Raw genomic sequence first — 57,098 nt, 5'->3', positions numbered from 1 at the left:
GATTATTGTTGAAAGATCACCGCAAGCTGGTTTTTGAGCCTGGCGGTTCCCGCCGGACTTTGCCCAATCTCCGTGAATCAGACATCCTGTCTGGCGGCGATGAAGGGCACTTAAAATTGCTCGATCAAAGAGAAGAACAAACCAACGATCCGGGTTATGACTTCGCTTACACTGACCCGGACGGACATTTCGTGGCAGTGCAGGTCAAGCTAGGCAGCTCGACCAAGACCGGCAGCGGGCCGGGGAAAACACTGGGAAAGTGGGCTCGCTTTCCGTCCGACCGGGGGTACCCATTCGATCGAACGGAACTCTGGCTTTTGGATCGAGGCAGCCTCACGCTGCAAATCTGGTCAGCGGGCAGGAACGAGCCTGACGCTGAATTTGGCTTGGCCGACGTGGTCGAGACCGGCGTTAGTCTGGACATTTCCAACCGGCGATCGTCGCAGAAGTTTGATAGCGCGAGGGTGGAAGAGCGCGTAGCCCGATGGGTCGAGCAGGTCGAAGCGCTCTTCACCCAGATCGAGGGGTGGGTGGAACTGCACGGTTACTCGGTCGACCGGACGCAGACTGTTTCGATGAACGAGGAGATGATGCAGCGCTTTGCAGTGGCCGCTGTGAAGCTTCCCATGTTGCGGATACGAAAGGGGACGCGTGTCGCTGCAACAATTTTTCCTGTTGGTCTGTGGGTTATTGGCGCGAACGGCAGAGTCGACGTGCTTACGCCTAGCGGCGGCGCGACGATCATAAACGCCAGCGACACGCCAAATGACCCAATCTGGATGATTTACTCCTCACCAGGCTCGAAGGCCCTGCGGCTTGACCAACAGCAGCTTATCGCAGCCATCCAATGAAAGAGCTAATTCTCGCAAGTCAACTGCATGCGCAGCTTGATACAGACTATGCGAGTAAACTGTTCCGCGCGACGGCGCGCAATCACCAGCACGCTATAGCGCGATACACGGAACTTCGCCGTATCAACGATGGCGCATACTTTCTCATCATCTTCGGGACGTTTGAGCGATACATCACCGACCGCGCCGATATGGCCGTTAAAACCAGAACCAGTAAGCCGCTCTTTCGCCACAGGCGAGCATGGGAGACGCTCTTAAACGGGACAAAGCTACAAACCTCATTTCTGAATAGAGTGCGCGTGCTGCTCGATATGCGGTCGCAAAACTTCACCAAGATCGCCGACTACTATGGCGTTCGCAATGATCTGGCGCATGAGGGCATAACAGCAAAGGTGTTTAGCATCCCCACCGTGGTTGCCGACCTTCAAACGGCGCTAAATTCGCTCCGATCCTAGCTATGTCGCCATCCAGCACCGCAGTTTCGCTGGCAAGTCCTGCCTGCAAGCAGCGGGGTCGCGGAACGCAGCAAATGTGAATCGATGCGCCAGACAGTTGGCTTGGTCTGCGTAATCCTGAAGTGTAGGGTTAAGCCTCCGTCCAAGCCCCTTCGCGGAACGTCGGCTTTTAGGTCAAAGCAAAGTTTGCGGTAGCGACCACAATGCGGCGCGAAGCTGCCGCCGAAATCGGACCCATTGTCCGGCGGGTTGTCCAGACTAAACATTATGGCTGATCAAACGGCTCGGCCACGATCGCAGCTCGCTCGCATCCTCAGGGATGCTCACGCCGCTTCCGTAGCCCAACGAGACGCAAAACACCTGTTGGCAGGCCATGGCGATCTTGAAGGCCATCTCGATACCTGCGACCTTCTCACTGTCAACGGAGGGCACACCCATGGCACATAAGTTCGAAATCTATAAGGACAAAGCTGGCGAATATCGCGTTCGCTTTAAGTACAACAGCGAGGTGATTTTCTCGACCGAGGGCTACTCAAGCAAATCCAGCGCTCAGAACGCCATCGACTCGATCAAGAAAAATGGCCCCAGTGCGCCGGTCGAAGACAATAGCTGACCGCCTTCGAGGCCATACAACGCTGCGAAAATTCCGAAGCCGAGCATATTGGCTTCGGAACGAGCTTCGGATTGGCACTAGCACTTGTTGCGCTGGGACAAGTGAGGCCGTCAGGTCCTAAGGCAATCTTCGGTAAATAGACTTCACTAGACCTCTGCTCCATTTAGGAGCATTCTCGCCGCTGGGGGAGTGGGGTGGATAGGTCTCGTTACGACAATCGTTCTGATCGCTGGCGCAAGCGCACTGGAGCAAAACACTCCCGTGCACTGCGGTGGGCAAGTGTGCTGCGACGGTTGATCTTCGTCACCGCTGCTGCAGCCGGTGCCTTCGCCGCTGAGACGATCTTGATGCATAGTGACCGCTTGCCCGACCTGACCCCTTCGAACTGGATCGGGCCAAAGCCCGCCCCCATGACCGGCGTGGCGTCCGTCATTGACGGTGACACAATCGAAATCCACGGCCAGCGCATTCGGTTCAACGGGATCGACGCGCCAGAGAGCAAGCAATATTGCGACGACGCCAAGGGCTTCGAATACCCATGCGGTCGGCGATCCGCCGAAGCGCTGAATAGCTTCCTCGCGGCCTCTAGGCCGGTGGCATGCATCTTTGTGACTTGGGATCGCTATCACCGCTTCGTTGGCGACTGCCGGCGCGCCGACGGCGCCAGCGTGGCGGCGTGGATGGTAGAGCATGGCCAGGCGCTCGATTGGCCGCGCTACAGCAACGGCGCCTACGCACCACAGCAGGCCAAGGCCAAGGCGGCGAGGCTTGGCCTATGGGTTGGCAAGTTCGACGCGCCTTGGGACTGGCGCGCATCGCATGGCGACGGGACTGCGCCGTCGAGCCAGCCACTCGGCATCATCAGTCGCAAGCTGGTCGCGCAAAGCGGCGGCATTTCGTGCGAGCCCCGGCGGTACTGCTCGCAAATCAGCTCCTGCGAAGACGCCCAATGGTACCTGCACAACTGTGCGTGGGGCCGCAAGCTGGACAGGGATGGTGACGGGGTAGCGTGCGAGACGCTTTGCTAGGGAGGGATCCATGGATGACAAGTTTTACAACCGCGTCAGCGGCGACCGTATTTCGTCGCGGCAGATCGATGAATTGATTGGGTTAGCGCGCGGCCTCGCTGCAGACGGAAGTATCAACACGGCGGAAGTCGAGTTCCTTCAAAAGTGGCTGGCCGCCAATGTCGAGATTAGCGATCAGCCGATCGTCCGGACCTTGTACCGACGGGTCAATGAAATCCTTGCGGACGGCGTGCTCGATGCCGATGAACACACCGAACTTCTCGATACGTTGAACAGCTTCTCGAACCGAGATTTCGAACTCGGGGAAGTTTTGAAGCCGACCACCCTGCCCCTTTGCAATCCGCCTCCGCATTTGAGCTTTGAAGGTCGGTCGTACTGTTTCACCGGGACGTTCAATTATGGCCAGAGGAAATACTGCGAGCAGGCCATAGTGGATCGTGGCGGCCGCGCCGGCAGTTTGACGCAAAAGACCGACGTGCTCGTGATCGGCGCCTACGCCACGGAGTCTTGGAAGCACTCATCGTTTGGCGACAAAATTTTCAAAGCGACCGCCTGGCGCGACGAGGGCTTGCGAATCTCGATTGTCGCCGAGAGCCATTGGGTCGGTTTTCTCTGACTTCGTCCGTTCGTTTGGCAGCGTCTCATTGCCGTCAGCACCCAATTCGGCCGAGGTGGAACGATGCGACACAATACGTTCAGCGATCTGATTCAGGTGTTTCGGCGATTTGCGCATCGCTCCATCACAAGCTTCGTCGCGTTCGCAACTGCAACGGCAGCTGGGTGTAGCTCCATAGACTACCAGAAGCTCACCACCGGTGAGATATCAGGCAGCTTGTTCGTCATGTGGGTCGGTGAAGGCAACAGTTCCGGCGACGGGAATTTCTTATTCGTGCCCGACCCGCATGATCCCTTGATCTTCCATCGGGCCGATCCGACGGCTCCGGCTAGCGAGATCAAGCCGGGCCTCATGTACACGGACGGCGGCTCAATCCCAAAAATCGCGCAGGTCTTCAAAGGGCTGTCGCCTTGGGGCTACGCTCCTGCCTACATGATCCACGACTGGATCTTCATCGCTCATCACTGCATCGTCGACGGCAGCACCGAGAAAAGGTTCGACCAAGTTCGCGGGGTCGGCTTCGACGACTCCGCAGCGATCCTCGGCGAGGCAATCAAGGCGTTGATCGCGACGCGCCAGGTCGCGCCAAACGATGTTGCACCCAGCGCCATCACTGCAGCCGTGGGAAGCGCAATCGCCAAGAACCTTTGGGACGAGAAGGGAGCCTGTAAGTCGCTACAGGTCAGCGCGAAAGATATTGCTTCCGCAGAGGCGGCGATACCGGGCTCCACATCCAAAGCTCAGAACCTGAGGACCTTCCAAATACCGGAAGCCGTCACACCTTCGATCCGAGCAGTAAAGCCAGCGAAGATCATCGCTCGTCTGTCCTTCTGACCTGGCGTCGAGCCAACCCATGGCGGGCCGGCGTGCGGCGACCGACCGTACGAGCACGCGCCAGCAACGACCCCATTTGGGTTACGCGAGGTCGTGGATGGCCACGTTAGGGACAACCGACTTCGCAATCTCGCACAGGTGTTGATGATGCGTCAGGTAAATGACCTGGCCCACATTGGCCATCTCACCGAGCAGGCGGAAAACCTCCTCCGACCGGAGATGGTCGAAGGTCTCCATGATGTCGTCAGCGATGAACGGAACAGATGGCCTGAGCTTGGCAAACTCGTAATATCCGGCGAGTCGTAGAGCCAGATAGAGCTGAAAACGCGCGCCTTTCGACAAAGCGTCTGCGACCTTCGACTGGCCATCCCGCTGTGTCGCGATGAGGACCTCGCCGCCCTTTACAGGCTGGGTCGTCAAGCCCGTGTACAGGCCCCGAGTGATCAGTGCAAAGGCGTCGGAGGCCTCGCTCATCATTCCAGATCGATGGCGTTCACGATAGACCCGGAGCGCGGTCGCTGCAGACATGACGCCAAGCTTCAATTCGATAAAGCGTATAGCCTTGTCCTCGATCTCCAAGAGGACTGTCCGGCGTTGAGCGTCTAGTCGGGCAACTGCGCTGTCGCCGCCGACGCCATCAAGCTTGTCGGACGCCCTAGTGCGGGCGACAAGTTGCTGCTGCAACGCTTCATCGACATCGACGAGCCGTCGCTCGCCTTGCGCCTTTTCGACTTCAAGCGCACCGAGATCAGCGCCTTCGAGAAGGGATCGTGCCTCAGCAACACTGCCCACGCCCAATTCGGCTGTCAGCTGGTCCTCAAGTTCCCCCAAATTGGTTCGCAGACGGTCGCGCTCCCGCAACAATTCGTCTTGCTCGACAACTTCCGGCAGGCTTCCGACACCAAAAGCACCTAGTACTTCCCGCTTTATCGCCTCATGTGACGCGATCTCGGCCCGCAGAGCCTCACGGGCATCCTCCAGCTGCTGCAAATCAGCAAGCAGGTTGGTCCTGGTGTCACGAGCACGCTCCGATTGCTCCAGGCGCTCGGCAAGCCCGACGCTGAACTGTTCCGGGGCGTCGTCGCCGACAGCGCCACCGGCCTGGGCAGCAACCCTTCCAACTTCTTCGGCAAACTCGACCCTGTCGGCCTCCATCTTGCGAACGCGTATATGCATGGCGTCGCGGTCCTGAAGCGCCTTCGAGAGTTCTGAGAGCTGGTCAAGCACGCTTCCAAGCCCAGCGCCTGCGATGCCCTCTTCCAGCCAGGTATCCTTAAGAGCCGCCTTGACCTCCGCCTGCCATGCCTCCTCGCGCCTCTCGGCCATTTCCACGGCTAGCCGCCGGCTTGCCAGCTCCTCTTCCTTCACGGCCACGCTTCTGAGCGCCTCGGCTCGTTCCGCGTCGACTTTGGCCTGCCGGTCGAGGAAGCGATCGGCAGCAACGACCATCGTATCCAGCCCCTGACCGGCTTCAGGCTGGATTCCAACGCTCTGCAACGCCGAGATCAGCGCGAGCCGTATTCGTTCGCCCTCAGCATGAGCACGCTCTAGCCTGGTTCGCGCGATTCCGATTTCGTCCCAGGCAGCGAGGGCTTCAAGACGAGCAGAAATACGTTCATCGACCAGATCAACAAGCAGATCGAACGACAGCGCTTGGCTATCGCCAAGCAATCTGCTTGCCGCGTCCTTGATCTCGGCCGCAGCGCCCTCGGCCCGCTCGGCAAGCTTTGCCAGTTGGCTGTTGACCCGCCCAATGGCCGCTTCGGTCTCGCCTTTTCTTTGCTTGATTGCGCGAAGATCGGCGAGTTCGCCTGCATGGATCAGACGAGCCGCTCCGACTTGGTCGTCCTTGGCCAACGCGGCGATAAAGCGATCCGCGGTCTCAGGTTTGAGATCAGAACGATGGCTTTGCCAAGCTCTGTCACGCTCAACCCTTATAGCTGCGGCCGTTTCATCATCCATCAGATCGACAGAGGCTCCGACAACAGCCAACCTGGACGAGGCATTGACCCGGTTTTGCTCATACTCGGCGAATCGCTCCGACAGCACTGCGCTGTCCTTTTCAAGCGCCGCGGCAAGCTTTCTCCAGGCGGCAATGTGCACGGCCGTGGGAGCAGCGGTGCTCGAGAGGGATTCTGCATCGCCGGACCAGGGTTGAAGGCGCCGCATAGCAATCGCCATCTTCGTTTGCCGGTCTTCTTCAAGCGTTCGGGCCTCTCGCGCATCCCGTGCGTGGCTACTGGCTTTCGCCTCCGACAGTGTGGCCATGAGCCTCGCCCGCGCAGGCTCTGGTACCCCCCTTTCCTCGCTGACGCGGCCGCGTGCTGCTTGAAGCCCGTTAAGTGCCGATGCGGCCTCATCGCGGGCAATGCGCAAGTTTGTGGTGATACCGGAGCGTTGCTCGACCATGGCGCGCAGTGTGCCGACGACGAATGCCGGCAGTATCAGTTTCGAGGGATTCTGTTCGCTCGATTTGCCCAGCGCGGCCAGGCAGCTGTTTACGACATGATCAAACCCCTGCAGCTCCATCCTGCGGTTGGGCAGGTCCAAGCCTGCCGAAACGTAGCGCGCCTTGCGGTCGGCAAGGCCACGCACCTGCTCGGAGACCGCCAGCACGGCGTTGTCGATAACAGTCGCCGCGATCCTTGCCTGAGCCCGATCGATCTCTTCGGCGTTGGCCATTAGGCGGGTGCCCAGCCTGGCATCATGCTCGATCAGCTCGGCCACGCTGCCGGTCCAAGTCTGCAGTGGTGACGGAGTGTCGGGCAGTTCCGCCAGCTTGGTCGTCTTGCGGGTAATCTCGGCCAGCATCGGAGCCGCGCGCATGTATCGATTGACCGTAGCCAGACGAGCCGTCAAGGCAGAGCGCTCTGCTAAGCTGCGATTATATTTTTCTTCGGCGTCGGCTCGCTCCGCCTCGAGCGTCTCGAATGTCGAAGCCAGCGTGTCGATAGCGTCCTTGCTGGCCTTCAGTTCCCCGAACCGCTTCTTCAGCTGAGCGATTTCGGTAACCTGAGCCTGCCTTCGATGCAGGGCGTCAGCTTCGGCCTCCAGCGCGCCCAAGACATCGCTTGCGTTGCCTAGGCCAGCGCTCGCTGTGAATAGAAGCTTGCCGAGGTCGCCTTTCGATTCAAGAATTGCCTTGCCGCCGGCTTCCAGCGTCTCGTCATCCAACGAAAACATCGTGCTGTAAGCATCCCGGGAGAGTCCGCCGAGGTGTGCCGCAATCGCAATTTCGCTAAGCGGTTGGCCCTGAGCATCGTGCACCGCGTTGTTGCGGCTCTTGATGCGCGAAAAGGCAAGCGACTGCTCCTCGAATTCCAGCACCCCGCCAATGCGCATGGAGCTGTAGTCATGCAGGAAATTGTAGCGGCTGCGCTCTTCGATACCGAAGAGCAGGTCAAGATAGGCGGAAAGTGCTGTCGATTTGCCGGCTTCGTTCAATCCAAAGACTATGTGCAAATCCGGACCTGACGCCGGCTTAGGCCCGAAGTCGATCGCTTTGTCAGTGAATTTGCCATAGCGGGTAAGATCGAGGCGCCGCAATCTCATTGCGATCCACCTGCCTTCAGCCTGGCGGCGACCAGGTCGACGCCGCGTGCCAGCACATCGTCGAGGAAGTGTTCAAGCCCGGCTTCGTCCTTTCCCGCAAAGCCGCGGGCGTCGGGCGGCAGGTCCCCGATCGTCTTCAACACAAACTCCCGGGCGTCTGACCGAAATGCTTCCGACTTCGCGTTGGCGCGCATGGACTGCGCAAGCTCCAATGTTGGATCGGCGTTCTCTTCTCGATTTTCCATGCCCGGAGGTGAAATCGCGAGCTCCAGCTTCTCCACCCAGGTGTTACCTACCTGCTCCGCTGCTTGCTCGGCTTCTACTAGCAGCAAGTCCCGGTCGCGGATTATCGTCCAGGATAGGGCGGACGCTCCGATCACACTGAGGCGGGCAACAAGGTGCCGGGATCTGGCGGCGGTCCGTGCCTGTTCCAATGCCGATCGGATACGCACAACTGCCTCGCCCCATTCCAAGGCGCCGGTCAGATCGACGCTTACGCGTTCAAATTGCGCAACACTGGTAAGCCTCTCCTCAATCTCAACGGAGCGGTCATCGTGGAAGGTCACCAATGTGGCTGACTTCTCACCGGCCTCATTGATATCCCTGCCCTGAGGGATCCCAGGCATCACAATTGTGCTCGGGCCGGGATAGACCTTGCGAACATGAATGTGGCCGAGTGCCCAGTAGTCAAAGCCGTGGCCATGCAGGTCGGTGACACTGCAAGGTGCATAGACGTCATGGCCTGGCGAACCGGCGAGACTGGTGTGCATAAGACCTACGTTTACCGCCCCATCCAACGGGCCGGCATATTTGGGCAGGAGGCTTTCCGGCGCCTTCTGGCTGGCGAAACTTAGACCGTGAAATGCGACATCTAGCCCAGAGCTGGATTGGGTTACGGATTGGGCGCGGCCAGTAAAAGTCGTCACCGAATCCGGCATTGCGAGCTGCTTCGAAATGCGTGACATGGCATCGTGGTTGCCGCGGATCATGTAGACCCTGACGCCCGCCTGATGGAGACGCGTCATCTGAGTCGCCAAAAAGCGTGCCGTCTTCATCGACGTCTGGTCGCCGTCGTAGAGATCGCCTGCGATGGCAAGGGCATCGACACGTTCTGCCAGGCAAAGATCCACGATTGCCGTAAATGCCTGTCGGCTGGCATCTCCGATGAGATCGGCGAGGTCGGCATTGCGCAAAGCGAGCGAACGCAGCGGTGAGTCGAGGTGGATATCGGCTGTATGAACAAATCGAAACGCCAACGGAATGCTCTCCAGTCCCAATCCGCTTAGGCCAAACACCGTCAAAGATTCGCCAGACGGCGTGCGGCGAAGGCGTATCGGTTTCGGTAGCAAAGTCCGGTGGCGTTTCGCAACAGTCCCGGCGAGTTAGACTCACCGCGTCACCGGCGACCTCGGTCGCCCTGCCCGGCGATGCGTGACCTTCTGAACCGGTCGATGTTGGTTGACCCAATTATCGAGTGGACAAACGAACCCTTTGTATTCACGCTATCCGCCGAGAGCCTTTTATATCCCGAAAATACTGTTAATCTGAACTCGGGGGACTGGGGTCAATGCAATCTGCCGATAGTTCAGAGTTAGTAACAAATGATAGTGTCGCAGCGGAAAGCCCGACTACCCCGCGCATAGTCGCGGACGTAGCGTCTAGCTTCACATATGCATCCTATCAGAATGCAATTCCGGTTGTTCGATCTATCCGGCTCGACAACGACTCCGCGCGCAGTCTGGAAAATTGCCGGCTCGAACTGACGTCATCGCCGTCGTTCCTGCGTCCGAAAACCTGGACCATCGACCGCCTCGTTCCCGGCGACCGCCTTCAGGTGAGCGATCGCAAGGTCGAGCTCGACGCCGGTTATCTGGCAGGCCTCAACGAGGCCGAACGGGGTGAGATCACCTTGCGGCTGTCGGCGGCGGGCGAGGTCCTCGATGAACGGCGTCTGACCGTCAGGTTGCTTGCTCGCGACGAGTGGGGTGGCGTTGCCGACATGGCGCAGTTGCTCCCGGCTTTCGTGATGCCAAATGATCCCGGTGTTGCACCGATCCTCAGGGCAGCTGCGGAACGACTTGCAGCGCACGGGCATCCGAGTGGCCTTGATGGCTACCAGTCGCAAAGCCCGCAACGGGCATTCATGCTAACGGCTGCCATCTATTCGGCGATCGCCGGCATAGGGCTGCACTATGCCGAGCCTCCCGCGAGCTTCGAGAGCCGCGGCCAAAAGGTCAGGCGTCCGACCACTATAGCGGAGGAGCGGCTCGCTACCTGCCTGGACAGCTCGCTTCTTTTCGCCGCTGCCCTCGAGGGAGCCGGCCTCCACCCTGCTGTCCTGATGTTTGATGGACATGCCGCTGTGGGGGTCTGGCTCACCAAGCGCACCTTTTCCAACGCGGTTGAAACGGATCAGATGGAGGTCCGCAAGGCGCTGGCCTCGCGCGAGTTCATCGCTTTCGAAACCACAGGCGTCACGCACCGGCCCGCGCTGACGCTCGAGGCCGCCCAGAATGCGCTTGGCGTTCGCCTTGCGGTGGAGCAAGCGCATGCCTTCGTCGCGACCATAGACGTGCGGCGTTCGCGCAGCGGCGGCATCACGCCGCTTGCCTCGCATGAGCCGGTCCGGCGCAACGTCGCCGAGGAAGAGGCCGCGGCGGTCGCGGCTTTGCCACTTCCGGCAATGCCGGCGGTCGCCGAGATGCCGGCCGAGGCGGTGGAGATAAAACCCACCACGGCGGCGGGCCGCATCGACCGCTGGCAAAAGAAGCTGCTCGACCTGACGCTCAGGAACCGCCTTCTCAACTTCCCCGATTCGAAGAAGACGATCCCGTTCCTGTGCACCGACGTGGCTTATCTGGAGGACAGGCTGGCAAATGGCGCGGCGGTCCGCCTCATCTCCTTGCCCGAGCAGAACCCATTGGGAGAGCGCGACGCGGAACTCTACCGCGATGTTCACGGTCGCGATTTGCAGCGTAGTTACGCTGCCGAAGCACTGCTGCGGGATGAGCTCGCCTCGACACTGGATGCGCGTCAGCTTGATGCGCGATTGATCGATCTCTACCGACAGGTGCGCAACGACTTCGCGGAGGGGGGTGCAAACACGCTGTTTCTGGCAGTCGGCTTCCTGCGCTGGAAGAAGACGCCGGACGACGAACGCAGTTATCGAGCCCCGTTGTTGCTGGTGCCGGTGCGGCTTGAACGACGCAGCGCAAGCTCGCGCTTCACCATCCGCTTCCACGAGGACGAACCAAGGTTCAACGCCACGCTGCTGCAGTTCCTGGAACGGGATTTCGAACTTCGCCTGCCGCAGTTCGCCGGCGACCTGCCACTCGATGACAGCGGCATCGACGTGCCGCGCGTGCTGTCGTCGATGCGACAGGCTGTGCGCGACGTTCCCGGCATGGAGGTGATCGACGAGACCGCATTGTCGACCTTTTCCTTCGCGAAATTCCTGATGTGGAAGGACCTTGTCGAAAGGACCGACGCCCTTCGTCAAAACAGGGTCGTTCGCCACCTCATCGACACGCCGGAGCAGGCCTTCGAAAGCTCGGGCAATCAACCGGTTTTTCGCGATGAGGCAGAGCTCGATCGTGTTTATGAACCTTCAAACATAATCGGCCTTCTTCCGCTGGATTCCTCGCAAACGGCAGCAAGCATGGCGGCCGCCGAGGGGCGTGATTTCGTCATCGTTGGACCCCCTGGGACGGGAAAGAGCCAGACCATCGCCAATATGATCGCCAACTGTCTGGCCGTGGGCAAAACGGTGCTATTCGTGGCCGAAAAGACCGCGGCTCTCGATGTCGTCTATCGCCGGCTACGCGAGCATGGACTTGGCAATCACTGCATCGAGCTGCATTCCAACAAGGCCGACCGCAGGCATTTCCTCGCCCAACTCAAAGCCTCGTGGGAACAGGCAGGGCGGGCTGACGCCTCGCAATGGATCGCCGTCAACGAGCGGCTTCGCCTGCGCCGCGATGAGCTCAACGCCTATGTCGAGGCACTGCATAAGCGTTACCCGAACGGTTGGACGCCCTATCTGGCGTTGGGTATTGCTTTGAGGTCGCATGATGCTGGCGCGCCAGCATTCACCTGGCCGGCGCCTGACGGGCACGACGCGCAAACCCTGGTGAAACTGGAGGAGCTGGCCGCACAGGTCGGCCTTGTCTTTACCTCGGTCGAACGCCAGCCGGCCCTGGACCTGGTCGACGTCGGAGAATGGAGCAGCGACTGGCAACTGAGGCTGCTCGGCGCAGCGACGTCGCTTCACTCGGCCATCGGCCAATTGTCGGCATCGCTACGCGATTGCCAGTCTGGTCTCGGGCTCGTGCCCAGCGAGCCGATGTCTCATGCAGAGCTGCAGTCGCTCATCAGCCTGGCACAGGTGCTGGCTCATTCGCGCAACCGCGATATCTCGATTGCCTACGACCGGGATTTCCCGACCTTTGCCGGAGCGCTCGCAGGACTGGAGCGATCGATCGGGGATTATCGCGAGGCAGAGCGTGGCCTTTCCGCCGCCTATGATATCGCGGCCGTCCACACCGTAGACACAGACTCGCTCGAGCGCCAATGGCGCGATGCGCAAGCCTCGTTCTGGCCAAAGTCAGTTCTCGGCATGCGCAAGGTCCAGAAACGGCTCCAGGATCACGCGCAACACGGCAACGCCGACCCCGGTAAGGATATCCCCCTGCTGCGCCGGATGAAGGAGGCCTTGTCGGCCATCGACCAAAGCCCCCTGACCGGCAAGCCGTTGCCTGTCGGCGGGCTGACAACGGACGTAACAGCCGTTGCCGGCATCCTTGATCTCGCCCGCCGCCTGCGCTTGGCACTTCGAATTCCCGGACGAAGCCAGGACGAGTTTCGCACCATCGTGCGGGCCGTCGCGCCCAGTCTGCGCGGCACCCTCGAAAACGATCGCTTGCGCGAAGCGGGCGACCGCCTGCTGGCCGCCGTCAAGGATCTCGACGCGGCGCGCCTGGCATTCAACGAAACGGCTGGACGCGAAATTCCGGATCCAGCCGATGGGCCTGGCCTTGAGGCACTGAGCGCAAAGCTGATCGCGCTGGCGGACGCCCGGAACCTGCTTCGCAATTGGGCCGCCTGGTGCGGCGTCAAGGGCCAGGCAGTCCAGCATCATCTGGAAGCTCTCGTGGAGCAGATCGAGACGGGCGCAATTGCGCCCGAGCAGGCGCGTGAGGCTTTTCGTATCGGCTATGCCAGATGGTGGCTGCCCAAGGTCCTCGACAATGATGCGGTGTTGCGAAACTTCCGCAGGTTCCAGCATGAGAACGCGATCAGCGAGTTCCGCGAGATCGACGATCTGGTGCGCACGCATGCCACGCAGCGCGTGGTCAGCGCGCTTGCGCATGGACTGCCTTCGGTGCAGAGCGTCTCGCGAAACTCCGAGCTCGGGTTGCTGCGCTATCAGATGGAGCTCCAGCGACCCAGCCAATCGATCCGCGACGTGATCGGCAAGATGCCGCAGAGCTTTGGCAAGCTCGCGCCCTGCATGTTGATGTCTCCGCTCTCGATTGCCCAGTATCTGCCGCCGAACCAGGCGCTCTTCGATGTGGTGATCTTCGACGAAGCCTCGCAGATCACCACATGGGACGCCGTCGGCGCCATTGCCAGGGCGCGACAGACGATCATCGTTGGCGATCCAAAGCAGCTGCCGCCGACCAATTTCTTCGGCCGTAATGAGGAAGATGAAGATATCGCCGACCATGAGAGGGATCTTGAGAGCATCCTCGACGAGGCCAGGGCTTCGGGGATTCCGGTGCGCGATCTCAGATGGCATTATCGAAGCCGAAGCGAGTCGCTCATCGCCTTCTCAAATCATCACTACTACAACAACCGGCTGGTCACGTTCCCCTCACCAGCGGTCGAGGATCGCGCGGTAAGCTTGCGCAAGGTACCCGATGGCATTTACGACCGCGGCAAGAGCCGCACCAACAAGGTCGAGGCAATGGCCGTCGTGCGCGAGGCCGTCAGCCTGATGACGCAATGGCTGGCGCTGCCCGAGAATGGGCGTCCAACGCTCGGCGTGATCACCTTCAACGCGCAACAGCAATCACTGATCCTCGACCTGCTAGATGCCGCGCGCCGGGATCATCCGGAACTCGAATGGTTCTTTGGAGAAGACCGGACCGAGCCCACGATCGTCAAGAACCTGGAGAACGTCCAGGGCGATGAAAGAGACGTGATCCTGTTCTCGATAACGTTCTACAAGGATGCATCCGGAAAGCCGCCCGCGATGGATTTTGGAGCACTGAACCGCGACGGCGGCGAGCGCCGCCTCAATGTCGCGGTGACACGAGCCCGCCAGGAACTGATCGTCTTTTCCGGCTTCACCGCCGATCAGATCGATCCGTCGCGGAGCAAGGCAATCGCGATCCAGCACTTGAAGACTTTTCTCGACTACGCCGAGCGGGGCCCGAGCGCGCTGCCGGCCCAGGACGTCGGATCGGTCGGAGGTTTCGATTCCCCGTTCGAGGAGGCGGTGGCCGAGCAACTTGGCCGGCGCGGATGGACAGTCGTCCCGCAAGTCGGGATTTCCGACTTCCGCATCGACCTGGGCATACGCCACCCCGATCTGGCTGGAGCCTATCTGGCAGGCGTCGAATGCGATGGCGCGACCTACCACAGATCGGCGACGGCAAGGGATCGCGACAAGGTCCGCGAGCAGGTGCTTACAGGGCTTGGCTGGACCATCCTTCGGGTGTGGTCGACTGACTGGTGGTTCGACGCCAAGGCTTGCGCCGAGCGGCTCCATACAAGCCTGGAAACCCTGCTGGAAGAGAGCCGGGCACGACGCTCCAGCGAGCCGAAGGAGGACCTGACGGCGCGCTGGGAAATGGGTCAGCAGGTAGAGCCGACAAGCGAGCCTATCGACCAGGCGCTGGCCCCAACCGAAGAGCCCCCGCTCCTCCCCGCCGAACCAGAGGTCGACCTGGTCTCGGCAAATGTTCCCGCAACCCCGGAGCATGCCAACTTTGCGGCGCTTTCGACGTTGGCGGTCCAGGACGGCGCCCGGCAAGGACGTTACCGGATAACGGACTTGACCAGCTTGCGCGCGGACCCTGAGCAATTCTTCGAGTTCGGCTACACCAGCACTTTGCGTGCGATGATAGAAGCCGTGATTGAAACGGAAAGTCCGTTGCGCGCCGATGTCCTTGCCCAACGTGTTGCACGCGCCCATGGCTGGCTGCGCACCGGCGGGCGCATCCGCGAGCGGATCGACCTGCATTTGCGCGGCATGGATCGCACACAGGAATCCAGCGGCGAGTTCGTCTGGAAACAGGGAGCCGTCACGGACTTCCTGCCTTATCGTCAGCCAGTCAGCGAGGGCGCCAGACGCTCGATTGCGGATATCCCCCTGGCCGAGCTGGCTTCGGTGGTGATCGACAATCCCGGACTGCTCGATATGCCCGATCCCGCACGCGACCTGGCCCACCTTCTGGGGATGGAACGCCTCGCGGCGATCTCTCGGGCGCGGCTGGACGAGGCAATCGCCAGGGCGAGACGCCAGCTTACCTAGCAACAACCAACCGGGGCTTGGATAAAACGTGGACTCAACAGCACAGGAGGATGCCGCGGCCGAACCGCCCGCGCAGGTGAAGTCGGTTGCCGCCAACATTCTTGGCCAATTCTTCGCCGAACTGGAAAAGGAAGAAGGTCTGGGTGACGTCGCAACCAGGCTTCGCAAGGTCGTGCTAGACGATGGCGTGTTTGCCGAACCGCCCATCCGCGCCGCTATTTTCCCGGATGCCTCATGATCCGGATCGACAAGATACACATTGAGGAGTTCCGCGGCATCCGCGAGCTGACACTTAGCCTCAACGGCCAGAATTTCGCGGCCTGCGGGTCGAACGGAACCGGCAAGAGCGGCATCGTCGACGCGATTGAATTTGCCCTGACCGGCAACGTCTCGCGCCTAGCCGGCGCGGGGACTGGCGGTCTTTCGGTAAAGTCGCACGGCCCTCACGTTGACAGCCGCGGCAAACCAGAGGCGGCCGTGGTCACCCTCAACGTCACCATCCCTGCGCTTGGCAACAAGAAGGCGCAAATTCGCCGCACGGTAAAGTCCGCAAGCTCCCCTGAGATAATCCCGGCCGACAAGGATGTTCTTGCCGCCTTCGAAAGCGTCAACCTGCATCCGGAGTTCGCGCTGTCACGCCGCGAGCTGATCCGCTACGTCCTGTCCGAACCAGGCCAACGATCAAAGGAGGTTCAGTCCCTTCTGCGGCTAGAGGACATCGAGAAGCTTCGGGGCGTGCTGCAGAAAATCGCCAATGCCTGCGGGCGGGAGCTTCCAGGGCTGCAGCGTGCCGAGTCAGATGCAGTCAAGGCCCTTCTTGCCGCTCTGAGTGTGAGCGAACTCAACAAGCAAACGGTCATCGAAGCGGTCAACCCCCAACGCGCGCTGCTTGGCCTCGCGCCGTTGGCTGACCTGGGCGGCGATATCTCGCTCAAGGGCGGCCTTGCCACGACCGCCACCAGTGAAACAGGCCGCGTCCCGAAGATACAAGCCACAGCAGATTTGGCTGCGCTCAAGCAAGCACTGGAAATGCTCGCCGCCAGTTCGTTCAAGGACAAGTGCGCCGCCGCCGCCGCCAGCGCCACCGAACTCGGCAAGGACGCTCATAGCGTCGACGGATTGTCACGCGAATCTCTTCTCAAATCGGCGCTTGAACTGTATGACGGCACGGCTTGCCCGGTATGCGATACGCCCTTCGAGCCTGATGCATTTCGAGGGCATCTCGCCGAAAAGCTTGATCATCTTGAGGATCTGGGCAAACGCCGCGCCGCGCTCGAAGCCGAACTCAAGCCGGTCCTCGACGATCTGTTCAGTGCAGGCACCGCACTGACCACGATGATCGATCACGCGGGTCTTTTCTCCCCGAAGATCGACCTCGTCGCACTGAACGAATTCCGCTCGGTCCTTCGCGCGAGATACCTTCAGCTTCAAAAGCTCTTGCCGCTCGACGACACCGTCGCGGTCCTGACGGCGCCGTACGGCGTCCCGGAGCTGGGGACGGAACTGACCACGCTGGGAAAGGCGATCGCCGCAATTCCAGAACCGAGCAAGCAGGACGCGGCACGCGACTTTCTTGTTCTGGCACAAGAGCGCCTGGAGCAGCTTCGCATCGCACGGCAGAAACACGCTGCGGGCAAGCTCCGGGCTGAACGCGCTGCCAAGATCTCCAGCACCTACGCAACGGTGACGACGGCCGCGCTGGAGAAGATCTACAAGGACGTGGAGACCACCTTCGCGAGCTACTATCGCAAGATCAACGAAGATGATGAGAATACGTTCACGGCCAAACTCATGCCTTCCATAGGCAGGCTGGCTTTTGACGTGGACTTTTATGGCCGCGGACATTTCCCGCCAGGCGCCTATCACAGCGAGGGGCATCAGGATGGTATGGGGCTTTGCCTCTACCTGGCGCTCATGAACCATCTACTGGGAGCGAATTTCACCTTCGCGGTCCTCGATGACGTGTTGATGTCGGTCGACGCCGGCCACCGCCGTCAGGTTTGTTCCCTGCTCAAGGAGAGATTTCCAAATACACAGTTCATCTTCACCACGCACGACGAAATCTGGTTGCGGCACATGAAGTCCGAGGGTCTCATCAAGAACCGGAACTTCGCGCATTTTAGAACCTGGACCGTCGACCTGGGTCCCGCCGAGTGGGATGATCGTGACGTTTGGGCCGAGTTGGATGACCACTTGGCGAAAAACGATGTCAGAGCGGCGGCCGCGCTGCTTCGTCACTATCTCGAGCATTTTGCCAAGGAGGCTTGCGACCGCTTGCGCGCCAGTGTGGAGTTCCGCGGCGATGCTCAATTCATGCTCGGTGATCTTCTGCCGAGCGCAACCAGTGCGCTCGGCGAGCTGCTGAAGAAAGCAAAGGCGGCCGCCAGCTCCTGGAACCAGAAGGATGGCCTGGACCGCATCAATGCGATCGAAGCGATCTTTGCCGAAGCCAAAATCAAAACGGGTTACGACAACTGGCAGATCAACACGGCAGTCCACTTCAACGAATGGGCGGACCTCAACCGATCGGACTTCGCACCAGTCGTGGCTGCCTTTCGTGGATTTACGGACGCCTTTACCTGCGACAAGTGCAACGAGATCTATTTCGTTTCACCCGACAGAGGCAAGAAGGAGGCGCTGCGCTGTGGATGCGGTGCGCTGAACCTAAATCTCCTGCAGAAAAGCGCCTAGCACCAGAGGCTGTGCGGAGCCGACATCTCGCAGGGCTGACGCGTTTCCATGCGGCTGCGTCGGCCTATGGGAGGTGACCGGATTTGCGAAGCTTCGCCAGCAGGATGGTTGCCGTGCCATGATACTCGGCGTGCACATGCTCGCTCAGCGGCGAGGAATCCCAGTCAGTCAAGGTGGCGACCAGCACGGATGCGTCACCGTTCACAGCGGCGCATCTCAGTTGGCCGCTCTTATCGAGGACGACGATTGCTGCTTGCGCATCATCGTACCCTATCGCCGCTATTCTCCGAATGCTGGCATCACCGTCGATCCGAACGTCAAAGAGCACCGAGCCTGCGGTTTTTTCCGCGGCATCGAGCACCCTGTCGGAAAACGGTCGTTGGATGCCATCGGCGTTGGTCATTGATTGCTCGAAAAGAACCAGTTCAACGTGACCAGCGACCATGGTGATTAAAAGAGGTCCGCCCGCCGGGATTGGCAATAACCAAAACGGACTGGTTATGCCGTCCCGGGCAGTTATCACCAGAAACCGAGAGCCGGTACCCTCACCGGTCAGCTAAGTAGGCATACAATCCGGCATTGAAACCGGCGTAACATGAGGGCGCAACCGAAACATTCCAGCCGGCTTTCCTGCGCCTGAAGTCTGCCCCAGAGTGCCGACGATGTCGGTCAATATGATCAGCACGCGCAGCGATGAGGACGCTACCGTTGGTCGTGGCGGGTGCTGCCATTCACGACCAGACGGGGCGTTGATGTCGTAGCGTCACTCCTGGGACATCCCGCGAGACGGAACTCCGCTGTTGACGCCCAATCTCTTGGCTATCCCCGGTAAGCATAAAACTTCAAAGGCCTGCCGCCTTCTTGCTTAGCCCAAAGGATTCGTGAATATGGGTCCTGGGGTTGTGTAGGGGATTACCATGCGTCGCGTGTGCAGTGTGGGCGTCGCTGCCTTGTTGGTGGCTGCTTCTTTGCCGGCTATGAGCTCGGCATCATCGCTTTCCGACTTTATCCAGATCATCCAGAACGGCCAACAAGTGGTGCGGCCGATGGGTTTCAGGCCTCCGCAGTCGAATGCATTGTGGCTCGTTGTATCGAGCCGACCTGATGAAGAAGAGGCAATCGCCCTTGCACAGTCTTACGCACCGACCCTAGGACCAACGCTGGTCGCGCATAGCAGAAACGGGGTTTTTGCGGTCGTCGCCGGGACGCTTTACCAGGACAAAGCGAAGGCGAACCTGACCGCGCTCAAGGAACTGCACATCATCCCTCAGGATTCGTTTCTTTCACGCGGGGACGGCTTGGACGGGTTGGTTTGGATGTCCTACCAGAGAGGAGCCTCATTCGACTTTGCGACGCAGCCCAACTATCTCAGGGTTGTCCAACGGCTCCAGGCGGCGATGTCGAGGCTTGGCCTTTATTCCGGCCCTGTCGACGGCCTGGTCGGACCAACGACGGTAAAAGCTTTCCGAGTGTACCAGTCGCGCTTTGACCTGCAGACCGGCGACTTGCTTACAGAATACAGCCTCACCGAGATCGAACGTAACGCGGGCGATGGCTTCCACAGCGACCAGGAGCGAAACGACGCGCGAGCTCTCGGCTACACGGATGCCCAGAGCTTCAGCGACGCGAAGGCGGGCGGTTTCACTTCGGCGAGCGCATTCGCGCAGGCCAAGAGCATGGGCTTCATGACACAGCGTGACTACGATGCCGCCGTGTCAGGTGGCTTTCGCAACCGCGATGAATACCAAGGTGCCCAGAGAGGTGGATTCGATGCCGCCAATGAGTATCGAGCCGCCCTGCAGCTTGGCATTCAAAACAGGGCGGAGTTGGTCGCTTATCGCACGTCGGGATTCTCCGATCCCGCCGCTTACCGCGACGCCAAACAGAAGGGCTTTTCTGACAAGGCCTCTTACGACAAGTCGGAGGCCCGGAAGTTGAAAGCCGCGAGAGCTGCCGCAGCAGCGCTGTTATCTGATGCCGAAACCTTCCTGAAGTTGAACCCTCAGACTTCCAACCTGGTCGAGATCGCTGGCCAGGCCGCCGCGCTGAACGCGCAAGTCCAGACCGATTCCACAGATGCCTTGAACGGTTCGGCGCTCCGACTGATCAACCTGCTCATCGCCGTGCCCGGCTACGCCGAGTTTTCGGCGTCGAGGGACAAGGAGCGCGCCGCGGCGATCCAAAAGCAGAAGGCAGAAATCTTCGCCGAGCTCCAGGCCGACCGTCAGGCGCTCAAGAACTGGATGAGCAGTCATCTGACATCCGCCAAGCTTCCCGAGGTCGTTGAGGAGGTGAAGGCACTTGACGAAATCTCCGACACGAACGATCTGGACTCGCTGACCGATGGACAAGAAGGCGTGCGGGCGATGATCGCGCGGCAGGCCCTGGCGGGTGAACTGGATACTGCCAAGGCCGCTGACAGCCAGTCGGGAAACAGCGCGAGCCAAGAGAGCAACAGCGCAACTTATGCAGTTACCGAACTGAACAAGGCGCTCCTCCGCGGCCCGTTAGAGGACGTGGTCATCCTTTACAATGCAGGCCCGAAGGCACCTTCTCTCCTGCGCACGATATCCGGACAGTTCTCGCTGACGAAGAACCAGGCGTGGATCTGCTTGTTCGGCCCAGAGAGGACACCTGCCTTGGACAAGGCTCTTCTCGGTGCCATCGACCCGCTGGGAGGCAAGGCAATAAACGTCAAGTCAGATTGCGGGGCGAACGATCTCGATGGCGCCGACCTCTTTCTGATCAAGCGCAAGACTTTCCTGGAGGCTCCGCCAACGCTTCAGGCGGCCTACCTCGAAGCGATGGAAGACAAGACGATCCGGGTGTTCGATCCCATTCGTTTCGAAGACCTCAAGACCCGCATGGAGTCAGACCAGACACTGGCCCTGAAGGTCGCTCAGGACGTCGCGTCAGGAACACGCGAGGGATATGGTGGCATCCTATTGACGAGTTCGTCCGACCGAGTCTGCAGCGTGGTCGACGGCAATGCTGCGGTGCACGAACCGACAATTGGCAAGATAGCTGATTTCGCAGGTATGTCGGGAAGCACCGTCTCATATCCGTCGATCGACAAAGCCTACGAGGACGTACGGCACGAACAGTGCCGGGTACTCTACGCGTCGGCCGCCAACCTGAAAGCCACTTCTGAAGCCTTGGCCCGCGACGGCGTCCATTTTGTCTTCGCCCCGGTGTGGCTCGACCAAAGCGAAGCAGCCAGCACCGCGGCCAAATTGGATGCGGCCAAGCAGGAAACAATAAAAGCTGCGGAGGCCAAGCGCGTGGCCGCCGACGAGGAGAAGAAAATCGCTGCCCAGCGCGAGGCAGACGAGAAGAGCTCCCAATCGGCCCGCCAGTTGGATCTGCGCCAGAAAAACGGACCTGCCGCGACCGCATTGCTGAACCTGTTCTCGGATAGCCTGAAGAAGACCGTCCTGGGTACCGCAGACAAGGCCAACACCTCCTCCGGGATCAATGTGGAGACCCTGTTCCCTGATTTCGCAAAGTGGAACGCGGGCCTTTCGCAAGACAACTGGAAGGCCACAGACGTGATCTCCGCGGTGGAGGATTACGGCACCGTCAATTGGAAGGGTCGCAATCTAGACGGCATCGTCGTCAGGGCGACGGTAAAGATGGCGAGCGCGGAGCGGGGCCAGTACAAGGACGAGTGCTTCCTGTTCGGCGCCGTCGTCGACAACGAATTCCAGATGGTTCGCGACCCGTATGAGACCAAATGCAATGAAACTCAGACCTCTGCCCAGTGGGCTGTCGGCCACGAGCTCAAGAGCCTTTGGATTGCCAATTGACCTGACCTATCCCTCATCGCGATCGGAATACTCAGGCATGATGTCGCCGGCCAGAAGCTTCTCCTTCGAAAGCAGCCCTGCGTCTTCGAGCGCCTCGAAATCCGGCAGCTGGCGCAGCGTGTCGAGCCCGAACTGCGACAGGAAATTCTTCGTCGTCACATAGGTGTAGGGCGCACCCGGCCGCGGGCTGCGGGGGCCAGAGGCGATGAGGTCTTGCGCACGCAGCACACCGATCAGGTCCCGCGATACCTCCTTGCCGAAGAAGGAAGACAGCTCGCCACGCGTGATCGGCTGGAAATAGGCAATGCACATCAGAACGAGCGCCTCCGACTGCGACAGTTCTTTTGTCCCCTGCCCCGGGGCCGTGCCGAAGGCGGCATGGATGACGTCGCCAAAAACCTTCTTGGTCCTGTGCTGCCAGCCGCCGGCGACCGCGACCAGTTCGTAGGGACGACCGGCGAGCTCGGCGCGGATGTCGTCGATCACCAAATCGAGATTGCAGCTTTTGCCCACCACCCGCGCGAGCGCCTCGCGCGGCACGGGCTCGCTGGCGGCAAAGATCACCGCTTCGACGCGGCCCATCCACTCGCGCCAGCGCAGTTCCGGCGGCAGGTGCTCGAGCTCGGTGTCGAGCAGCGCCGGCTGTTCGTTCGGCTTGCGGCGGACGGAGGCTTGGCTCATCGCTACAGCCCAAACAGCCGGAAGCTGGCGCGGCCCGACAGCTCGCGCACGGCATCCAGTTGCTGCAGCCGCTCGAACAGCCGCCGCGCCGCGAAGCGCGACAGGTTTTTTGTCGTCAGGGATCCGGCGACGGCATCTTCATTCAGGAGCAAAAAAATCACGTCGCCGGCGCCTTTGGCGCGCAGTTTTGGCGCCACCGCCAAAAGTTTCTCGGCGCGGCGCGAGAACTCCGCGGCCAGCCGGCAGGCCTCCGCCGCCGCTTGAACCAGCGCCAGGCATAGCGCCCGCTCAAATGCTTCCGCGCTCGGCCGGATCCTCTTGCCGCCTTCGGCGCGGAAGGCCGGAGCAAAAGCCTGGGCGACGAGCAGCGGCAGCGGTCGCGGCCAGCGCAGGTTTTGCGCCACCACCAGGTCGGCCAGCCACCAGGCCAACAGCTCGGAGTCGGGCCGCATCGCGACGGCGTGAGCTGCAATTGCCGCGGCGGCGAACGGCGCCGTCCGCCGGGAAATCGCAAGGTCTTCGATCTGAGCGCAAAGGTCGTGGAGCGCCGTGCCGTCCCAGTGGAGGCCAAGCTGGTCGACGATCTCTTTGAGCCGCTCGGCGCTGGCGGCGGGCGGCTGCACGGCCAGTTGTCGCCAGGCCCCAAAAATGGCGCCGGCGGGGCCGGGATCGGCGCCGGCCGCGCGCAGGTGCCAGGCATCGCGCAAGGCGCCTGCGTCCTCGGCCCGGCCGGCGAGCCGCATGCTGGTGGCGGCGCAGTTGAGCGCCAGCCGCTGCCGCCAGGCGCCGGCCCAGGCCGGCTGCGCACGGGCGAGACTGTCGAGGGCACCCAAGGCCGCGCCGGCCTGGAAAGCGGCGTCGGTGTCATGCAGCGCGCCGCCGTCGGCGAGCGCCCAGGCCGGGACGGTGGGCCTTGGGACGGGGCTGGCGATGGCGGGGTCGAGGCGAATCATGATTTCGAGGGTAAATGGTGCGTGCGCTTTGCACCACAATTTTCGCCCTAAAACGCACAGCTTGTCGGCGCGGCAAAACGAATGATAATGTTGCCTTATCATTCATTTTGCTCTTTATATGAGAAATGGCCGTTTTCAGCGAGCTGAAGCCCAAGAATCGCGCTCAGCGCCCCTCCGGACCGTCCCACAGCACGGCGACGGAGGACGACGTTTCGGCGGCGCGGCCGTCGGCTGAGACCGACGCGCCTGGTACCGACGACCTGCCCGACATCGTCGACGTCGTCATGGCGATGGGCCGCGCGGCCGAGGAGCCAGCAGATGGCGTCCCCTCCCCTCCCCTTCCGGCCGCCGCCAATCCGCAGCTGCCGGCGCATCTCGAGGCACTCGCCGGCCGCGCCCGCGACTACGTCGAGGCGGCGAGCTCGACCAACACGCGGCGCGCCTACGCCGCCGACTGGAAACATTTTGCCAGCTGGTGCCGGCGCCAAGGCGTCGAGCTGTTTCCACCCGATCCGCAGGTTGTCGGGCTGTACATCACCGCATGCGCCTCGGGAAAAGCCACCGGCGACAAGAAACCGAACTGCGTGTCGACCATCGAGCGCCGGCTGTCCTCCCTGACCTGGAATTTTTCCCAGCGCGGCCAACCGCTGGACCGCAAGGATCGGCACATCGCCACCGTGATGGCCGGGATCCGCAACAAGCACGCCGCCCCGCCGCGGCAGAAGGAGGCGATCCTTCCCGAGGATCTGATCGCTATGCTGGAGACGCTCGAACGGGGAAGCTTACGTGGCTTGCGCGACCGCGCCATGCTGCTCCTCGGCTTTGCCGGCGGCCTGCGCCGCTCCGAGATCGTGGCGCTGGATGTCGGCCGCGCCCAGACCGAGGATGGCCGCGGCTGGATCGAGATCCTCGAAAAGGGCATGCTCGTTTCCCTTCGCGGCAAGACCGGCTGGCGGGAGGTCGAGGTCGGGCGCGGCTCGTCCGATGCCACCTGCCCGATTGTCGCAGTACAGACCTGGCTCAAGCTCGCCCGTATCGCACACGGTCCCCTCTTCCGGCGCGTCACCGGCCAGGGCAAGGCGGTCGGCGCCGATCGGCTCAACGACCAAGAGGTCGCGCGCTTGGTCAAGCGGACCGCGCTGGCGGCCGGCGTCCGCGGCGACCTGCCGGAAGGCGAACGCGGAAAGCTCTTTGCCGGCCATTCGCTGCGCGCTGGCCTCGCCTCCTCGGCCGAAGTCGATGAGCGCTATGTGCAGAAGCAACTCGGCCATACCAGCGCCGAGATGACCCGCAGGTATCAGCGGCGGCGTGACCGCTTCCGGGTTAATCTCACCAAGGCGTCTGGGCTCTGAAAAGCCCCCCTCCCCTCCCAGGGTTGATCCGCTGGGTGAGGCGGTCAGGTCCTTTGAGGTCTTGACAACGCCTCATCGAGCACAGCGAGCGCTGCGTCCAGACTGTCGGCGGCCGACGCCTCGTAGTCAGGCATGATCATCAGCTGCGCGATCGCGCGACCGACGAATTCCGGGTTGAGCTTTTCCATCCGTTGTCTGGTGCGAGCGACCTGTTCTGGGAGCGCACGCAGAGCGTTGACGACCTCGTCCAATTGCGACCGGGCTGCGGCGGCGATGTCGAAGATGTCGCGCGGTTTGGCTTCCGATCCCCGGAAATAGACCTTCTTGGCGATAATTTCCGGAATGGTTTCTAGACGCACCGTCCTGCCTTCCACCATACGGATCTCGAACGGCGTCGTTGTTAGCGCTCCGGCAACGATGAAGTCGATTTCGCCAATTCCCTCGAAGGCGAACTTCTGAAACCGAAGCCCGTCACCCAGATAGTCGGATGGCATCGTTTCGAAGTGCAGATGGCTTCTGGAGGGGTCAATGAATCCGAGTAATTGAGGGTCGTCGAGGAAGATATCGATGTCATGGCTTTCGCGATGGCCGATCTGGATCATCATCGCCGTTCCGCCGCCAAATGACCATTCAAAGTCATCGCCCCCGGCATTCTCGCGAAGCTGATCGATCAGGTCGATAGTAATGCGAAAAAGCCGCCGCCATTCGGACGGGCGTCGGCTATCATGTCCAGCCATTACGCGGCGAGCGGGTAGCTCTCGCCGGACCAGGCAGAGAACTTGGCGGCAAAAGCCTTCAGGTCGTTGACCGCGATGTGGTGCGCGTTTGCGAACTCGACTTGCTGGGCGAGAGGGACCTCGCCGAGAAAGGCGCTGACATGACCGGGATGCTGCTTGGCCAGTTCGATATCAGCAAGGCAATGCGCCAGCGCCGCGTCGTCCAGTTGATCACTGTAGGGCGCGTTCACCGTCGTCAGGACTGAACCCAGATGCTTGCTCATAATGCGTGCAAGATAGTCGTTTCAGGCTTGTCGCACAAGTTGCCGCCCTCTTCCGCACCCATCGGCGGTCGGCGAGGTCGGCGTTGTTTTCGTGACCCAGATCAGCCAGAATCGCCCTCCAAGATCGCCGCCGACGACGCATGGCGTTCCCTTGACGAAAAAAGCGGGGATTTCCCCCCGGCCGGAGCCCGAGAATGACCGAGCAAAAACCCGTCCGCCTGCCCGACCCCGCTTCCGTCGAAACCGTGCTAGCGGGTTTAGAGCCGCAGTCGGCCGACGTCGAACTCTCCCCTGCCCTGAACAAGGCCTTTCCGGGCTTCGTCTTCACCGTCGCGATCATCGACGATCCATACTGGTGCAACCCTCACGCCGTTGTCGCTGCCGACGGCACCCGTCTGGGCGACCATCGCGCCTGGTTCGAGCATGAACTGGCCGAGGTTGGCGGTGACCTCAACGCCTTCTGGAATCGGCATCGCCAGAGCGGGGAAAAATTCGCCGAATGGCGCGGCACCACCGCCTTCGCCTTTGCCCCGACCGGTCCCGGCGTCGCCGACTTCGTGCAGATCTCGCTCGGCCGCGAGATCGAGTTTCTGGCCGGCGCGGTGATCGATCCCGACTATCACCCCCGCAACGTCGACGATCTGTTCGAGCCGACCTGGGTTATGCGCGGTTCCGCGGTCGAGACACAACAGCTCGCAGGGCCAGTCTACCGGCTGCGCGGCCGTTCCGGCGGCGGCATCGTCCACATGCGCAGTTTTTTGGCGCGCCGGACGCGCATCGAACGCGAACTGCGCGAGGCGCAGCGGCCCGAGCTGGAAAACCGGGTCATTCGCGAGGTCGGGCCAGATGGCACGCGCGACATCGCGTTTTTCGACGCCAATCCCGACTGGTTCGATTTCGTGCCGCGTGAAAGCCGCTTTTTTGTTGCCTGGGAGCGATCGAGTGCGGCCGCCGACCGCATCTTTGCTCACTGGGCCTTCGACATCCACGACCTCGAGGATCGCGGCCGGCGCGAGATCGGTTTTATTCCGCGGCCCCTCAAAATGCCGACTGAGCGGCTGCTCGCCGACGAAGGCGTCTCTGTGCACCGGCTGATGGAACGGATCGAGGCGGTCGACACCGAAATCGGTCTGCCCTTCGCCTGGTTCTTTCTGATGACCCACGGCCACTGGGTCGATCCGAATGTCGGTCACGCGATCGCCGAAGGCCTGCGCACGGGCCGGGTGCGGCTACCCGATCAGGACGCCGCCGTTCTGCTCGCTTGGGCGGACAGACCGTATCTGTTTTGAGCGAGCACCATGGACCTGCGGCTCTCGAACCTGCATCACGCAAAACTATGGCGCGCCGACGCGCCTAACACGCGGGATTCGGTGCTGCCCCTCCGATCGTCGCGCGTTTTTGGTCGGCAGCTTGTCCGACGATGATGTCAAGACACTGCGCCATTTGGCAAAGGATGGCATTGGCGAGAATTCCTTACGCGCGCTTGCCTCCGCCCTCGCCTCCTCAGCCGAGTTCAATGAACGTTATGTGCAGAAGCCGCTTGGCCACCTCGGCAGAGATGACCCGGAAGTACCAGCGACGGCGGGATCGTTTTCGGGTCAATTTCACCAAGGCGTCCGGGCTCTGAAAAGCCCCGACTCCCCTGCTCAGTGTGGTGCACCAGCAGGTTCTTTGGTCGTCTCCTTCTCAGACGACAGGGCTCGCAGCACAGCCTCAGGCTCTTTCTCGATGATGCGAAGCAAGGTTGCTCGCAGCGCGAATCGGCTGCCTTTCCCTGCGCCCATTTCTTGTAGCCGGATGGGCTGGTCCCCAGCACGGTTGCCATCTCGTCCTGCGTCAGATCGAGCTTCTTGCGCACGGCTTTTGCGTCCACGGCGCCAACTTCCGCACCGCGCACCTTGATGCGGCAACGTCCTTGCCTTGCGCATGAGCCAAAGCTTCCGACATCGCCTGGATCAGATCGGCGCCGAACTTCGTCATCTCTCTCATGTGCTGCTCCTGTTAGCTGCCTTGATCGCCTTGGCGAATGCCGCGACCGCCTTGGCTTCAGCGGGCTTCAGATCGACTTTTTCGTTCTTTCCATAGGCCAACAGTGCGTAGATCGGCGATGCGGCTGCGCCCTGTCGGCAGCGCTGCAAAGTCCGGCAGCTCAATTGGTGCTGCGCGACTCGTTTTACTGCCGTAAATTCTGGTGCTTACGGCAGAGGAAACATAGGCTTAGGTCTGCACGGCTGGAAAACCGTGTCGGCGATGATGTTGACCCCGAGAGCTGGTTCGCACCGTTAACCTTCTGTTAACCCAAAACTTCTTGCTGTGCTTGGCCGAATCGGAGCTTAATGGCGCTTGTTGGATAGTTTCATCGCAAAAAGCGCCAATTCGGATTTCGACGAGAATGAACATCGCCATGCGGCTACCACGTTTCGAGTTCGATGACAAAATTCTCGAGCAGGGTGCCGAGATATCGCGACGCCTCAATCAACTCCGTATGGAGAAGTTTCCGCCCGACGCGACAAAGACTCTGCGCACATTCTCAATGGCTGAAGTCGCCCACTATCTTGGCGTGTCGCAGAACAATTTGAAGCGCCTTCATCTCGAGGGCAAAGGACCCCTGCCCGCTCAAAATTCCTCCGGCCGGCGGTCCTACACGGCGGAGCAGATGCTCGAGCTGCGCCATTTCCTGGACCGCCATGGCCGGACCGAAGTGAAGAAGTACGTGCCGCATCGCAAGCCTGGAGACAAGCTCCAGATCGTGGCAGTCGTAAATTTCAAAGGAGGCAGTGGCAAAACCACCACGGCGGCCCACCTCGCCCAACACCTGGCCCTGACAGGGCATCGCGTTCTGGCAATTGACCTCGATCCGCAAGCGTCGCTTTCGGCGCTTCATGGCTTCCAGCCCGAACTGGACCGCAACCTCTCTCTCTACGAGGCAATCCGGTACGATGAGGATCAAAAGCCGATTTCGGACGTGATATCGCCGACCAACTTCCCAGGCTTGGAGATCATCCCGGCCAATCTGGAACTCCAGGAGTATGAGTACGACACGCCGCTAGCGATGCAGGACAAGTCGTCCAGTACAGGCCGGCAGTTTTTTACAAGAATCGCAAAGGCGTTGTCAGAAGTGGACAGCCGGTACGATGTCGTCGTCATCGATTGCCCGCCGCAGCTTGGCTATCTAACCCTGACGGCGATGTCGGCAGCGACATCCGTTCTGATCACGGTTCATCCGCAAATGCTCGATCTGATGTCCATGAGCCAGTTTCTGCTGATGCTCGGGGGCATACTGAAGACCATCAAGGGTGCTGGGGCGGAAATCCAGCTGGACTGGTTTCGTTACCTCATCACCCGCTACGAGCCCACGGACATTCCGCAAGCGCAGATGGTCGGCTTCATGCAGTCCATGCTGGCCGGTCAGATCCTTGAGAACCCCATGCTCAAGTCAACTGCCATCTCGGACGCCGGTCTGACCAAGCAGACCCTCTATGAGGTGGAGAAATCGGCTTTTACGCGCTCGACCTACGATCGGGCACTTGAGTCACTTGATGCAGTGAACTCGGAAATCGTCGGCCTCATTCATCGCACATGGGGCAGGTCATGATTGAAGGGCATTTTACTGCAGTAAAAATAGGCGCCTTTTTCTACGAAATCAGTCGCCTAGCGGCAAATCGGAGCGATTGAATGGCCCGCAAGGACGTATTCGGGAGCGTGATGGGGGCAGGGGCTGCAGCTGCGGAGGTGCGGGACGTCGCCAACTACGCCGTTCGAGGCGCCTCGCGCTCGATCATGCAATCCTTTGAGGAGCTGTCCAAGAGTTCCGTGGTCGATCTGGATCCCGGCCTGGTCGACAGTTCGTTCGTTTCAGATCGTATCGACGACGCTGATGACGAGTTCCTTGAATTGTTGGCGGCAATTCGGGAGCGCGGGCAAGATTCCCCCGTCCTGGTCAGGCCGCATCCATCGGCGCCAGGGCGCTATCAGACTGTCTTTGGACACCGAAGGGTCAAGGTCGCCCGGCACTTGGGCCGACCCGTTCGAGCGGTCGTCAAGAAGATGGACGATAAGGACCACGTAATAGCCCAGGGGCAGGAGAACGCTGCTAGGGCAGATCTGTCCTTCATTGAACGGACGTTATTTGCCGAGCGTATCCTCAAGGCTGGCCATTCGCCTGAGACCGTCAAGCTGGCGCTAGCGCTGGACGATACGACCTTTTCCAAAATGCGCTCGGTTACCAGCCTCGTCCCCGAGGGAATTATTCTGGCAGTCGGAGCGGCCAAGGGCATAGGTCGAGATCGCTGGTGGCAACTCGCAAAGCTGATGGAGCGTCATGAAAATGGGCTCAGGGCAGCGGACTATGTGAAGAGCGCAGATTTTTCGTCGCTTCAGAGCGATGTCCGCTTCACACGATTGTTTGACTTCCTGAGTTCCGTTCCGAATCGTGCCCGGGCGCCAGCGAAGTCGCAAGAGAGAGCTTGGGCGCCAGGGGACAAGTCCGTACGCGCCAAGATAACCGATACGGGAAAGATCTTTACGCTAGCCTTGAAATCGAAGGACGGGTCGTCCTTCGGCGCGTTCATTGCCGACAGGCTAGACGAACTTTTCGTGGCCTTCCGGGAATCGAAACAGGCAAAGAAAACAGGAGACTGAACCGCAAAAGAAAAAGGCCCCCGAACGTCACCGTCGCGGAAGCCCTTCTCACGTCTGTAGCAAGCTGAGAATCGCATTTCCCCGAATCAGTGTCAAGAGTCGTTGGCGTCGTTTGGCGAGCAGATTTCTTTTGCCTAATCGAGGGTGAAAGAGAATGGAGACGGGTATTGCAACGACGCCCTTTGGGCGGCGGCCGATGTCGCTTGCCATGTTGGCAGCGCAAAATGAGTCCCGTGGGATCCCCAAGGGCAGGGTCGTCGACAAGTGGCAGATCTACCGCAACCTCTGCGAAGGCAAGAGCATCGTCGGCATCGGCGATCGTGCTCTGGCCGTCCTGAACGCGTTGCTATCTTTTTATCCTGACAGTGAGTTGAGTGAGGAAAACGACCTCATCGTCTTTCCCTCGAACGCTCAGCTGTCGCTTAGGGCACACGGGATGCCTGATGCCACGCTCAGGCGGCACCTGGCGGCTCTTGTAGACTGCGGGCTGATCATCCGTCGGGATAGCCCGAACGGCAAGCGCTACGCCCGCAAGGGCAGGGCAGGGGAGATCAAGGAAGCCTTTGGCTTCTCCCTGGCGCCGTTGCTGGCCCGCGCTTACGAGTTCGAGGCCGCCGCCGAGCTTGTTCGCGCTGACAGCAGGGCGGTCAGGCTTATGCGCGAGCGGATCACCTTGCACCGCCGCGACATCCACAAGCTGATCGAGGCGGCGGTTGCTGAAGATGTTCCGGGCGACTGGGGAGGCCTGTGGAAGCGTTTCCGCGGCGTTGTGGAGGCAATTCCGCGCCGAGCCAGCATTCCCGAGCTCGAGCCGATCGTAGCCGATCTGGCCGCATTACACGAGGAGGTGGGTAAGCTGCTGGAAACTCATATGAAATTCACGAATTCGAGCGGCAATGACTCTCAAAACGAGCGGCAGCAATCTAATTCAAATACCGACTCTATTTTTGAATTTGAACCTGCTTTAGAGAAAAGCGGGGCGACGGCCGAGCCCAGCACGAGAACCGCAGAGCCCCCGAAAACGTATCCCCTGGGGCTTGTGCTGAAGGCCTGCCCCGAAATTGCGGACTACGCCGTCGATGGGATCGGCAATTGGCGCGATTTCATGATTACCGCCGCTCAGGTGCGGGGCTACCTTGGCGTCTCACCGTCGGCGTATGAGGAGGCCTGCCATGCGATGGGCCAGGAGGTCGCCGCGATCGTGATTGCCTGCATCCTGCAAAGGGCGCAGCATATCAACTCGGCCGGCGGTTATCTGCGGGTGCTGACCGAAAAGGCGAGGGCAGGGCAGTTCTCCGTTGGGCCAATGCTGATGGCGGCGCTTAAAGCCAGCGGCGCAACCGTGAGGATGGCCGGATGAAATTGCGAGCACATCGCTGACCCCTCCAAGACCTTGCGCGGGAATCGTGACACAAAATCAGGAAGTGAAGTGGAGCTGTGATACCCTTCTGGAGCCTTTCTCCTGGCGATATCCGAAGATCGTGCGTGTTCAGCCCGATCTTTTCGAGCCGGAGGTCAGGAACGCATGGCGCGACAAGGTGTTTGCGGCGATGGCGCTTTGTCCGGAGCATCGATTTTGGCTGAGGACCGCGTATCCGCAGCTTTACGGTCAGTACATTGAACAGATCGCCCATGATCGTCTCGAATGGCTTGCCTGGCGGGTGGCGGTGAGCCAGGTGCTGCGGGAGCTTGGCCGTCAGGAGGAGGCAACCGGCGATGGCCCGGCGTGGCCGCTGGCCAATGTCGATGTCGAATGAGCGGCGCAGTCCGAAACAGGTCGATGGCCTTGGCTTTCGCTTGTATTCGAACTGCACCAGTCGGGGCGATAGCCAAGAGTGTGGTGAGCGGTACTGCGTGGATCCGACCAGACCCCATTCCAACTGCTAGTCCGTCCCGACGCTTTCGGCCGCGTCGCGACGTTTCGCCTGGCTTATGGAAGTTCGATCTCGCCGTCCACCACGTGGTTGAGGCCGGTGCCGTTCGCTGTCAGCGTCATGCGGACGTTCAACTTCTTCTTCTGGCCGCCGATTTGCCCTTCGCGCACCGTCTCCTCGATCTTGCGCTGGGAGGTGACGCCGACTTCCTTTAGGAACTTGCGGATCGACATGTTGAAGGCGTCTTCGCTCATGGCGGAACTCCTCTGTGTCCGGAAGAGATTGTAAGGGAAGGCAAGGGATCAAGGAAGCAGGACGGTGACGCTCGGTCCCATAGAAACAGATCCCGAGCGGAAGGAGGCGTCGGGTCCTTGGACTTGATCGGCCTTTGGAAGGTGGAAGAGTGGGCGTCTACTGCCAAGCCGCTACCGTGAATCGGTGTCGTAATAGTGCACAAGGGCCGTCTTTGCGCAGGCAGCAGTGTTCCCGAGAGAACGGCACACTACTGGCCGATCGAATGGGGTCTTGCAATTTTCGCTTCTGCTGCGTTTAACTCCCCAGGCTCGAAATGAACCGGACTGGCTTAACGGCCAAGTCCACGTCGCAGTTGTCACAGAGGAATGCACAGATATGGCGACCGGAACCGTGAAGTGGTTCAACAGCACCAAGGGATTTGGTTTTATCCAGCCCGACAATGGCGGTCAGGATGTTTTCGTCCACATTTCCGCTGTCGAACGCGCGGGCCTCTCGACGCTGAATGACGGCCAGAAGATCAACTATGAGATCGAACAGGACCGCCGTACCGGCAAGTCCTCTGCCGGCAGCCTCAGCAAAGCTGGCTGAATTTTCGCCTGCGTCCCGGCAACGGCGAATGAATGCGAGATAAGGCGGGGACTGGCCCCGCCTTATCTCTTTCCGCGTAGGTCTAGGCTGCGACCTTCTTGCGGGTCCGCTTCGCCGGCAGTGGCGTTTCCGACTCTTTCGGTTTGCGGCCGAGACCCATGGTCTTGGCCAACACCGAGCGCGCAGCGGCGTAGTTCGGCGTGACCATCGGATAATCCGCCGCCAGGCCCCATTTGGCGCGATATTCGTCCGGGGTCAGCCCATAGTGGGTTGAAAGATGGCGCTTTAGCGATTTGAATTTCTTACCGTCCTCAAGGCAGATGATGTAGTCCGCCGACACCGACTTCCTGATCGGGACGGCAGGCTTGAGAGTCTCCGGCTCTGCTGCGGAGACGCCTCCGGCTGTGCCTTTCAAAGCCGCGTGCACTTGGCCGATCAGGGCGGGGAGATCGCCCACTGGGACCGGATTATTCGAGACATAGGCTGAGACGACATCGGCGGTAAGCTCGATGAGGGTGTCGAGATTGTGATCGGCTTCTTCTGTCATGAAACTCTCCGGGTGGCTTGAAAGGACAGCGGGCGAAGTCCTGCTACATATTGATGGCCGGCGCCGAAAGCAATAAATGTCTGAGCAGCATAAGTATCGGCATAAGCTAATGCTGATGCGTGTCGGCCCCAGTGCTCGTTCGGCTGCTATGCGCCGGAACCGATGTCCAGCCGTGCCGTCCTGAGCCTTTGTAATTCCGAAAACAATGTCACGGAATTCCGCGCTACACGAAAATACGGCCAGGTAAATGAACCTGGCATTCCTCGTTCGCCAGTGACGTTGGCTCAGCGAGCCCGGTCTATTCCTGGCGTCTTCTACGGATGACCGTTTGTTCTTTCTTGCGAACCGTTTGGCATGTCGCCGGAGCTCGGTCCGAGAATGAAGTCAAACACGGGTTGGGGCTGACCGAGCACTGTCGCCTGCAAGGCTGCCGGGGTCCGTGCCGCGGCTTCTGCGTGGTCGGCGAGCTCTGCGGGCGACATGCCTAGCACGCGCTCGAAGGTATGATCCGCCGTGTTCAGCCGACGAAGGAGCGCCGCGGCGCGTCCGGCATGACGTATCGCTGCCGCGTGCTTGCCCTCGCGGATCTTCACGCCGGCCGCCGATAACAGGATCAATCCCTTGAAGAGCGTCCGAAGCGGAGCGCCTCGGTCTGCAACTTGCCACAGACCTTCCCAAGCCTCATGGGCTTCCCAGTAATAACCGTGATTGAAGAGGTCGAGACCCCAGAGGAATATGTCTGAATCCAGGGACGCCTTTGCCGCCAACGGCATGGCTTCGCTGTTGTAGCTATGTCCCGCGGGATCGCGCACGGGATGCGGTTGCCTGCCCGGCAGATACGCACAGGACGGAAAGCTCTTTTCCGGCAGCCAGCGCCGGCGCAACATCGAACCAATAGCCATCAAAGCCGTATAGCACACCCGCGGGAGGCCCCAACCTCCGGTATACAGTGGGTCGATCCGGGCAGCGGAACAGTGCAGGCATAGGCTTCCACAAACTGTGCGAGACTGCTCCAAGGCACATTCTCGAAATTGAGCTAGCCAAATCCCACGCCGCCAGACATTAACCAGACAGCGTTTCATGACCACCGCTTGGATGCTAGCGATCAAGTTTAGCAGTCGGGGATACAGCCGAATCGTCCTGCTGAGGAAAAATGTGCGAGCGAGGTTGTCGCCGCTGGGTTTAGAGGGGAGTGATGACCGGCTCGAGCAGATTTGAAAGGCCAGTCGTTGTTCAGGTCAGCGGCCACGGCTCGGAGCGTGTCGTGTTCGATATCAATGACGCGTCCAATATCTTGTTGCGACATCTCGATCGTCAAACTGAAAAGCGCAAGCTAGCGATGGACGCCTGTCTGCGCGTATTGCGTGGAGAGGCTCATCCTACATCCGCTCGGCGTGCTTTCGTCGCTGCCGCTCTCGAAGCAAAGATTTTGCGTGGCGATTGAGAGCTATGACGGCGCTCATGAATTGCGTTCACCTCGGCATCGCCGTCGGAGAACCATACTTCAGGTGTGGGGCACTCGGTCATGCCCACCTGGCAATGTCGGCATCTCACCGTCGGCCGTCCGCCAGATCCAGGTATCGAACTCCGGTCGGGATACGATCAATCCCCCCAGCGATTCCTCGTATGCGCCATCGGCCGAAGGGGGAACGACGTAAAGTCCAATCGGCCGTGGCTGCATCTGTAAGATCGCCGTCGCCGTTGGCCTGTCCAATGGCAGGTTGTAACGCAGCCCTTTAACGCTTCGCTCCCTCATTCTGGCCAGGGCGTCGACCAGCTTCTTTTCATAGGCGGAATCGTAAGGCACCCAGTTCTCCGCCACCACCATGAGCGCTATTTCCTCGATCACCGCCAGCCCAGCCGGCGTCAGTCCGAACGTCGCGATCGCCATCAAGTGGGATGCATCATCTGCACCCCAGAGTGCCATCTCGTTTTCAAAACGGGTTTGAAGCCGACGATGAAGGTTCTCGTCCAGCAGGAACACGAACCCCGGCATGTGCTTGACGATCAACTTCTGGCCGCTCCGAGCCGGGCCGAATTCCTTGACCTCGCCGACAAGGATCATCAGCTTTCTGGGACCGCTCTTCGGGGGCAGCGCGGAAGCAAGCGCCTCTGCGCGCCTTTGTTCGATCGCGGCCTTGTCGGCGGAACGGAACGGCTCGGGCACGAACAGGATTTCGCTCAGCGCTCCGCCCTTGACCGTCATCTGGCCAGCGGCCTCGACGAGGTGCCAGCGAATATTCCACCAATGCCGTTTGCCAGCCCATCGCGACGTCCAGACTGTCAGCTCTGCTTCGTGCCAGAGATAATGGAGCAGGCCTCGCAGGGATAGTTTCTTGGTGTCCCCGACCACGCTGTCCGAACATACGGCTCCAACTGCCGGCGCAGATCGCGAGCCAACCTTTGATAGGCGAAAGTCCAGCTTCAGCGCTGCCATGCCGCTTTCGGAATCGACCTGGATAGCGCTGCCCATCAGCACGCCAAGGCCGGACAGTTCGTCGGGCGGCTCGTAAGAGGAACAGGAAGGATCATGGCCGCCACCCGACAGCGGCATCCGCTTGACGATGTATTGGTCGCCAACCTGCGCAATATACATCGCGGGGCAGGGCTCCTGGCACAGGCAAAGCGGTCGCAACTTTCTGCGATATGCATCGGCCAACAAATCCTGAAGATTCGGCGCCGCCTCGTCGATCACCTGGTCAGCAAGTCTGAATCGTCGCATCGTCTCCGTTGCTCCGGACGCCGCCGCATCCCCTGTCTTTCATTGAGTCACGGTTTCCCCGATGAAGCAACCTCGAAGATCTTAGACTGCAAACCAGGGCGATTCTGAAAATGGGCCTCCCTCTGAGACTGGGCTGCAGGCTTCGCTACTAGCCGGACTTCGGTTCGTCTCCTTTCCTTTGCGCACGACCCCTGACGCAGGCGCTGCCGCGGTGCCTGCGTTTCTCGCGGCGGCTGGCGCAGGCAGAGGCAGAGGGGAGGCCGGGATGCGATGGCGGGTCGAGGCCAGGAGAGAGGCTCCCGGCGCCCGTCGCGGAGAATGATCATGACCCATATGGAGATTCTGGCGCCGTCACGCACGACGCCCAACGGTTACAAGGTCGATGTCAGCCGCGGCCAGCGCATCGGGCGCGTGTCGTCGGAATGGTTCAACCGGCCTGACGACGAGCGCTACCTGTCGCTCGCCGACCTCAACAGTGCTGTGAAGCAGCGGTCCGAACGCAGCAAGACCCGGATCGTCGAAAGCGAAGCGATCCGAGTCGAAGCGTCTCGCGACAATCCCGAGCGGCTGACGCTCCTACTGCCGGATGCCCACGCGCCGGTGGCGCCGACGCATTGGAGTTTTGGCCAGCTCGCCAGCCTGGTCGGTGCACCCGCGACGTATCTTCGGCAGCTTCCGGCCGCGCTCGCCGGCATCAATCTGCAATATGGCCTTTCCACGCATCGTGCCGAGCAGGTGAAAACGCTGGAGATCGAAAACGGCCGCCTCGAGTTGCGAGCGATTACGGGCCCGGACTATGGCAGGATTTTCGATCACGAACTCGTCGAGGCGGTCCAGAAGATTGCCGGCAACGGTACCGGTGACACACGCTGGAAGATACCCGGCGTGCTCGATTGGTCGACCGGCATCTACAACCCCAATGTCGACATCTCGAAGGACACGACCACGCTCTATGCCTCGGACCGCGACATCTTTGTCTTTTTGGTCGACGATCTCAATCCCATCGAAGCCGGCCGGTTGCCCAACGGCGAACCGGATCTCTACTTCCGCGGATTCTACGCCTGGAACAGCGAGGTCGGCTCGAAAACGCTTGGAATCGCAAGCTTTTACCTGCGTGCCGTATGCCAAAATCGCAATCTGTGGGGCGTCGAGGATTTCCAGGAAATCACCATCCGTCACTCCAAATACGCCGCCTCGCGCTTTGCGCTGGAAGCCGAACCGGCGCTGATCCAGTTCGCGGAATCCTCGCCCATGCCCTTCGTCAACGGCATCATGGCAGCGCGCGAGCGCGTCGTTGCCCGCAACGACGATGATCGGACGACATTCCTGCGCAAGAGCGGCTTCTCGAAAGGCGAATCCACCAAGATTATCGATGCTGTGCTCACCGACGAAGGCCATCCGCCGGCATCGGTGTTCGACTTCGTCCAAGGTATCACCCGCGTTGCGCGCGACAAGCAGCACCAGGATGTGCGGCTCGAAATGGAAGGCAAAGCCAAGAAGCTCCTCGACCTCGTTCACTGATCCCCGCCCAGCCGGCGATCCCATATCGCAAGCCGGCGTCCCTTTCATCGCCACGTCAAGGCGCCGTCCTCACAACCATGAGGGCGGCGCCTTTCGTCGTGACGGACCACGAGATCGGAAGGCGGGCTTTCGACCGTCCGTCATGGAGCGCGACCATGCATAATACCGCCAACACCCCGAATGCCGCTGCTGACAGCTGACCAGCGCGAACAGTTCCTCGCCAACGGCCGCCAGAGCGATCGCGACCATGTCTCGGTGGTCAAGTTCTTCAATCCGGTCGGGATCCGCACCTGGCTTGCAAACGAGCTTGATGCTGACGGCGACATCGCAGGGCGTCGGAACCATGTCCGCATCCGCCGAACCGAGGACCGCGCCATGAGCGGTCGCCCCATTCTCCAGCTCTACACCACTTTTGTCGAATTCGAGACCCTGTACGAGCGGCACGATCGCACGCGCAGCACCAGCAAAACGGTCACCGTCGATCGCCAGGCGCTCATCCACATCCTCATGGACCATGCCCGCATGCTCGAGGCGCTGCGCAAGGCCGGACGGGTCGATGTCGCCGAACCGCATTGAGGCTGCCGGCTTGCGCCGGCGCGGCGGCCGCGAGAGGCAGAGGGCGGAGGGGAGGGTTCCTGACGGGTTTGGAGGTTCGGGGAGAGTTCCCGGGCCGCCCGTCATGGAGACCCTGACCATGGCAAAAAGCGCCATTCAGAAGATCGCAATGAACCCTTCGGAGAACATCGCCTACGACAAGCTGGTCCTGTCGCAGCAGAATGTTCGCCGGGTAAAGGACGGCGTCACCATCGAGCAGCTCGCCGAGGACATCGGTCGGCGCAAGCTCTTGCAGAGCCTGAATGTTCGTCCCGTCGTTGATGGAGACGGCGAGGAGACCGGCACCTACGAAGTGCCGGCGGGCGGCCGCCGCTATCTCGCGCTCGGCATTCTCGTCAAGCAAAAGCGCCTGGCGAAGAACGAACCGATCCCTTGCATCGTCAATCGCAGCGGAACGACCTCGGCCGAGGAAGACTCGTTTGCCGAGAACGTGTATCGCGAGGACCTGCATCCGCTCGACCAGTTCCGCGCATTCAAGGCACTGAGGGAGCATGGCCTTGATGTCGAGGAGATTGCCGCTCGCTTCTTCGTATCGGCGGCGACCGTCAAGCAGCGGCTGAGGCTCGCCTCGGTCTCGCCAAAGCTGCTCGAACTTTACGAGAAGGATGAAATCCGCCTCGAGCAGATCATGGCGTTCTCGATCTCCGACGATCATGCGCGCCAGGAGCAGGTCTGGGAGCGCATCTCCGGCAACCTGCACATGCAGGAGCCCTATTACATCCGGCGCCTGCTGACGGAGACCACGGTTCGCGCCGATGATCGCCGTGCGGTCTATGTCGGCGCCGAGGCCTATGAAGCCGCGGGCGGCGTCATCCTGCGCGACCTCTTCGAACAGGATTCCGGCGGCTGGTTCCAGGATGCGGCCCTTCTCGAGCAGCTGGTATTCGATAGGCTGAAGGCCGACACCGAGACCATCCGCGCCGAAGGATGGAAGTGGGTCGAGGCGGCAATCAGCTTCCCGTACGGCCACACCTCCGGCATGCGGCGCGTCTATGCCGAACCGGCGGAGATGAGCACCGAGGAGATCGCCCGCTACGACGCCGTGAAGGCCGAATATGATGCGCTCGACGCCAAATATGCCGAGATGGAAGACGCCGACCAGGAGATCGAGGACAGACTCGACCAGCTTGGCGCCGAGCTCGACGGTTTTGGCGATCGTCCCCAGGTTTACGATCCGATGCAGAAGGCCATTGCCGGCGCGTTCGTCACGCTCGGCGCCAACGGCCAGTTGCAGGTCGAGGCTGGCTTCGTCCGTCCCGAGGATGAACCCCGCGTCGAGGTGGACGATGACGAGGAGGCCGACGGCGGGGCTCGCGACGCGTCGCAGTTCGACGAGAACGGCGCCAATGGCATCGTCGTGAACGGCCGGTCCACGAACGGCGGATCCGAAGCGACCGAGGAGCCCGAGGAAGAAGGCATCAAGCCTCTGCCGGAACGGCTTGTCTTCGACCTCACCGCGCAGAAGACGCTGGCGCTGCGCAACGCGCTCGCAAGCAACGTCGACATCGCCTTCGTCGCCGTTCTCCATGCCCTCGTGCTGCAGGTGTTCTACCGCTTCGCCAAGGACAGCTGCCTCGAGGTCACTCTTGCGAGCAACAGTTTTGGCCAGGTCCAGGGCCTTGCTGAGACTGCTTGGGCCAAGGAGATCGCGGAGCGTCACGAGGCATGGGATAGGGATATGCCAGACAGCGACAAGCTCTGGGACTTCCTGCTCGGCCTCGACGAAGCGAGCCGCAAGGCGCTGTTCGCGCACTGCGCGTCGCTCTCGCTCAACGCCGTGGTCGAGCCGTGGAACAGGCGGCCGGGCGCGGTTGCCCATGCCGATGCGCTCGCCGCGACGCTCGGCTTCGACATGGTCACGGCCGGCTGGGAACCGACCATCGACAACTATCTCGGCCGCGTCACCAAGGCCAGGATCGTCCAGGCGGTGCGCGAGGCCCGCGGCGAGGACTCCGCGCAACTGATCGACCACATGAAGAAGGACTTGATGGCCCGAGAGGCCGCCCGTCTTCTCGAAGGGTCGACCTGGCTGCCCGAGCCGCTGCGCCTCGAAGGTGACGCGGCAGTCGACGCCGGCGAGACCGTCACCGAAGATGTGACAGACGAGACGGCACTCGACGGCGATGCGGCCGATCTGCCTGCCTTCCTCGCCGACACAGCGTCCGAGGAACCGACCGTCGCCGACGAGGAAACAGATCAGCTCGAGGCCGCAGAGTAATCGGCCTCCCGCTTCGCACCGGGTCCGGCATCACCGCCGGGCCCTTTTTCGTGTTCCGACATGGAGATTCCGCATGTCCGCCCATATCGTCTACGATTCCGTCCCTCTGGGGAGCGTCATCCGCTACTGTGACGGCACGGCAAGACCGCCGGCCCGCTTCAGAAAGAAGCTCGCCGCGTGGGAGAGCCGCAATGGCACTGGCCGCCTGGTGAAGAAGGAGCCGCCGCGAACGCGCGCGACCTACAGCTCGCCAGCATATTTTACCCTGCATGAGGGCGATTTCGGCCAGAACGATACTGTCATTGTCTCGGTCCGTCGCACCTACTCCGTCGAGAGCGACCTGCGTTTCGAGATTGTCGAACGTCCGGCGATCGGCATGGTCCGCGTACTGCAGGATCTCGGCGACAGCCCGGAGCTGGTGCATCTCGCCCGGGACCGCGAGGCGGCCGAACGCTGGCTCGCGAACAACCGGTATAGCCGAGCCTATCTCGAAGAGGTCTCAGCCGACGAGGTTGGCGCCGACATCATCGAGGGCCGCACGGCAGCCTGACTTCCACACCTCATAAACCAACCACCGACAGGCCCGGGATCGCGCGAGCGATCGCCGGGCCTGTTTCGTTTCATGGAGATCGACATGTTCGACTGGACCAGAAGTTGCTCCTATGACGAGCAGCAGAAAAGACGCTTTCACACGGCCGCCCGCTCGCGGCTGAAGGAACTCGCTGCCGAACTGGCGCTGCCGCCTGGCAGCTTTGACCTGCGTTCGAACAAGGCGGGGATCGCCGTTTCCGGCGAAATTACCCTGCACCATGACCGGGTATACATCCAGGTTGGTCAGTTCGGCATGTCCTCCGGCCACGGCATCCTGATCCGCACCTGCAAGGGCCGCAAGGATTATACCGGCGGAGCCAATCACTTCGTAGCGCTCGCCATGCTCGACGACGTTCCGGCGCTCGCGGCCGCCGTCCGCGCCATCACCGGTATCGGGCGCGAAGCAGCACAGGCCGCCGATCGCCGCGCCGCCTGAAGCAGCCCCACGATTCCCCCACCGCCGACCCTCTCTCGCCGTAGCACCCCCGCGCGGCGGGAGGCCCGGCTATTCCGGAGACATGTCATGTCCACCCATCCCCCGTTCCGAAAGATATTCGAGGGCGTCGCGACCCGGTCGCAGATGTTTGCCCTCTTCGATCGTCACAGCGATACGCCGGGTGTCGATCCCCTGTCCGGCGTGCCGTATGCGTCGGAGTGGTTCGAGATTTCGGCCAGCGAATACCACTTCATGCTCGGACTTCTGCCGCCGCTCTTCCAGCGAACCGGCATGTTCGGCATGTCCGAATTCAAGGCCGGCAATGTCACCAGCGTCTTCTTCGCGATCAGGATCCGCGGCCGCGAACGGTGGTTTCATGGCTTCTGCGATCTCTCCGACAAACACAGCCCCGATGCCATGCGGGCAGCGATCATCGCCCATGAAACAGGCGCACTAGACAGCATGACGCGCGAGGAAAAGCTCGAGGCGATCTGGTCCGCCACGCATGCTGACTTCAGGGGCATCGCCGGCGAGACCAACCCCGACTCCTGGCCGATGGAGCATCATGGCAAACGGACCATCCTTGTTTACACAGTCGGGCAGGGCACCACCCTCAAGCTTCTGGAGGATCTGACCGACGAAGAGATCGACAGCCTCATGCCGGTAGTCCACGCACGGTCGAGGAGGGGAGGGGGCGACGATGCGAAACCATCGTAAGCCGCCGCGACCGGCGGACAAGCCGACCTGGGAGGCGCACTCCACTTACACTGCCGACCTTGGAGCTCCTGACAGGTGCCGATACCGGCGCACACCGCCCGGCTCCCCGACTGTCGCCGATCTGGTTCGGTCCGGCGATACGGTCTCGACCTCCTACGGCACCGCGGGTGTCGTGATCGAGGTGAAGGAATACTTCTATGCGGCACCGACGGGCAAGCTGCTGTCGCATTTTACCATCGTCTACGTGCCGCCCGATCGCGCTGAAAAATACCGCGATACCGACCGTCACTGGATCAATGAGTGCGTCGCGGTCGGCGATCGCATCCTGATGCTTTTCGAAGCCAATGCGGATGAGGTCTTCGTCGTCGGCCGTGCCCGATCGGCCGAGATACCTCCTTTCCGTACCGTCCTGATCAACTAGAAACTCAATCGATCAGGACGACATCACCGACCGCCGGTTTCGGCGCGCCGACTGGAACCGGACCGAGCCCCCGACTTCCCTGCCCAGCGCTTGCGTCGGGCATCGCTTTTCCATGACTGGAGCAAGACCATGCCGAGGTTCACAATCGAAACCACCTACCGCATGCCGTACTACCGACATCGAGTCTACGACGCCGCCACGCCCGAAGAAGCATGTCGCCTCGCCATCGAGGATGACGACTGGTCGAGTGAACTGCCCGACTATGAGTGCGCCGGCCCCACCTATGTCACGGGCGTCTGGAAAGGCGGCGGCGCCGCCTATGAGGGCAAGGAGATCCCAGTACCGTCGCATTTCGACGAGACCACCCAACGCAAGGCCGATCATTTCTCTGAGCTGCTCGACCAGCTCGCTTTCGTCGCACGACTCATGGGCGTTTCGCAGGTGGAGTTCGAACGCTGGTTGCCAAAGGCGATGGCAGCGGTCGAAAAAGCCAGGGCGATCATCGAGGAACGCCGAGACTCCAACGAGCAAAAATAGCGATCGCTCCGCCCAACCCTCAGGAGGTTCAAATGCCGACATATCGACTCGGATCGAGCCCGCTCGTTCATGCTCCAGGCCCGATCAAATGGGCAATCAACGCATATGCCTTCCCGCGCGATCGCGCCGTCATCCTGCGTGTCGTCACAGAAACTTGGCCCGGGTTGCCGGAAGAGCACGCCATCCTTCTTCTCTCCCGTGCGCTTGCGTACAAACTCGATGACGACGCCGTCGTACTGGAAATCTTGGAAAACACCGCCACGGCTGCGCCAGCCGAGCCCTGCGTTCGCGCGACTTCACGCGGCACAAGGGAGATCGGACAATGACCGAATATGTCGTAAAGCTCCGCTTCTGGCTTCGCTGCTGGGACAGTATGACGATCGATGCCGGCAACGACGCTGACGCGATTGCCGCGGCCCCGCAGCTTGCCAGTGAGATGATGCTCTCGGCGAGCTATCCGGAATCCATCGAAGTCGATGAGCGCCGTGAAGGGCTCATTTCCTATATTGACAGCGCCGATATGGAGGGCCGCAATGAGATCGCCGAGGCGATCGAATTCGACGGCGCGCGACCCCTGTTTCCGAAGGCGGCGGCCCTGATTTCGCGTCTGGCGCAACTTAACATTGATGACGTCCAGAGCGAGGCCGACCTGCGCGAGCTTCTAGCAGGCTTCGCGCTTGAGGCGCGCCACATCTCGCCGGACGTTCCGCCGTGGCCAGGTTCGCCGCACAGCTGCGACACCTAGCCGTCAGTCCAAGAGTCCTTCGCCGGTTCTTTCGGCCCATATCGCTGGAGGGAGAGAGGGGCCGGGAGGAGTGCGGCCTTGCCGGGGCGCAGAGAGCGTGCCGGCAGGGCGGACACTTTCGCTCGAAGGACATCTCCATGAACATCGTCACCACCACATCGACCGTTGCCCGGACGGTCGCTCCCCCTGCCGCGCCGCCGACCCGCACCACCGACACCGCTCAAGCGATTCATCAGGCGTCAACTCAGCTTCTTCCCTTCCTTGAGCAGGGCCAGCCTGTCACCACAGCAGCGCTGCGCACCATCATGACCGGCAGCTTCGGCGGCACCGATGCGCAAGGCTTCTGGGTCTGGAAACACGCCTATGAGGCGCTGGAAGCCGCTCAGGTCCTGTTTCTGCGCCGCTTCGGTTCCGCGATCCTGTCGCGATCGGCCTCGCAGCAGGCGGCGTTGGCGATGATGAAACGCATCGCCGAACTCCTCCCCACTCACACGCGGCGCTCCGACGAGAGCCAGGCCATGCAGCAGCTGTCGACGCCGCTGCCGCTCGCCTTCGTCACCGCTCATGCTGCCGCGATCTCCTCTTCGGACTTCGTTCTCGAACCTTCAGCCGGCACCGGCCTTCTTGCCGTCCATGCCGAGATTGCCCGGGCGTCGCTCGCGCTCAACGAGATTGCCGCGACCCGCGCCGATCTGCTCGGCCTGTTGTTCCCGCGCGTTCCGGTTTCCCGGCATGACGCCGCCCATATCGACGATCATCTCGACGCCGCCGTCGAGCCATCCGTGGTGTTGATGAACCCGCCCTTCACCGTGGGCGCCTATGTCGACGGACACGTCGCGGATGCAGCATGGCGGCATGTCTCTTCGGCCTTTGCCCGTCTGCGCGCCGGCGGTCGCCTGGTCGCCATAACCGGCACCGGGCTCTCGCCCGAAAACCCCAAATGGCGGCCGGCCTTCGAGCGGCTCCAACAGCAGGGCAGGGTGGTTTTCACCGCAGCGATCGATGGTCGCGTCTACGCCCGCCACGGCACGACGGCGGAAACCCGCCTGACCATCATCGACAAGACGCCAGCGTCCGATCCGTCCGCATTCGCGGCCTCGCCCGGCAAGGCTACCGATGTCGAGACACTGCTCTCCTGGATTTCCGGCCTGCCGCCACGCACCCCGGGCGGCTTTCCGGATTCGATCGGCGCCCTGTCGAACCGAATCCTGCGGAATGCCGCCACGCAGATGGCCGCGCGCTCGGGTGCCAGAACTGCGCCGATCGCAGCATCGGCTGCTGTCGCGAAGAGCACGCGGCCAGTTCTTCCTGTTGCCCGGGCGAAGCCAGTCCGTCCGACCACCTCGGCCAGCACATCAGCTGTTCCTCTTTCCTATGAACTGCGCGACTGGATACCCGAGGCGGGCGGCCGGCTTACCGACACCATCTACGAGCCCTATGCGCTACAGTCGATACACATCCCGCGCGCGATACCCCATCCGACTCCCCTCGTCCAGTCGGCGGCCATGGCCGCGGTCGCGCCGCCGAAACCGTCGTACCGGCCTCTCCTTCCTGATGCGATCATTGATGAAGGCCTGCTGTCCGACGCCCAGGTCGAGAGCGTTATCTATGCCGGCGAAGCCCATTCCGGCCATCTCGCCGGCGCCTGGACGGTGGATGAAACCTGCGACGTCGTTTGGGCCGCTCCCGACGGCGCAGACAATGCTGTTCGCTTTCGCCGTGGCTGGTTTCTGGGAGACGGCACCGGCTGTGGCAAGGGGCGACAAGTCGCCGGCATCATCCTCGACAACTGGCTGCAGGGCCGTCGGCGCGCGATCTGGATCTCGAAGTCCGACAAGCTGCTGGAAGACGCACAGCGCGATTGGGCTGCCCTCGGGCAGGAACGGCTTCTCGTCCAGCCGCTCTCGCGCTATCGGCAGGGCACGCCGATCCGCCTTGCCGAAGGCATCCTGTTCACGACCTATGCGACGCTGCGCTCACAGGAGCGCGACGGCAAGAAGTCTCGCATTGCGCAGATCGTCGATTGGGTGAGCCAAGAGGCGGGGAACGCCGGAGGCGCGACAGGAACAAGTAAGTCTTTTGATGGCGTCATCGTCTTCGACGAAGCTCACGCTATGGCCAACGCCGCCGGAGGAAAAAGCGAACGTGGCGACGTCGCGCCCTCGCAGCAGGGCAAGGCTGGCCTGCGCTTGCAGCACGCGCTTCCCGGCGCGCGCGTCGTCTATGTCTCGGCGACCGGCGCAACCGCTGTCGAGAATCTGGCCTATGCCCAGCGTCTCGGCATTTGGGGTAGCGAGGATTTTCCCTTCGCCAACCGCGCTGAGTTCGTCGCGGCGATCGAGGATGGCGGCGTGGCGGCCATGGAGGTGCTCGCCCGCGATTTGAAGTCGCTCGGCCTCTACACGTCACGGTCGCTCTCCTATGACGGCGTCGAATACGACCTGCTCGAGCACGCGCTGACCGAGGAGCAGATCCGCATCTACAATGCCTATGCGGACGCCTTCCAGGTCATTCACAACAATCTGACCGCCGCGCTCGAGGCCGCCAATATCACCAGCGAGACCGGCACGCTGAACCGCAATGCCAAGGTCGCAGCACGCTCGGCCTTCGAAAGCACCAAGCAGCGGTTCTTCAGCCATCTCATCACCTCGATGATGACGCCGACGCTGATCGGTGCGATCGAGCAGGACCGCGCCGACGGTCATTCGGCGGTCGTCCAGATCGTTTCGACCGGCGAGGCGCTAATGGAACGGCGGCTGGCCGAGATCCCGGCAGAGGAATGGTCAGACCTCCACGTTGATGTCACGCCGAGGGAATATGTCGGCGGGTACTTGATACATTCCTTCCCGACGCAGCTGTTCGAGGAGTATTCGGACGCCGAGGGCAATATCTATTCGCGGCCCGTGCATGACGCCGACGGCAATCCCGTCCAATGCCGCGAGGCGGTGCGCCGCCGCGACGAGATGATCGAAAGGCTGGCCTCGTTGCCGCCGGTCGGCAGCGCGCTCGACCAGATCCTCTACCATTTCGGCACCGACACCGTCGCCGAGGTGACCGGTCGCTCGCGCCGCATCGTCAAAAAGACCGGCCGCGACGGCATCGACCGGCTCGCCGTCGAGAACCGGCCCGGCTCGGCCAACCTTGCCGAAGCCCAGGCATTCATGGATGACGACAAGGCCGTGCTGGTCTTTTCCGACGCCGGCGGCACCGGCCGCTCCTACCACGCCGATCTCGGCGCCAAAAACCAGAGACTGCGCAAGCACTATCTGCTCGAAGCCGGCTGGCGCGCCGACAACGCCATCCAGGGACTCGGCCGGACGCACCGGACCAACCAGGCGCAGCCGCCACTGTTCCGACCGATGGCCGCCAATGTGAAGGCCGGCAAACGTTTCCTGTCGACCATTGCCCGACGGCTGGACACGCTTGGTGCGATCACCCGCGGCCAGCGCCAGACCGGCGGGGCAGGGCTGTTCCGGTCCGAGGACAATCTCGAAAGCCCCTACGCCCGTGCAGCGCTGCGTCAGTTCTACTATCTGCTGCATCAGGGCAAGATCGAGGGCTGCTCGCTGACGACCTTCGAGGCGGTCACCGGGCTGTCTCTCACCACGGAAGAAGGCGGTCTGCGCGACGAGCTGCCGCCGATCACAACCTGGCTCAACCGGCTGCTGGCGCTGCGCATCGAAACCCAGAACCTGCTGTTCGAAGTGTTCGAGCAGCTGATGACGGCAAGAATAGAAGGCGCCATCGCCGCGGGCAATTATGACAAGGGGCTGGAGACGATCACGGCGGAAAGCATCATCGTAACCGATCGCCACACAGTCTACACGCATCCGGTTTCCGGCGCGCACTCTCATGTGCTGACCGTGGCACGCAAGGATCGCATCCGGCCGCTCGGCCTCTCTGAGGCGCTGGCTATCGCCCGCGCCGAACCGCAATCGGTCTTGCTTGTCAACACCCGGTCGAACCGCGCGGCGATCCAGCTGCCGACAGCAAGCCTGATGCTCGACGACGGCGCGATAGAACACCGTGTGCGCCTGCTACGCCCGACCGAGGAGCTGCGCTTCGGTCTCGATGCCCTTGCCGAAACTCATTGGCAGCTTGCCGACCGCAAACTGTTCTGCGAACTCTGGCAGGCGGAAGTCGCCGCCGTTCCGGAATTCACGACCAGCACCTTCCACATCGTCACCGGCCTGTTGCTGCCGATCTGGCGGCGGCTGCCGGACCATGATTGCCAGGTCTACAGGATCCAGACCGATGCCGGAGAACGCATCATCGGCCGTCACATCGCGCCGACCCTGGTCGCGACCATGTTGCACAATCTCGGGATCGACAATGTGCCGACGCTCGCACCGGCGGAGGCCTGGACCGGACTGGTGGAGGGACGGATAGGCCTGCAGCTTGCGGACGGTCTCGTCCTGCGCCGCAGCCGCGTCATGAACGACTACCGCGTCGAGCTCACCGGCTTCACCGAGGCGATGGTGCCGCGCCTCAAGGCGCTGGGCCTGATCCCGGAGATCATCTCCTGGAAGCTCAGGCTGTTCATCCCGACGGGCGGGCAAGGTTCCGCCATCCTCGCCTCGCTTCTCGATCGCCACACGCTGGTCGGCGTCATCGACCGCACGGCCGCGGCTTGAGAGGAGGCGATCATGACCGGCTCGGCCTCCGAGCTGGCGCGTCGTCTTGGCGATCATGCCGAGGCGGTGTGCCGCGAATATCTCACTAACGGCCATCGTTCGGGCAATCACTGGATCGTCGGTGACGTGCGCAACACGCGCGGCCGCTCCATGCATGTGCGGTTGAGAAGCAACGCTAAAGGCCCGGCGGGCAAGTGGGTGGACGAGGCGACGTCCGAGTTCGGCGATCTCCTCGATGTCATTCGCGAAAGCTGCGGGCTTATCAAGTTCCGCGATGTCGCGGACGAGGCGCGCCGCTTCCTCGCGATGCCTCGACCGCCGGCGCAAGACCCCGGCGCGGAGCGCCAGCCAGCCGCGGCACGCGGCTCCTCCGACGCAGCGCGTCGCCTGTTCGCCATGTCGCGGCCAATCGCCGGCACGCTGGCCGAACGCTATCTTGCTTGCCGCGGCATCCTGCTCGCCGCGCGTGAACGCGCCTTGCGCTTCCACCCCGGCTGCTACTACCGCGATCTCGTCACCGGCGAGACGCAGACCCTGCCGGCGTTGATCGCGGCCGTCACTTCCCTCGACGGACGCTTCACCGGCCTGCAACGCACGTGGTTGGATCCGAACGGCAACGGAAAGGCGCAGGTCGCCGACCCCCGCCGCTCCCTTGGTCAACTGCTGGGAAACGGCATCTGGTTGGGCCTTGAACCCGGTGCTCCTTTCCCGGTCATGGCCGCCGGCGAGGGTTTGGAGACGATGGCGTCGCTCCGCACCCTGATGCCGACGCTGCCGGTCGCCGCCGCAACCTCGGCCAATCATCTTGCCGGCCTGACCTTCCCGCCTGGCTGTCGTCGCCTCTACATAGCGGCTGACGCGGATGCCGCCGGCCGGCATGGAATCCGGCGTCTCAGCCAGCACGCAGGCGAAACCGGCATTCTCGCAATAGTGCTTCGCCCGCAGCTCGGCGACTTCAACGACGATCTGCGCCATCTCGGTGCGACCCATCTCGCGGCATGGCTCAGCGATCAGCTCGCCCCGGAAGATGCCCGTCAGTTTCTGATGTCCAGATGAATGGCGCTCGCCGGCAGGCGGGCAGGGGCGACGTCACCGGAAGCCTCGCCGCCATGGCGGCAGTCTGCCGGAAAGGCCACGCCCGCGGCCTGCCTGAGAGGCGATCCCTGCCACCCCCCGGCCGCGGCCGCAACGGCTGCGCCGTCCTCCGCTTCGCTCCGGCCTTCGGTGCGGCCGCGCCCGGTGCGCGGCCGGGATGCGCTGTCAGGCCGCGATAGGCGCGGCCACAACCGACGGAGACACGCCATGACCTACGAGCTTCCTTTCGATGACGGCTACAAGCCCTACCACGCCTCGTCGCCGACCGACCGCGTCATCCTCGAACTACAGATGTACGGCCATCGTCCGCATCAGGACGAGCCCGATCCAAGACCGCTGCCGGACGACGAGGTGATCCGGGCCGGCCTGGCCGGGATCGTCGAGACCTTCGCCGGCATGCTCGGCGACACCAGGCTCGAACCCGACCTCGATGACCTGCTCTGGTCCTTCACCAACGTCTTCCATCGCGCGGCCGAACGCGTCGCCCGTAGCCTCGACCGCAACGAGGAGGCGCAGCGGTCGAGCCAAGGCGAGCAGGATGGCTCGGAAGTGAAGTCCGTGGAGCTGGAGCGGCTCACGGCCGAAGGCATCACCTATATCGAGCGCCGCAACGTCCTCGAAATCATGCGCGACGAGGCCGCCGACCTCTACGAAGCACAGACCGGCTCGGCGTGGCGGCCGCGCACCGGCTCCAAGGTCTCCCATCAGGCGATGACGGCGGCGGTGATCGACAGCCGCGACTTCCTCGCCGCGCGCCGTCGCGCCGAGACCGAGGTGCTGGTGCCAGCCGGCACCAGGATCGCCTTCGCCGGCGGCCTCGACTGCAACGATCACGATCGGATCTGGGACGCGCTGGATAAAGTCTGCGAGAAGCACCCAGACATGGTACTGCTGCATGGTGGCAGCCCACGCGGCGCCGAGCGCATCGCCGCCTGCTGGGCCGAGAACCGCAAGGTCACGCAGATCGCTTTCAAGCCGGACTGGAACCGGCATGCGAAGGCCGCCCCATTCCGCCGCAACGATCAGCTGCTCTCGGTCATGCCCTACGGACTGATCGTCTTCCCCGGCTCCGGCATCACCGAGAACCTGGCCGACAAGGCTCGACGCCTCGGCATCCCCGTCTGGCGGTTCACGGAGGGTGGCGCGTGAGCGCCGCTTTCATTCCCCGCGTCGAAGAACCCGACCCGCTCGCGGTCGGGTTCTTCGCGTGTGCACATCCGTTCCGGTCAGCAATCCGGCGGGGGCGCGGTGCGAAAGAGCGCAGGATGGAGAGTGGCCAAAAGTCCTCCGACACGGGTCGGGCGCGCCGGCCTCCGGCCGGCCGGGCTCTACTCGCGGCGTGCCGCCGCTCCCCGAGCCGGGCTTCGCCGTCTCGGCCTTCGGTGACGATCCCTCGCGCGGGAGAGGGAGAGGAGAGCCGGGCCGGGCGGTTGATCTGAGAGAAAGGAAAGCGACCAATGACGATGATATTCCTTGGCGGTTCGCGTGACATCTTCGAGCTGCCGGTCCTCGCGATCGAACGCATCGGCGCGATCGTTGCGGCCGAGCACGGCGTACTGATCGGTGACGCGCCGGGAGCAGATGCCGAAATGCAGGGCCTGCTCGCAGGCTATAATTACGAGCATGTCGGCGTCTTCCATGGCGGCCCGGAACCGCGCAACAATCTCGGCGACTGGGCTGCCTATCATGTCCCGCCGGTGGATGGCGCAAAGGGCTTTGCCATCCACGCCGCGAAGGATCGGGAAATGGCCCGCCGTGCCGACTTCGGCCTGATGGTCTGGGATGGCGCTTCGCCCGGAACCTGCCTCAACATCCTGCGCCTTGCCGTGATCGGCAGCCCCTGCGTCGTCTACGACACGATGCGCGGCACGATGGGAACCGTCCACACCATCGCGCACTGGCGCGCCATGATGCACAATGCCGGTCCGGACGTTCGCGGCGAAGTGGAAACCCGGATGACGGCGGAGGAGCACGTTGCTGCGGCAACCTGATTGTCGCAAGCCGTGCCGACCCGACCCACGAATGAACGGCGCGAGCCGACCCGCCCTGATCTGTGCCGAAGGCCGACCCCTTGCGAAGCCGCCTCTCGCGGTCCGCCAGCAGTCCTCGGGAACATCCCATCTGCTCATGGCACGAAGGGCAGCGCAGTTGCGGATCAGGCAGCGCATTTACGGCGGCCACGCCTGACCCTGGGATACCTCGCCGGTGCGGGACCAGAGCAACACCGACCGACGCCGAGCGCAAAACCCGGCGCATGACGGCGGACGCCTCCGGGTTTCCCGGCGCGGGGCGTCGTTCGTGGGACTGGCGATGGCGGGCAGATCCGCAGGCGGGGGGCAAACGCTTGACCGCGACCGTGGTGCCTGGCGTGAAGGATCTGCGATGGTGGCCGGAGGCATCGCCCTTCGCTCACATCCGGACCATTCCCGTGTCATGTCGCCTTTGTAGTGGACCGCCTGCTTTTGCGGTCAACCCCCTTTGGGGGTACGCTCGGCAAGAAATTCAGGAAAATTCGATTTCGATCTTTTTGTTTGTGGGCCAGGCACTTTCCTTCCCGCAAGCGGGACCCTTCGAAAGTGCGGCCCGCTCTCTGCGGCAAATAGAATTATCCAGAATTTCTTGCCGAGTGACCGCAGCAGGACGGCCCCCTCCTTTGGCGCCATCGGGAATGGTCCCGATGCAACCGAAGGAGAAGTACCATGGCCACCACGATCGCAAACCTCACCGCCAAGGCCGACGGCTCAATGGAAGGCGTGTTCGCCACGCTGCGGGTCAACGCCCCGATCACCCTCATCCCGAACGCCAACAAGACCCGCGAAGATGCTCCCGACTACCGCATCGTCAACAAGCGCACGGGCTTCGAGATCGGAGCCGGCTGGCATCGCATCTCCCAGCGTTCGGGCGAGGAATACCTCTCGGTCAAGCTGGAAGCCCCCGAGATCGGCGTGATCTTCGGCAACCTCGCTCCCGCCCCCGGCGGCGACGAGAACAAGAAGGTGATCCTGTGGAACAACCCGCAGTGAACCGCAGCGAGCCGGCTCCGCAAGGGGCCGGCTCTCTTTCGCTCCACCCGATCAGGAGGCTTCAATGAGCCGCTACACCACCACCGTCACCAGCGACACCCACTCCGATCTCGACGCCGTGATCGGCTACGATCCGCCGCTGCGCACCTTCTTCCTGCAGGCGTTCCCCGACCAAAGCGGCGACGACCTCGCTTTGTGGCTCGGCACCAGCGACAGCGAATACGAAACAGTCGCTGCCCTGCACACGGCGGCGCTCGCCAAGGGTTTCGACTTCATGCCGCTTCGCGACGACGTCGCACTGTTGCTTGCAGAAGATCTCGCCAAGGCCGCCGACCGACAGCCGCATGACGGTCCGCTCGCAGCGTTCCTGCGGCATCTGCAATCGAAGTAGCCACGAAAGAGGCCCGTGCTGGGCAAGCGTCCGGCACGGGCCTCTTTTTTGCCAACCCGGGCCGTCTCCGTCGAACGTCATCACAACGCTGACCTGTCACGGTGGTCACGTTAGCGCCTCACACGGGGCGGTGCCGCGCCTGCTTCTCGGTTTCCGGTCGCATATCCGGGCACGGGGTGTCTGCTCAGGTCGTCCCATGGTGCCATGGCGCTCCGAAGGCCTCAAGGACGAGCGGTCCCCCCAAAATGCTTGCGCATTTCGGCTCCCCCACTCGCCGCCTCCGGCGGTCGCTGCGCAATCCTTGACCCCTCCGGCCCGCCATCGCCGCCAGCGTCGTCCTTCACAAACATCAAGGAGATGACGATGTCGATCGATCAGCACATTGAAGAACTTCGGGCGGAGCTGCGAAACGCCGTGGATCCCGACGAGCGGCGCTGGATCGAAGAAGAACTTGCGATGGCGCTGGCCGAGCGCGAGGCGATCTGGGCCGGGCAGGAAAGCCTCTTCAGCAGCGATCCGCCCTTCTAGGGCGTCGCGCATTGGGCGCGCTTGTCGGCCTCTGCCGTTGAGCGCGTCCTTCACGGCCTTCGCCGGCACGAAGGCCAACTTCTTCGAGGCCGCGATCTTGATCGTTCCGCCGGTGGCCGGATTGCGGCCTTCACGGGCCGGCGTCGCCTTCACCTTGAATTTTCCGAAGCCGGGGATGTTCGTTTCGGCCCCGCTCGCCGCCCGCGGACGCAATCTCCTTGAAGACGCTGTCGACGATAGCCTTGACCTGTGCCTTGGTCAGGTTCTGTGTTGTGGTCGGCAATCTCGGTTGCTGTCCTCATATCGGGCGGTCTCCTTTCAGCTGGATCAATCCTTTTCCTATGGCGACGGGTTCGCCGCGGCGGTGGGGCCACGCTTAGGTTGCAGCGCGCATCCACTGAAAAGCGCGGGATTCCTGGCATTTCGTCACTTCGAGCGGGGTCAGGTAAGTCCGCTGTCGCGATATCCCTTGCGGCGCTTCGTGCGCTCGAGCCGGCTGAAGGCGTTGGTCGCGGCGTCATCGCTGTCGAACGTCTCCATCATCGACTGACCGTTTGTGCCGATCCTGCCCCAGTTGCGGATGACGGAAGCGCCGCCGAACAAGGTAGGCTGGATTGCGAGCATATAGAAACGCCGCATGTTCCGTGACGGGTCGATGCGGCGAAGATGAACTGGCCCTGTTTTCTCGTGATCCATGGCCAGAGTCTCGCTTCCTTTGGAAGCGGCGTCCAACGACATTGCTGAATCGATCCGGTTCGACCGATTCGTGGAGATGATGGATCGCAGCGTCGGCCGACGCATGGTTGGCTTGTCTTCGGTAAGGAAGCGTTGGGCGAGGCCCTTCGGGCACGGCTCTACTCGCGCCCCAAATGGCGCTCCCGGAGCCCGCAAGCGGTCTCCGCGCATTCGCGTGACGATCCTCTCGCGAAGGTCGGCCCGCCGGCGCGCATCCTCGACGACTGCAGCGCGATGCGGGCGCGTGACCGGCAGGTCGCCGGGGGGCGGACACTGCGCACGCCAGGATTTGCCTCTTTATGACTGACCTGAGCGGTCGCGTTCGCCCACCAATCCTTCGATCATGCCGAGCAGGCTGGATGCCGTCGATGCCGGCATGTCCAAGATACGCAACATCAGCTTCAATTTGTCGTCGGCTTCCTCCCGGGTTTGCCCGAACAGGTGAGGGGCTGCTGCGTGAATCATCTCCACCGGCGAACAGTCGAGAATTTCGCAAAGATGGATCAGCCGCGTCGCCTGGAGCTTGGAGAAGGCCCGCTCATAGCGCGCGAAGATGGTCTCGTGCAGGCCGACCATTGTACCCATCTGCGCGCGGTTAAGCCGCTTGGCGTCGCGGTGCTCGCGGATGAACTGGCTGAATATTTGCTCCATTTCGCCAAAGCTTCGAATACCCTCAAAGCCGGGCTTCCTGTAGATCGGCTTTTCCGATTCTTCATCGGTCGTTTCGACGAGCCCCTGCTCCTCGATGTATTTTTGAACATCCTTGATCGCCATGGCGGCGGCTTCTGCCCGTTCCCTGTTGCCCAAAAATGCGCGTCGGTCTGACCTGCGCATTCGCCCCTATCGGCTCAATTCATTCGAAAGCAGAGCCAATTTGACATTAGTAGCAGAAAAATTAGCCGCGGATCAAATCACCGTCTTCCTCAAGCGCCGATCTCATCGAGGTATCTGACGATCGCCGCTTCGATAATCGCCTGCATCGACGTTTCCGTGTTGAACGATGCCAGCTTCAACCGGCGTTTTGTCTGCCGGTCGAGACTTACATTGACGAAGAAGTTTTCTCCCTTCACCCGTTCGCGCTTCACCCGCCGCAGTGCCTTTCTTGCCTCCTGCCGCATGTCGACTTCGACCTCCGGCTTGCTGCTTGGCGGTTCCGGCGATCTGGTCGCTATGTCTTGTTGGCGCACGTTGACGGGGTCAGCGGCGATCTGCTTTCGAGGCGCTGTCGCGAACTCAGCAAGCGACAGGTTTTCCCGGCGGCTCATTCCACTTCCCCATTTTCGCCGCCAAGGTTGAGAAGCGTATCGATCTCTTCGACGACGCTCCGCGTCTCGCGGCGCGCCTTGGCGACTGCCTCGGTCAAATCCTGCATCTGCAGCGTGCCGATGCCGTTCTGGATGTCCTTGTAGACGTTGCGCTCCATCACCTCGGTCCGAAACAGATAGGTGCCGACCTTGCCCTCGATGATCGGACGAATCTTGCGATAAAGCTCGGTATGACGAACAGTCAGCGAGACGCGCGTCCGCAGCACGCCATGCCGGCAATCGCAACCGAGCGCGTCGTTGACGCGCAGGACGGACTCGAAACAATCGATCGCCCCGAGCACCTCCCGCTTCGATGCCTGGATCGGCGAGATCACCAGGTCGGACCATCCGATCACCGGATCGACTATCGCGGTGTCCTCTCCCGGCGTGTCGATCAGAACGTAGTCAAAACTGTCGGCGGCACGATCCAGAAAGGCGCTAACCGCTTTGGCGGTCTTATGGCCAAGGACATCGATCCCCTCTGCCTGCGCTTCCTTTTCCCGGCAGTCGCTCCACCACTTGGTCAAATTGCTGCGGGCATCCATGTCGACCATCGCGACGGTCAGGCCCCGCAGAGCGTACTCGCCGGCAATGTTCATGAGCGCGGTGGTCTTTCCTGCGCCACCCTTGCCGTTGATGGCGGAGATCACGGTCGGCATCCTGCGTTCTCCTACTAATATGTGTTTCTACTCACACACGAATCCATGTCCGTGGAGATGTGGATTCGTATGGCTCCACGCTTACACGAGTGTAGAAATATAGAGTCGTATTGACCATAGAAAAATGGAGTAGAGGCGATATTGGCGTCAAATCACTGTCTTTTTGAGTTGGCAGGATACGGAAAAATGTGATACATTTTTCCTGACAATCGAGGGACAAGCCCTCGATCCGCGGCCTGCGGCCGCAAAGGCAGGAAAGATCGCCGATGAAACCGCCGAACGCATTGCGTTCACGACGGGCCGCCAGACGGGAAAAGGTCGCCCACATCCGC

Annotated in this window: 51 protein-coding genes and 2 pseudogenes (1 of these 53 only partly in view); 37 read left to right on the top strand and 16 right to left on the bottom strand. The window is 61.8% G+C overall.

Features of this window, described 5'->3' with window-relative positions:
• Positions 1–8 precede the first annotated feature (8 nt).
• From EN874_RS24190 to EN874_RS24165, 6 genes are all read left to right on the top strand, one after another.
• Positions 9–851 (top strand): hypothetical protein, encoded by an 843-nt coding sequence (locus EN874_RS24190; RefSeq protein ID WP_127426919.1) that lies wholly within the window; start codon positions 9–11, stop codon positions 849–851.
• Positions 848–1,306 carry a hypothetical protein gene (locus EN874_RS24185; protein WP_127426918.1) on the top strand — a complete coding sequence of 153 codons (459 nt, stop codon included), beginning with the start codon at positions 848–850 and terminating at the stop codon, positions 1,304–1,306. The genes EN874_RS24190 and EN874_RS24185 overlap by 4 nt, the downstream gene beginning before the upstream one ends.
• A 436-nt stretch (positions 1,307–1,742) precedes the next feature.
• A complete protein-coding gene (locus EN874_RS24180; RefSeq protein ID WP_127426917.1) occupies positions 1,743–1,919 on the top strand; it encodes a YegP family protein in 177 nt (58 codons plus the stop codon).
• Between the two features lie 281 nt (positions 1,920–2,200).
• Positions 2,201–2,947 (top strand): thermonuclease family protein, encoded by a 747-nt coding sequence (locus EN874_RS24175; RefSeq protein ID WP_127426916.1) that lies wholly within the window; start codon positions 2,201–2,203, stop codon positions 2,945–2,947.
• A gap of 10 nt (positions 2,948–2,957) precedes the next feature.
• The gene (locus EN874_RS24170) at positions 2,958–3,563 is read left to right on the top strand and encodes a BRCT domain-containing protein (RefSeq protein WP_127426915.1); all 606 of its coding nucleotides are present in this window, start codon (positions 2,958–2,960) and stop codon (positions 3,561–3,563) included.
• A 63-nt stretch (positions 3,564–3,626) separates the two neighbouring features.
• Positions 3,627–4,397 carry a hypothetical protein gene (locus EN874_RS24165; protein ID WP_127426914.1) on the top strand — a complete coding sequence of 257 codons (771 nt, stop codon included), beginning with the start codon at positions 3,627–3,629 and terminating at the stop codon, positions 4,395–4,397.
• Positions 4,398–4,478: 81 nt separating this feature from the next.
• On the opposite strand, the gene EN874_RS24160 is transcribed toward EN874_RS24165, so the two are convergent.
• Positions 4,479–7,949, bottom strand: coding sequence for an AAA family ATPase (locus tag EN874_RS24160; protein ID WP_127426913.1), 3,471 nt, complete (start codon positions 7,947–7,949; stop codon positions 4,479–4,481).
• A complete protein-coding gene (locus EN874_RS24155) occupies positions 7,946–9,205 on the bottom strand; it encodes a DNA repair exonuclease (protein ID WP_127427010.1) in 1,260 nt (419 codons plus the stop codon). The genes EN874_RS24160 and EN874_RS24155 overlap by 4 nt, the downstream gene beginning before the upstream one ends.
• Before the next feature lie 311 nt (positions 9,206–9,516).
• On the opposite strand from EN874_RS24155, the gene EN874_RS24150 reads away from it, so the two are divergent.
• The 3 genes from EN874_RS24150 to EN874_RS24140 are packed head-to-tail and all read left to right on the top strand — an operon-like array spanning position 9,517 to position 18,177.
• Complete coding sequence (locus tag EN874_RS24150) at positions 9,517–15,486, top strand: DUF3320 domain-containing protein (protein WP_127426912.1); 5,970 nt, start codon at positions 9,517–9,519, stop codon at positions 15,484–15,486.
• A 28-nt stretch (positions 15,487–15,514) separates the two neighbouring features.
• Positions 15,515–15,724, top strand: a complete 210-nt coding sequence (locus EN874_RS24145) for a hypothetical protein (protein WP_127426911.1) — start codon at positions 15,515–15,517, stop codon at positions 15,722–15,724.
• On the top strand, positions 15,721–18,177 hold the full coding sequence (locus EN874_RS24140; protein ID WP_127426910.1) for an ATP-binding protein: 2,457 nt from the start codon (positions 15,721–15,723) through the stop codon (positions 18,175–18,177). Before EN874_RS24145 ends, EN874_RS24140 begins: the two co-directional genes overlap by 4 nt.
• A gap of 64 nt (positions 18,178–18,241) precedes the next feature.
• Here EN874_RS24140 and EN874_RS24135 read toward each other — a convergent pair whose 3' ends face one another.
• Entirely contained in the window at positions 18,242–18,580 is a 339-nt protein-coding gene (locus EN874_RS24135) for a hypothetical protein (protein ID WP_245513652.1), read from the bottom strand.
• A gap of 514 nt (positions 18,581–19,094) precedes the next feature.
• On the opposite strand from EN874_RS24135, the gene EN874_RS24130 reads away from it, so the two are divergent.
• The gene (locus tag EN874_RS24130) at positions 19,095–21,983 is read left to right on the top strand and encodes a peptidoglycan-binding domain-containing protein (protein WP_127426908.1); all 2,889 of its coding nucleotides are present in this window, start codon (positions 19,095–19,097) and stop codon (positions 21,981–21,983) included.
• Positions 21,984–21,989: 6 nt separating this feature from the next.
• Here EN874_RS24130 and EN874_RS24125 read toward each other — a convergent pair whose 3' ends face one another.
• Both EN874_RS24125 and EN874_RS24120 read right to left on the bottom strand, forming a co-directional pair.
• Complete coding sequence (locus EN874_RS24125; protein WP_127426907.1) at positions 21,990–22,664, bottom strand: SMC-Scp complex subunit ScpB; 675 nt, start codon at positions 22,662–22,664, stop codon at positions 21,990–21,992.
• Positions 22,665–22,666: 2 nt separating this feature from the next.
• Entirely contained in the window at positions 22,667–23,617 is a 951-nt protein-coding gene (locus tag EN874_RS24120; protein WP_127426906.1) for a DUF1403 family protein, read from the bottom strand.
• A 125-nt stretch (positions 23,618–23,742) separates the two neighbouring features.
• On the opposite strand from EN874_RS24120, the gene EN874_RS24115 reads away from it, so the two are divergent.
• Positions 23,743–24,969 carry a site-specific integrase gene (locus EN874_RS24115; protein ID WP_127426905.1) on the top strand — a complete coding sequence of 409 codons (1,227 nt, stop codon included), beginning with the start codon at positions 23,743–23,745 and terminating at the stop codon, positions 24,967–24,969.
• A 44-nt stretch (positions 24,970–25,013) separates the two neighbouring features.
• Here EN874_RS24115 and EN874_RS24110 read toward each other — a convergent pair whose 3' ends face one another.
• Together EN874_RS24110 and EN874_RS24105 are read right to left on the bottom strand one after the other, a co-directional pair.
• Entirely contained in the window at positions 25,014–25,706 is a 693-nt protein-coding gene (locus EN874_RS24110) for a nucleotidyl transferase AbiEii/AbiGii toxin family protein (protein WP_127426904.1), read from the bottom strand.
• Positions 25,706–25,969 (bottom strand): hypothetical protein, encoded by a 264-nt coding sequence (locus tag EN874_RS24105; protein WP_126064570.1) that lies wholly within the window; start codon positions 25,967–25,969, stop codon positions 25,706–25,708. Before EN874_RS24105 ends, EN874_RS24110 begins: the two co-directional genes overlap by 1 nt.
• A gap of 194 nt (positions 25,970–26,163) precedes the next feature.
• On the opposite strand from EN874_RS24105, the gene EN874_RS24100 reads away from it, so the two are divergent.
• From EN874_RS24100 to EN874_RS24065, 6 genes and pseudogenes are all read left to right on the top strand, one after another.
• Complete coding sequence (locus EN874_RS24100; RefSeq protein WP_127426903.1) at positions 26,164–27,258, top strand: hypothetical protein; 1,095 nt, start codon at positions 26,164–26,166, stop codon at positions 27,256–27,258.
• A 178-nt stretch (positions 27,259–27,436) separates the two neighbouring features.
• Positions 27,437–27,596, top strand: a pseudogene (locus tag EN874_RS34470) (integrase); the annotation flags it as partial.
• A 765-nt stretch (positions 27,597–28,361) separates the two neighbouring features.
• A complete protein-coding gene (repA, locus tag EN874_RS24080) occupies positions 28,362–29,564 on the top strand; it encodes a plasmid partitioning protein RepA (RefSeq protein ID WP_127426902.1) in 1,203 nt (400 codons plus the stop codon).
• An 80-nt stretch (positions 29,565–29,644) separates the two neighbouring features.
• Positions 29,645–30,610: a plasmid partitioning protein RepB gene (gene repB / locus EN874_RS24075; RefSeq protein ID WP_127426901.1), complete on the top strand. Its 966-nt coding sequence runs from the start codon at positions 29,645–29,647 to the stop codon at positions 30,608–30,610.
• A 154-nt stretch (positions 30,611–30,764) separates the two neighbouring features.
• A complete protein-coding gene (gene repC / locus EN874_RS24070; RefSeq protein ID WP_127426900.1) occupies positions 30,765–31,970 on the top strand; it encodes a plasmid replication protein RepC in 1,206 nt (401 codons plus the stop codon).
• Positions 31,971–32,016: 46 nt separating this feature from the next.
• Positions 32,017–32,367: a DUF5131 family protein gene (locus tag EN874_RS24065; RefSeq protein ID WP_127426899.1), complete on the top strand. Its 351-nt coding sequence runs from the start codon at positions 32,017–32,019 to the stop codon at positions 32,365–32,367.
• A gap of 173 nt (positions 32,368–32,540) precedes the next feature.
• On the opposite strand, the gene EN874_RS24060 is transcribed toward EN874_RS24065, so the two are convergent.
• Positions 32,541–32,738, bottom strand: coding sequence for a DUF6494 family protein (locus EN874_RS24060; RefSeq protein ID WP_127426898.1), 198 nt, complete (start codon positions 32,736–32,738; stop codon positions 32,541–32,543).
• Between the two features lie 376 nt (positions 32,739–33,114).
• On the opposite strand from EN874_RS24060, the gene EN874_RS24055 reads away from it, so the two are divergent.
• Positions 33,115–33,327, top strand: coding sequence for a cold-shock protein (locus tag EN874_RS24055; protein ID WP_006339568.1), 213 nt, complete (start codon positions 33,115–33,117; stop codon positions 33,325–33,327).
• A gap of 82 nt (positions 33,328–33,409) precedes the next feature.
• Here the strand turns inward: EN874_RS24055 and EN874_RS24050 are convergent, their stop codons facing one another.
• Both EN874_RS24050 and EN874_RS24045 read right to left on the bottom strand, forming a co-directional pair.
• A complete protein-coding gene (locus EN874_RS24050; RefSeq protein ID WP_127426897.1) occupies positions 33,410–33,874 on the bottom strand; it encodes a MucR family transcriptional regulator in 465 nt (154 codons plus the stop codon).
• A gap of 314 nt (positions 33,875–34,188) precedes the next feature.
• Positions 34,189–34,776 carry a DUF309 domain-containing protein gene (locus EN874_RS24045; protein WP_245513651.1) on the bottom strand — a complete coding sequence of 196 codons (588 nt, stop codon included), beginning with the start codon at positions 34,774–34,776 and terminating at the stop codon, positions 34,189–34,191.
• A gap of 293 nt (positions 34,777–35,069) precedes the next feature.
• On the opposite strand from EN874_RS24045, the gene EN874_RS24040 reads away from it, so the two are divergent.
• Positions 35,070–35,318, top strand: coding sequence for a DUF982 domain-containing protein (locus tag EN874_RS24040; protein WP_127426896.1), 249 nt, complete (start codon positions 35,070–35,072; stop codon positions 35,316–35,318).
• A 60-nt stretch (positions 35,319–35,378) separates the two neighbouring features.
• Here the strand turns inward: EN874_RS24040 and EN874_RS24035 are convergent, their stop codons facing one another.
• Positions 35,379–36,596: a DUF1173 domain-containing protein gene (locus EN874_RS24035; RefSeq protein WP_127426895.1), complete on the bottom strand. Its 1,218-nt coding sequence runs from the start codon at positions 36,594–36,596 to the stop codon at positions 35,379–35,381.
• 324 nt (positions 36,597–36,920) lie between these two features.
• Between EN874_RS24035 and EN874_RS24030 the strand changes: the two genes are divergently transcribed.
• The 17 genes from EN874_RS24030 to EN874_RS33820 all read left to right on the top strand — a co-directional run bounded on the left by EN874_RS24030 (position 36,921) and on the right by EN874_RS33820 (position 54,068).
• Positions 36,921–38,117 carry a DUF932 domain-containing protein gene (locus tag EN874_RS24030; RefSeq protein WP_168247576.1) on the top strand — a complete coding sequence of 399 codons (1,197 nt, stop codon included), beginning with the start codon at positions 36,921–36,923 and terminating at the stop codon, positions 38,115–38,117.
• A 180-nt stretch (positions 38,118–38,297) separates the two neighbouring features.
• Positions 38,298–38,693 (top strand): DUF2958 domain-containing protein, encoded by a 396-nt coding sequence (locus EN874_RS24025; protein ID WP_127426893.1) that lies wholly within the window; start codon positions 38,298–38,300, stop codon positions 38,691–38,693.
• Between the two features lie 118 nt (positions 38,694–38,811).
• Positions 38,812–40,950: a ParB/RepB/Spo0J family partition protein gene (locus EN874_RS24020; RefSeq protein WP_127426892.1), complete on the top strand. Its 2,139-nt coding sequence runs from the start codon at positions 38,812–38,814 to the stop codon at positions 40,948–40,950.
• Positions 40,951–41,023: 73 nt separating this feature from the next.
• Entirely contained in the window at positions 41,024–41,500 is a 477-nt protein-coding gene (locus EN874_RS24015) for a hypothetical protein (RefSeq protein WP_127426891.1), read from the top strand.
• Between the two features lie 84 nt (positions 41,501–41,584).
• Positions 41,585–41,977, top strand: a complete 393-nt coding sequence (locus tag EN874_RS24010) for a hypothetical protein (protein ID WP_127426890.1) — start codon at positions 41,585–41,587, stop codon at positions 41,975–41,977.
• An 87-nt stretch (positions 41,978–42,064) separates the two neighbouring features.
• Positions 42,065–42,694 (top strand): DUF1419 domain-containing protein, encoded by a 630-nt coding sequence (locus EN874_RS24005; RefSeq protein ID WP_127426889.1) that lies wholly within the window; start codon positions 42,065–42,067, stop codon positions 42,692–42,694.
• Positions 42,678–43,115 carry a hypothetical protein gene (locus tag EN874_RS24000; RefSeq protein WP_127426888.1) on the top strand — a complete coding sequence of 146 codons (438 nt, stop codon included), beginning with the start codon at positions 42,678–42,680 and terminating at the stop codon, positions 43,113–43,115. The genes EN874_RS24005 and EN874_RS24000 overlap by 17 nt, the downstream gene beginning before the upstream one ends.
• A 129-nt stretch (positions 43,116–43,244) precedes the next feature.
• Positions 43,245–43,652, top strand: coding sequence for a hypothetical protein (locus tag EN874_RS23995; RefSeq protein ID WP_127426887.1), 408 nt, complete (start codon positions 43,245–43,247; stop codon positions 43,650–43,652).
• A gap of 32 nt (positions 43,653–43,684) precedes the next feature.
• Positions 43,685–43,978, top strand: coding sequence for a hypothetical protein (locus EN874_RS23990; protein ID WP_189394133.1), 294 nt, complete (start codon positions 43,685–43,687; stop codon positions 43,976–43,978).
• Positions 43,975–44,397, top strand: a complete 423-nt coding sequence (locus EN874_RS23985; RefSeq protein ID WP_127426886.1) for a hypothetical protein — start codon at positions 43,975–43,977, stop codon at positions 44,395–44,397. Before EN874_RS23990 ends, EN874_RS23985 begins: the two co-directional genes overlap by 4 nt.
• 137 nt (positions 44,398–44,534) lie before the next feature.
• On the top strand, positions 44,535–49,031 hold the full coding sequence (locus EN874_RS23980) for a strawberry notch family protein (RefSeq protein WP_127426885.1): 4,497 nt from the start codon (positions 44,535–44,537) through the stop codon (positions 49,029–49,031).
• 12 nt (positions 49,032–49,043) lie between these two features.
• A complete protein-coding gene (locus EN874_RS23975; protein ID WP_127426884.1) occupies positions 49,044–50,087 on the top strand; it encodes a toprim domain-containing protein in 1,044 nt (347 codons plus the stop codon).
• Positions 50,088–50,333: 246 nt separating this feature from the next.
• Positions 50,334–51,275 (top strand): DUF2493 domain-containing protein, encoded by a 942-nt coding sequence (locus EN874_RS23970; protein ID WP_127426883.1) that lies wholly within the window; start codon positions 50,334–50,336, stop codon positions 51,273–51,275.
• Positions 51,276–51,583: 308 nt separating this feature from the next.
• Positions 51,584–52,117 (top strand): hypothetical protein, encoded by a 534-nt coding sequence (locus tag EN874_RS23965; protein ID WP_127426882.1) that lies wholly within the window; start codon positions 51,584–51,586, stop codon positions 52,115–52,117.
• 708 nt (positions 52,118–52,825) lie between these two features.
• A complete protein-coding gene (locus EN874_RS23960; RefSeq protein WP_085462449.1) occupies positions 52,826–53,149 on the top strand; it encodes a DUF736 family protein in 324 nt (107 codons plus the stop codon).
• A gap of 64 nt (positions 53,150–53,213) precedes the next feature.
• Positions 53,214–53,540 carry a hypothetical protein gene (locus EN874_RS23955; protein WP_127426881.1) on the top strand — a complete coding sequence of 109 codons (327 nt, stop codon included), beginning with the start codon at positions 53,214–53,216 and terminating at the stop codon, positions 53,538–53,540.
• A gap of 363 nt (positions 53,541–53,903) precedes the next feature.
• The gene (locus EN874_RS33820) at positions 53,904–54,068 is read left to right on the top strand and encodes a hypothetical protein (RefSeq protein ID WP_168247570.1); all 165 of its coding nucleotides are present in this window, start codon (positions 53,904–53,906) and stop codon (positions 54,066–54,068) included.
• Between the two features lie 33 nt (positions 54,069–54,101).
• Here the strand turns inward: EN874_RS33820 and EN874_RS23945 are convergent.
• From EN874_RS23945 to EN874_RS23925, 5 genes and pseudogenes are all read right to left on the bottom strand, one after another.
• Positions 54,102–54,370, bottom strand: a pseudogene (locus tag EN874_RS23945) (HU family DNA-binding protein); the annotation flags it as partial.
• 139 nt (positions 54,371–54,509) lie between these two features.
• Positions 54,510–54,692 (bottom strand): WGR domain-containing protein, encoded by a 183-nt coding sequence (locus tag EN874_RS23940; RefSeq protein WP_348631741.1) that lies wholly within the window; start codon positions 54,690–54,692, stop codon positions 54,510–54,512.
• A gap of 408 nt (positions 54,693–55,100) precedes the next feature.
• On the bottom strand, positions 55,101–55,577 hold the full coding sequence (locus tag EN874_RS23935; protein ID WP_127426878.1) for a helix-turn-helix transcriptional regulator: 477 nt from the start codon (positions 55,575–55,577) through the stop codon (positions 55,101–55,103).
• A 149-nt stretch (positions 55,578–55,726) separates the two neighbouring features.
• On the bottom strand, positions 55,727–56,068 hold the full coding sequence (locus EN874_RS23930; RefSeq protein WP_127426877.1) for a hypothetical protein: 342 nt from the start codon (positions 56,066–56,068) through the stop codon (positions 55,727–55,729).
• A complete protein-coding gene (locus tag EN874_RS23925) occupies positions 56,065–56,766 on the bottom strand; it encodes a ParA family protein (RefSeq protein WP_127426876.1) in 702 nt (233 codons plus the stop codon). Before EN874_RS23925 ends, EN874_RS23930 begins: the two co-directional genes overlap by 4 nt.
• 266 nt (positions 56,767–57,032) lie before the next feature.
• Between EN874_RS23925 and mobC the strand changes: the two genes are divergently transcribed.
• Positions 57,033–57,098, top strand: the beginning of a protein-coding gene (mobC, locus tag EN874_RS23920) for a plasmid mobilization relaxosome protein MobC (protein ID WP_127426875.1). It continues 339 nt past the right edge of the window; 66 of the gene's 405 nt are visible here — the first part of the coding sequence; the start codon lies at positions 57,033–57,035; the stop codon falls past the right edge of the window.

The sequence above is a fragment of the Mesorhizobium sp. M1D.F.Ca.ET.231.01.1.1 genome (genome assembly GCF_003999155.2).
GTDB lineage: Bacteria > Pseudomonadota > Alphaproteobacteria > Rhizobiales > Rhizobiaceae > Mesorhizobium.
The sequence above is the reverse complement of the archived record's forward strand: the minus strand, read 5'-3'. Positions and strand labels throughout refer to the sequence as shown.

Bases quoted from the DNA above. Each gene is read 5' to 3' on its own strand.
- EN874_RS24185 (WP_127426918.1), top strand. From the start codon at position 848: ATGAAAGAGCTAATTCTCGCAAGTCAACTGCATGCGCAGCTTGATACA.
- EN874_RS24180 (WP_127426917.1), top strand. From the start codon at position 1,743: ATGGCACATAAGTTCGAAATCTATAAGGACAAAGCTGGCGAATATCGC.
- EN874_RS24170 (WP_127426915.1), top strand. From the start codon at position 2,958: ATGGATGACAAGTTTTACAACCGCGTCAGCGGCGACCGTATTTCGTCG.
- EN874_RS24165 (WP_127426914.1), top strand. From the start codon at position 3,627: ATGCGACACAATACGTTCAGCGATCTGATTCAGGTGTTTCGGCGATTT.
- EN874_RS24160 (WP_127426913.1), bottom strand. From the start codon at position 7,949: ATGAGATTGCGGCGCCTCGATCTTACCCGCTATGGCAAATTCACTGAC.
- EN874_RS24150 (WP_127426912.1), top strand. From the start codon at position 9,517: ATGCAATCTGCCGATAGTTCAGAGTTAGTAACAAATGATAGTGTCGCA.
- EN874_RS24140 (WP_127426910.1), top strand. From the start codon at position 15,721: ATGATCCGGATCGACAAGATACACATTGAGGAGTTCCGCGGCATCCGC.
- EN874_RS24135 (WP_245513652.1), bottom strand. From the start codon at position 18,580: ATGACCAACGCCGATGGCATCCAACGACCGTTTTCCGACAGGGTGCTC.
- EN874_RS24130 (WP_127426908.1), top strand. From the start codon at position 19,095: ATGCGTCGCGTGTGCAGTGTGGGCGTCGCTGCCTTGTTGGTGGCTGCT.
- EN874_RS24125 (WP_127426907.1), bottom strand. From the start codon at position 22,664: ATGAGCCAAGCCTCCGTCCGCCGCAAGCCGAACGAACAGCCGGCGCTG.
- EN874_RS24120 (WP_127426906.1), bottom strand. From the start codon at position 23,617: ATGATTCGCCTCGACCCCGCCATCGCCAGCCCCGTCCCAAGGCCCACC.
- EN874_RS24115 (WP_127426905.1), top strand. From the start codon at position 23,743: ATGGCCGTTTTCAGCGAGCTGAAGCCCAAGAATCGCGCTCAGCGCCCC.
- EN874_RS24110 (WP_127426904.1), bottom strand. From the start codon at position 25,706: ATGGCTGGACATGATAGCCGACGCCCGTCCGAATGGCGGCGGCTTTTT.
- EN874_RS24105 (WP_126064570.1), bottom strand. From the start codon at position 25,969: ATGAGCAAGCATCTGGGTTCAGTCCTGACGACGGTGAACGCGCCCTAC.
- EN874_RS24100 (WP_127426903.1), top strand. From the start codon at position 26,164: ATGACCGAGCAAAAACCCGTCCGCCTGCCCGACCCCGCTTCCGTCGAA.
- repA (WP_127426902.1), top strand. From the start codon at position 28,362: ATGAACATCGCCATGCGGCTACCACGTTTCGAGTTCGATGACAAAATT.
- repB (WP_127426901.1), top strand. From the start codon at position 29,645: ATGGCCCGCAAGGACGTATTCGGGAGCGTGATGGGGGCAGGGGCTGCA.
- repC (WP_127426900.1), top strand. From the start codon at position 30,765: ATGGAGACGGGTATTGCAACGACGCCCTTTGGGCGGCGGCCGATGTCG.
- EN874_RS24060 (WP_127426898.1), bottom strand. From the start codon at position 32,738: ATGAGCGAAGACGCCTTCAACATGTCGATCCGCAAGTTCCTAAAGGAA.
- EN874_RS24055 (WP_006339568.1), top strand. From the start codon at position 33,115: ATGGCGACCGGAACCGTGAAGTGGTTCAACAGCACCAAGGGATTTGGT.
- EN874_RS24050 (WP_127426897.1), bottom strand. From the start codon at position 33,874: ATGACAGAAGAAGCCGATCACAATCTCGACACCCTCATCGAGCTTACC.
- EN874_RS24045 (WP_245513651.1), bottom strand. From the start codon at position 34,776: ATGGCTATTGGTTCGATGTTGCGCCGGCGCTGGCTGCCGGAAAAGAGC.
- EN874_RS24040 (WP_127426896.1), top strand. From the start codon at position 35,070: ATGACCGGCTCGAGCAGATTTGAAAGGCCAGTCGTTGTTCAGGTCAGC.
- EN874_RS24035 (WP_127426895.1), bottom strand. From the start codon at position 36,596: ATGCGACGATTCAGACTTGCTGACCAGGTGATCGACGAGGCGGCGCCG.
- EN874_RS24030 (WP_168247576.1), top strand. From the start codon at position 36,921: ATGACCCATATGGAGATTCTGGCGCCGTCACGCACGACGCCCAACGGT.
- EN874_RS24025 (WP_127426893.1), top strand. From the start codon at position 38,298: ATGCCGCTGCTGACAGCTGACCAGCGCGAACAGTTCCTCGCCAACGGC.
- EN874_RS24020 (WP_127426892.1), top strand. From the start codon at position 38,812: ATGGCAAAAAGCGCCATTCAGAAGATCGCAATGAACCCTTCGGAGAAC.
- EN874_RS24015 (WP_127426891.1), top strand. From the start codon at position 41,024: ATGTCCGCCCATATCGTCTACGATTCCGTCCCTCTGGGGAGCGTCATC.
- EN874_RS24010 (WP_127426890.1), top strand. From the start codon at position 41,585: ATGTTCGACTGGACCAGAAGTTGCTCCTATGACGAGCAGCAGAAAAGA.
- EN874_RS24005 (WP_127426889.1), top strand. From the start codon at position 42,065: ATGTCCACCCATCCCCCGTTCCGAAAGATATTCGAGGGCGTCGCGACC.
- EN874_RS24000 (WP_127426888.1), top strand. From the start codon at position 42,678: ATGCGAAACCATCGTAAGCCGCCGCGACCGGCGGACAAGCCGACCTGG.
- EN874_RS23995 (WP_127426887.1), top strand. From the start codon at position 43,245: ATGCCGAGGTTCACAATCGAAACCACCTACCGCATGCCGTACTACCGA.
- EN874_RS23990 (WP_189394133.1), top strand. From the start codon at position 43,685: ATGCCGACATATCGACTCGGATCGAGCCCGCTCGTTCATGCTCCAGGC.
- EN874_RS23985 (WP_127426886.1), top strand. From the start codon at position 43,975: ATGACCGAATATGTCGTAAAGCTCCGCTTCTGGCTTCGCTGCTGGGAC.
- EN874_RS23980 (WP_127426885.1), top strand. From the start codon at position 44,535: ATGAACATCGTCACCACCACATCGACCGTTGCCCGGACGGTCGCTCCC.
- EN874_RS23975 (WP_127426884.1), top strand. From the start codon at position 49,044: ATGACCGGCTCGGCCTCCGAGCTGGCGCGTCGTCTTGGCGATCATGCC.
- EN874_RS23970 (WP_127426883.1), top strand. From the start codon at position 50,334: ATGACCTACGAGCTTCCTTTCGATGACGGCTACAAGCCCTACCACGCC.
- EN874_RS23965 (WP_127426882.1), top strand. From the start codon at position 51,584: ATGACGATGATATTCCTTGGCGGTTCGCGTGACATCTTCGAGCTGCCG.
- EN874_RS23960 (WP_085462449.1), top strand. From the start codon at position 52,826: ATGGCCACCACGATCGCAAACCTCACCGCCAAGGCCGACGGCTCAATG.
- EN874_RS23955 (WP_127426881.1), top strand. From the start codon at position 53,214: ATGAGCCGCTACACCACCACCGTCACCAGCGACACCCACTCCGATCTC.
- EN874_RS33820 (WP_168247570.1), top strand. From the start codon at position 53,904: ATGTCGATCGATCAGCACATTGAAGAACTTCGGGCGGAGCTGCGAAAC.
- EN874_RS23940 (WP_348631741.1), bottom strand. From the start codon at position 54,692: ATGCTCGCAATCCAGCCTACCTTGTTCGGCGGCGCTTCCGTCATCCGC.
- EN874_RS23935 (WP_127426878.1), bottom strand. From the start codon at position 55,577: ATGGCGATCAAGGATGTTCAAAAATACATCGAGGAGCAGGGGCTCGTC.
- EN874_RS23930 (WP_127426877.1), bottom strand. From the start codon at position 56,068: ATGAGCCGCCGGGAAAACCTGTCGCTTGCTGAGTTCGCGACAGCGCCT.
- EN874_RS23925 (WP_127426876.1), bottom strand. From the start codon at position 56,766: ATGCCGACCGTGATCTCCGCCATCAACGGCAAGGGTGGCGCAGGAAAG.